The sequence below is a fragment of the Pelomonas margarita genome, assembly GCF_043555875.1.
In the GTDB taxonomy this organism is placed as follows: domain Bacteria; phylum Pseudomonadota; class Gammaproteobacteria; order Burkholderiales; family Burkholderiaceae_C; genus Pelomonas; species Pelomonas margarita.
Genome location: NZ_JBIGHW010000010.1, coordinates 1 through 55,234 on the forward strand (window position 1 = coordinate 1; position 55,234 = coordinate 55,234).

Annotated in this window: 51 protein-coding genes (1 of these 51 cut by a window edge); 24 read left to right on the forward strand and 27 right to left on the reverse strand. The window is 70.3% G+C overall.

Annotation, left to right across the window (positions count from 1 at the left end):
• Positions 1 to 167 precede the first annotated feature (167 nt).
• From ACG0Z3_RS16930 to fba, 3 genes are all read right to left on the reverse strand, one after another.
• A complete protein-coding gene (locus ACG0Z3_RS16930) occupies positions 168 to 3,299 on the reverse strand; it encodes a PAS domain S-box protein (RefSeq protein ID WP_394399556.1) in 3,132 nt (1,043 codons plus the stop codon).
• A gap of 93 nt (positions 3,300 to 3,392) precedes the next feature.
• Positions 3,393 to 3,821 carry a gamma-glutamylcyclotransferase family protein gene (locus ACG0Z3_RS16935; RefSeq protein ID WP_394399558.1) on the reverse strand — a complete coding sequence of 143 codons (429 nt, stop codon included), beginning with the start codon at positions 3,819 to 3,821 and terminating at the stop codon, positions 3,393 to 3,395.
• Positions 3,818 to 4,882 (reverse strand): class II fructose-bisphosphate aldolase, encoded by a 1,065-nt coding sequence (gene fba, locus ACG0Z3_RS16940; protein WP_394399560.1) that lies wholly within the window; start codon positions 4,880 to 4,882, stop codon positions 3,818 to 3,820. Before fba ends, ACG0Z3_RS16935 begins: the two co-directional genes overlap by 4 nt.
• A gap of 144 nt (positions 4,883 to 5,026) precedes the next feature.
• On the opposite strand from fba, the gene ACG0Z3_RS16945 reads away from it, so the two are divergent.
• Positions 5,027 to 6,043: an ATP-binding protein gene (locus ACG0Z3_RS16945; RefSeq protein ID WP_394399562.1), complete on the forward strand. Its 1,017-nt coding sequence runs from the start codon at positions 5,027 to 5,029 to the stop codon at positions 6,041 to 6,043.
• Here ACG0Z3_RS16945 and ACG0Z3_RS16950 read toward each other — a convergent pair.
• From ACG0Z3_RS16950 to ACG0Z3_RS16960, 3 genes are read right to left on the reverse strand one after another with little or no spacing between them, the layout of a single operon-like run.
• A complete protein-coding gene (locus ACG0Z3_RS16950) occupies positions 6,040 to 6,936 on the reverse strand; it encodes a pirin family protein (protein WP_394399564.1) in 897 nt (298 codons plus the stop codon). The genes ACG0Z3_RS16945 and ACG0Z3_RS16950 overlap by 4 nt on opposite strands.
• Positions 6,933 to 7,487 carry an NADPH-dependent FMN reductase gene (locus ACG0Z3_RS16955; protein ID WP_394399566.1) on the reverse strand — a complete coding sequence of 185 codons (555 nt, stop codon included), beginning with the start codon at positions 7,485 to 7,487 and terminating at the stop codon, positions 6,933 to 6,935. Before ACG0Z3_RS16955 ends, ACG0Z3_RS16950 begins: the two co-directional genes overlap by 4 nt.
• Positions 7,484 to 9,607, reverse strand: coding sequence for a heavy metal translocating P-type ATPase (locus tag ACG0Z3_RS16960; protein WP_394399568.1), 2,124 nt, complete (start codon positions 9,605 to 9,607; stop codon positions 7,484 to 7,486). Before ACG0Z3_RS16960 ends, ACG0Z3_RS16955 begins: the two co-directional genes overlap by 4 nt.
• Before the next feature lie 59 nt (positions 9,608 to 9,666).
• On the opposite strand from ACG0Z3_RS16960, the gene ACG0Z3_RS16965 reads away from it, so the two are divergent.
• A complete protein-coding gene (locus tag ACG0Z3_RS16965; RefSeq protein WP_394399570.1) occupies positions 9,667 to 9,870 on the forward strand; it encodes a heavy-metal-associated domain-containing protein in 204 nt (67 codons plus the stop codon).
• Positions 9,871 to 9,926: 56 nt separating this feature from the next.
• On the opposite strand, the gene ACG0Z3_RS16970 is transcribed toward ACG0Z3_RS16965, so the two are convergent.
• From ACG0Z3_RS16970 to ACG0Z3_RS16990, 5 genes are all read right to left on the reverse strand, one after another.
• Entirely contained in the window at positions 9,927 to 12,149 is a 2,223-nt protein-coding gene (locus tag ACG0Z3_RS16970) for a xanthine dehydrogenase family protein molybdopterin-binding subunit (RefSeq protein WP_394399572.1), read from the reverse strand.
• A gap of 10 nt (positions 12,150 to 12,159) precedes the next feature.
• Positions 12,160 to 12,615 carry a (2Fe-2S)-binding protein gene (locus ACG0Z3_RS16975; RefSeq protein WP_394399574.1) on the reverse strand — a complete coding sequence of 152 codons (456 nt, stop codon included), beginning with the start codon at positions 12,613 to 12,615 and terminating at the stop codon, positions 12,160 to 12,162.
• Between the two features lie 77 nt (positions 12,616 to 12,692).
• A complete protein-coding gene (locus ACG0Z3_RS16980; RefSeq protein WP_394399576.1) occupies positions 12,693 to 15,074 on the reverse strand; it encodes a hybrid sensor histidine kinase/response regulator in 2,382 nt (793 codons plus the stop codon).
• Entirely contained in the window at positions 15,071 to 16,708 is a 1,638-nt protein-coding gene (locus ACG0Z3_RS16985) for a FecR domain-containing protein (protein WP_394399578.1), read from the reverse strand. The genes ACG0Z3_RS16980 and ACG0Z3_RS16985 overlap by 4 nt, the downstream gene beginning before the upstream one ends.
• A 74-nt stretch (positions 16,709 to 16,782) precedes the next feature.
• Positions 16,783 to 17,478: a TetR/AcrR family transcriptional regulator gene (locus tag ACG0Z3_RS16990; RefSeq protein WP_394399580.1), complete on the reverse strand. Its 696-nt coding sequence runs from the start codon at positions 17,476 to 17,478 to the stop codon at positions 16,783 to 16,785.
• Between the two features lie 150 nt (positions 17,479 to 17,628).
• On the opposite strand from ACG0Z3_RS16990, the gene ACG0Z3_RS16995 reads away from it, so the two are divergent.
• The 17 genes from ACG0Z3_RS16995 to ACG0Z3_RS17075 all read left to right on the forward strand — a co-directional run bounded on the left by ACG0Z3_RS16995 (position 17,629) and on the right by ACG0Z3_RS17075 (position 33,479).
• Complete coding sequence (locus ACG0Z3_RS16995; protein WP_394399582.1) at positions 17,629 to 19,236, forward strand: carboxyl transferase domain-containing protein; 1,608 nt, start codon at positions 17,629 to 17,631, stop codon at positions 19,234 to 19,236.
• Complete coding sequence (locus tag ACG0Z3_RS17000; RefSeq protein WP_394399584.1) at positions 19,236 to 19,832, forward strand: GNAT family N-acetyltransferase; 597 nt, start codon at positions 19,236 to 19,238, stop codon at positions 19,830 to 19,832. The genes ACG0Z3_RS16995 and ACG0Z3_RS17000 overlap by 1 nt, the downstream gene beginning before the upstream one ends.
• Positions 19,799 to 20,086, forward strand: a complete 288-nt coding sequence (locus tag ACG0Z3_RS17005; protein ID WP_394399586.1) for a type II toxin-antitoxin system VapB family antitoxin — start codon at positions 19,799 to 19,801, stop codon at positions 20,084 to 20,086. The genes ACG0Z3_RS17000 and ACG0Z3_RS17005 overlap by 34 nt, the downstream gene beginning before the upstream one ends.
• Positions 20,073 to 20,480 (forward strand): type II toxin-antitoxin system VapC family toxin, encoded by a 408-nt coding sequence (gene vapC, locus ACG0Z3_RS17010; protein ID WP_394399588.1) that lies wholly within the window; start codon positions 20,073 to 20,075, stop codon positions 20,478 to 20,480. Before ACG0Z3_RS17005 ends, vapC begins: the two co-directional genes overlap by 14 nt.
• 1 nt (position 20,481) lies before the next feature.
• The gene (locus tag ACG0Z3_RS17015; RefSeq protein WP_394399590.1) at positions 20,482 to 21,264 is read left to right on the forward strand and encodes an enoyl-CoA hydratase/isomerase family protein; all 783 of its coding nucleotides are present in this window, start codon (positions 20,482 to 20,484) and stop codon (positions 21,262 to 21,264) included.
• A gap of 2 nt (positions 21,265 to 21,266) precedes the next feature.
• Complete coding sequence (locus ACG0Z3_RS17020) at positions 21,267 to 21,761, forward strand: hypothetical protein (RefSeq protein WP_394399592.1); 495 nt, start codon at positions 21,267 to 21,269, stop codon at positions 21,759 to 21,761.
• Positions 21,762 to 21,771: 10 nt separating this feature from the next.
• On the forward strand, positions 21,772 to 23,058 hold the full coding sequence (bioA, locus tag ACG0Z3_RS17025; protein ID WP_394399594.1) for an adenosylmethionine--8-amino-7-oxononanoate transaminase: 1,287 nt from the start codon (positions 21,772 to 21,774) through the stop codon (positions 23,056 to 23,058).
• Entirely contained in the window at positions 23,045 to 24,259 is a 1,215-nt protein-coding gene (gene bioF / locus ACG0Z3_RS17030; protein WP_394399596.1) for an 8-amino-7-oxononanoate synthase, read from the forward strand. The genes bioA and bioF overlap by 14 nt, the downstream gene beginning before the upstream one ends.
• On the forward strand, positions 24,256 to 24,933 hold the full coding sequence (gene bioD, locus ACG0Z3_RS17035; RefSeq protein ID WP_394399598.1) for a dethiobiotin synthase: 678 nt from the start codon (positions 24,256 to 24,258) through the stop codon (positions 24,931 to 24,933). Before bioF ends, bioD begins: the two co-directional genes overlap by 4 nt.
• A complete protein-coding gene (gene bioB / locus ACG0Z3_RS17040; protein ID WP_394399600.1) occupies positions 24,930 to 25,970 on the forward strand; it encodes a biotin synthase BioB in 1,041 nt (346 codons plus the stop codon). The genes bioD and bioB overlap by 4 nt, the downstream gene beginning before the upstream one ends.
• A gap of 1 nt (position 25,971) precedes the next feature.
• Entirely contained in the window at positions 25,972 to 26,178 is a 207-nt protein-coding gene (locus ACG0Z3_RS17045; protein WP_394399602.1) for a hypothetical protein, read from the forward strand.
• A gap of 90 nt (positions 26,179 to 26,268) precedes the next feature.
• Positions 26,269 to 28,251, forward strand: coding sequence for an ATP-binding protein (locus ACG0Z3_RS17050; RefSeq protein WP_394399604.1), 1,983 nt, complete (start codon positions 26,269 to 26,271; stop codon positions 28,249 to 28,251).
• Positions 28,252 to 28,253: 2 nt separating this feature from the next.
• A complete protein-coding gene (locus tag ACG0Z3_RS17055) occupies positions 28,254 to 29,162 on the forward strand; it encodes a hydroxymethylglutaryl-CoA lyase (protein ID WP_394399884.1) in 909 nt (302 codons plus the stop codon).
• A gap of 41 nt (positions 29,163 to 29,203) precedes the next feature.
• A complete protein-coding gene (locus tag ACG0Z3_RS17060) occupies positions 29,204 to 29,467 on the forward strand; it encodes a helix-turn-helix domain-containing protein (protein ID WP_394399606.1) in 264 nt (87 codons plus the stop codon).
• A gap of 90 nt (positions 29,468 to 29,557) precedes the next feature.
• Positions 29,558 to 30,016 (forward strand): YciI family protein, encoded by a 459-nt coding sequence (locus ACG0Z3_RS17065; RefSeq protein WP_394399608.1) that lies wholly within the window; start codon positions 29,558 to 29,560, stop codon positions 30,014 to 30,016.
• Positions 30,017 to 30,078: 62 nt separating this feature from the next.
• Positions 30,079 to 31,791 carry an Hsp70 family protein gene (locus ACG0Z3_RS17070; protein WP_394399610.1) on the forward strand — a complete coding sequence of 571 codons (1,713 nt, stop codon included), beginning with the start codon at positions 30,079 to 30,081 and terminating at the stop codon, positions 31,789 to 31,791.
• 8 nt (positions 31,792 to 31,799) lie between these two features.
• On the forward strand, positions 31,800 to 33,479 hold the full coding sequence (locus ACG0Z3_RS17075; protein WP_394399612.1) for a hypothetical protein: 1,680 nt from the start codon (positions 31,800 to 31,802) through the stop codon (positions 33,477 to 33,479).
• On the opposite strand, the gene ACG0Z3_RS17080 is transcribed toward ACG0Z3_RS17075, so the two are convergent.
• From ACG0Z3_RS17080 to ACG0Z3_RS17100, 5 genes are all read right to left on the reverse strand, one after another.
• Positions 33,469 to 34,683, reverse strand: a complete 1,215-nt coding sequence (locus tag ACG0Z3_RS17080) for a 6-phosphofructokinase (protein ID WP_394399615.1) — start codon at positions 34,681 to 34,683, stop codon at positions 33,469 to 33,471. The genes ACG0Z3_RS17075 and ACG0Z3_RS17080 overlap by 11 nt on opposite strands.
• Before the next feature lie 141 nt (positions 34,684 to 34,824).
• The gene (locus tag ACG0Z3_RS17085; protein WP_394399617.1) at positions 34,825 to 37,035 is read right to left on the reverse strand and encodes a putative bifunctional diguanylate cyclase/phosphodiesterase; all 2,211 of its coding nucleotides are present in this window, start codon (positions 37,033 to 37,035) and stop codon (positions 34,825 to 34,827) included.
• A gap of 116 nt (positions 37,036 to 37,151) precedes the next feature.
• Positions 37,152 to 39,425 carry a YgiQ family radical SAM protein gene (locus ACG0Z3_RS17090; RefSeq protein WP_394399619.1) on the reverse strand — a complete coding sequence of 758 codons (2,274 nt, stop codon included), beginning with the start codon at positions 39,423 to 39,425 and terminating at the stop codon, positions 37,152 to 37,154.
• Between the two features lie 81 nt (positions 39,426 to 39,506).
• Complete coding sequence (locus ACG0Z3_RS17095) at positions 39,507 to 39,722, reverse strand: cold-shock protein (protein WP_233374702.1); 216 nt, start codon at positions 39,720 to 39,722, stop codon at positions 39,507 to 39,509.
• Between the two features lie 132 nt (positions 39,723 to 39,854).
• The gene (locus ACG0Z3_RS17100; protein WP_394399622.1) at positions 39,855 to 40,076 is read right to left on the reverse strand and encodes a (2Fe-2S)-binding protein; all 222 of its coding nucleotides are present in this window, start codon (positions 40,074 to 40,076) and stop codon (positions 39,855 to 39,857) included.
• Between the two features lie 107 nt (positions 40,077 to 40,183).
• Here ACG0Z3_RS17100 and bfr point away from each other — a divergent pair, with 107 nt between their 5' ends.
• Positions 40,184 to 40,660 carry a bacterioferritin gene (gene bfr, locus ACG0Z3_RS17105; protein ID WP_394399624.1) on the forward strand — a complete coding sequence of 159 codons (477 nt, stop codon included), beginning with the start codon at positions 40,184 to 40,186 and terminating at the stop codon, positions 40,658 to 40,660.
• Positions 40,661 to 40,729: 69 nt separating this feature from the next.
• On the opposite strand, the gene ACG0Z3_RS17110 is transcribed toward bfr, so the two are convergent.
• The 8 genes from ACG0Z3_RS17110 to ACG0Z3_RS17145 form a co-directional block, all read right to left on the reverse strand.
• The gene (locus ACG0Z3_RS17110) at positions 40,730 to 42,415 is read right to left on the reverse strand and encodes a flotillin family protein (RefSeq protein ID WP_394399626.1); all 1,686 of its coding nucleotides are present in this window, start codon (positions 42,413 to 42,415) and stop codon (positions 40,730 to 40,732) included.
• Positions 42,416 to 42,439: 24 nt separating this feature from the next.
• Positions 42,440 to 43,066 carry a YqiJ family protein gene (locus ACG0Z3_RS17115; protein WP_394399628.1) on the reverse strand — a complete coding sequence of 209 codons (627 nt, stop codon included), beginning with the start codon at positions 43,064 to 43,066 and terminating at the stop codon, positions 42,440 to 42,442.
• Between the two features lie 31 nt (positions 43,067 to 43,097).
• Complete coding sequence (locus ACG0Z3_RS17120; RefSeq protein WP_394399630.1) at positions 43,098 to 43,763, reverse strand: PspA/IM30 family protein; 666 nt, start codon at positions 43,761 to 43,763, stop codon at positions 43,098 to 43,100.
• Between the two features lies 1 nt (position 43,764).
• Positions 43,765 to 44,268 (reverse strand): hypothetical protein, encoded by a 504-nt coding sequence (locus ACG0Z3_RS17125; protein WP_394399631.1) that lies wholly within the window; start codon positions 44,266 to 44,268, stop codon positions 43,765 to 43,767.
• Between the two features lie 72 nt (positions 44,269 to 44,340).
• Positions 44,341 to 45,918 (reverse strand): GDYXXLXY domain-containing protein, encoded by a 1,578-nt coding sequence (locus tag ACG0Z3_RS17130; RefSeq protein ID WP_394399633.1) that lies wholly within the window; start codon positions 45,916 to 45,918, stop codon positions 44,341 to 44,343.
• Positions 45,915 to 46,886, reverse strand: coding sequence for a DUF2157 domain-containing protein (locus ACG0Z3_RS17135; protein ID WP_394399635.1), 972 nt, complete (start codon positions 46,884 to 46,886; stop codon positions 45,915 to 45,917). The genes ACG0Z3_RS17130 and ACG0Z3_RS17135 overlap by 4 nt, the downstream gene beginning before the upstream one ends.
• 53 nt (positions 46,887 to 46,939) lie before the next feature.
• Complete coding sequence (locus ACG0Z3_RS17140; protein ID WP_394399637.1) at positions 46,940 to 47,992, reverse strand: homocysteine S-methyltransferase family protein; 1,053 nt, start codon at positions 47,990 to 47,992, stop codon at positions 46,940 to 46,942.
• 40 nt (positions 47,993 to 48,032) lie between these two features.
• On the reverse strand, positions 48,033 to 48,917 hold the full coding sequence (locus tag ACG0Z3_RS17145; protein WP_394399639.1) for an alpha/beta hydrolase: 885 nt from the start codon (positions 48,915 to 48,917) through the stop codon (positions 48,033 to 48,035).
• 122 nt (positions 48,918 to 49,039) lie between these two features.
• Between ACG0Z3_RS17145 and ACG0Z3_RS17150 the strand changes: the two genes are divergently transcribed.
• The 3 genes from ACG0Z3_RS17150 to ACG0Z3_RS17160 all read left to right on the forward strand — a co-directional run bounded on the left by ACG0Z3_RS17150 (position 49,040) and on the right by ACG0Z3_RS17160 (position 52,258).
• Positions 49,040 to 50,614, forward strand: a complete 1,575-nt coding sequence (locus ACG0Z3_RS17150) for an ABC transporter substrate-binding protein (protein WP_394399641.1) — start codon at positions 49,040 to 49,042, stop codon at positions 50,612 to 50,614.
• A 130-nt stretch (positions 50,615 to 50,744) separates the two neighbouring features.
• A complete protein-coding gene (locus tag ACG0Z3_RS17155; protein WP_268166904.1) occupies positions 50,745 to 51,644 on the forward strand; it encodes a LysR family transcriptional regulator in 900 nt (299 codons plus the stop codon).
• A complete protein-coding gene (locus ACG0Z3_RS17160) occupies positions 51,644 to 52,258 on the forward strand; it encodes a M15 family metallopeptidase (RefSeq protein WP_394399644.1) in 615 nt (204 codons plus the stop codon). Before ACG0Z3_RS17155 ends, ACG0Z3_RS17160 begins: the two co-directional genes overlap by 1 nt.
• A 6-nt stretch (positions 52,259 to 52,264) precedes the next feature.
• Here ACG0Z3_RS17160 and ACG0Z3_RS17165 read toward each other — a convergent pair whose 3' ends face one another.
• The gene (locus ACG0Z3_RS17165; RefSeq protein WP_394399646.1) at positions 52,265 to 52,498 is read right to left on the reverse strand and encodes a DUF1653 domain-containing protein; all 234 of its coding nucleotides are present in this window, start codon (positions 52,496 to 52,498) and stop codon (positions 52,265 to 52,267) included.
• A 14-nt stretch (positions 52,499 to 52,512) separates the two neighbouring features.
• Complete coding sequence (locus ACG0Z3_RS17170) at positions 52,513 to 53,325, reverse strand: hypothetical protein (protein WP_394399648.1); 813 nt, start codon at positions 53,323 to 53,325, stop codon at positions 52,513 to 52,515.
• A gap of 48 nt (positions 53,326 to 53,373) precedes the next feature.
• Between ACG0Z3_RS17170 and ACG0Z3_RS17175 the strand changes: the two genes are divergently transcribed.
• Positions 53,374 to 54,414 (forward strand): S66 peptidase family protein, encoded by a 1,041-nt coding sequence (locus ACG0Z3_RS17175; protein ID WP_394399649.1) that lies wholly within the window; start codon positions 53,374 to 53,376, stop codon positions 54,412 to 54,414.
• A gap of 3 nt (positions 54,415 to 54,417) precedes the next feature.
• Here ACG0Z3_RS17175 and ACG0Z3_RS17180 read toward each other — a convergent pair whose 3' ends face one another.
• Positions 54,418 to 55,234: the 3' portion of a hypothetical protein gene (locus ACG0Z3_RS17180; RefSeq protein ID WP_394399652.1), read on the reverse strand. The gene runs 74 nt beyond the window's last position; the window shows 817 of its 891 coding nt (coding positions 75-891); the start codon falls outside the window, past its right edge; it ends in the stop codon at positions 54,418 to 54,420.

The following is a 55,234-nucleotide window of genomic DNA, read 5'->3' on the forward strand; positions in this document are numbered from 1 at the left end:
TCGGGCCAAGAGGTCTCCCTCAACGACCTGGGGTCTGCTACCCGGCGCACCGACGCCTACCGGGACGGGACTCTCACCCGTTGGACATGCGCAGCATGCAGCAGCTTCACCTCGCCCCTGCGGGCTCCGTGTTGCTTTTGCTTCGTGACGCACCATGGTGGCGGATTTTAGGTGCCCGGGTCGACGGTGCGCCGGTGGCCGCCGCGCCGCTGCTGGGACGCGGCGCGCAGCAGCTCGTCGCGCACCTGAGCCAGCGGCGGCGCCTCCTGGGCTGTGGCGATGGCGCTGGCTGAGCGCGCCAGCAGCTCCACATCGTCAACACCCAGCGACAGCGCGGTCCAGACGATGACGGGCAGGTCGGCCCAGCGCGGCTCGCTGCGCAACTCGTGCAGCACCTGCACGCCGTCGATGCCCGGCATCATCAGGTCCAGCATCAGCGCGCCCGGCTGCAGGCGGGGCAGCAGCTGCAGCGCCTCGGCGCCGCCGCTCACCGCGACGGCCTCGATGCCGTGGGCAGCCAGCGCCGCGCACATCAGCTCGCGCGATGCGGCCTCGTCGTCCACCACCAGCATGGGCCGCCCCGGCCCGAGGCGGGCGCGCAGCGGCACCAGCACTCGCCCGAGGGCGACACGGCGCAGCGGTTTGGCGAGCACGTCGAACACGGGAAAGGCCACACCCGCGCCAGATGGCGGCGTCAACGCAAGCGCCTTGACGGCGGCATGCATGGACGGCCCGCCGCCGCGCAGCTGGGCCAGCACGCCCAGGCCCTGCGCGTCGGGCAGCGCCAGGTCCAGCACCAGCTCCGTGTAGCGGCGCATGCCGGCCAGCCGCATGACGTCGGCCGCGCTGGCCGCGACGTCGGCCGTCACGCCGGCCTGGGCCAGCTCGCGGGCCAGGCCGTCCCGCAGCGGGTGGGCGCGCAGCGCCACCAGTTGGTGGTGCTCGGCGCGCGGCAGCACTGCGGGCTCGGGCGTGCGCGGCAGCACGGCATAGAAGCGGCTGCCCCGGCCGGGCTCGCTGTACACACCGACGCGCCCGCCCTGGGCTTCGACAAGCCGGCGCGTCAGCGCCAGCCCCAGCCCCGTACCCTGGTGGCGCTTGGTGAGACTGTCGTCGAGCTGCTGGAACTCGACGAAGAGCTGGTCCTGGCGGTCGGCCGGGATGCCGATGCCGCTGTCCTCCACCTCCAGGCGCCACAGCCGCGGGCCCTCGCCCTGCAGCCGCAGCGTCACCTGGCCGCCGGCCGGCGTGAACTTGACGGCGTTGGACAGGTAGTTCAACAGCACCTGCTTGAGCCGCGATGGATCGAGCACCAGGCCGTGCAGGTCGGGCCCGATGCTGGACGCGAGGTGCAGGCCACGCTGCTCGGCCAGCACGGCGACGGTGGCCAACACATCGTGCGCGATGGCGGGCAGGTCCACGGGCTCGGCGCGGAAGTCCATGCGGCCAGCCTCGATCTTGGAGAGGTCCAGCACGTCGTTGATCATGGCCAGCAGATGCCGCCCGCTGCTGCCGATGTGCTGCAGCCACTCGCGCTGGCGTGTTGCGTCGGCGGCCGGGCCGCCCATGGTCAGCAGGTCGGAGAAGCCGATGATGGCGTTCAGCGGCGTGCGCAGTTCGTGCGACATATTGGCCAGAAACAGGCTCTTGAGCCGGCTGCCCTCCTGCACGCGGTGGTTCTCGGCGGCCAGCCAGACCGATTGCTGACGGGCCTGCTCAGCCGTGCGCATGGCCGTCACGTCGGCCACGATGCCCACCAGGCGCGGCTCGCCGCCCTCATCTCGGGTGACGCGAGCATCCATGCGCAGCCAGTGCAGGCTGTCGTCGGGCCAGACGACACGGAACTCGGCATGCCAGGGCGAGGGCGCGGTGTCGGGCACCTGCGGCGCAGCCAGCCCGGCCTGCACGGCCGCGCGATCTTCGGCGTGAACGACGGCCAGCAGGTGCTCGCGGTCCCAGGGGGCCGCCGGATCGGTCAGGCCGAAGCACTGGTCATAGCGGCGCGAGCGCAGGATCCGCCCTGTATCCAGCGCCATCTCCCAGTCGCCGATGGCGGCAGACTCCAGCGCGAAACGCAGCCGCGCCTCGCTCTGACGCAAGGCCGCCTCGATCTGGCGCTGGTGTGTGAGGTCGCGCGCCGAACTGATGCCGCCGACGATGTGTCCGCCGGCGTCGCGCAGCGGCGACACCTGGGCCGAGACCTCCACGCGGCGCCCGTCCTTGGCCAGACGCACAGTGCGGAAGGGGGGCACCTGCTCGCCCCGCGCCAACGCCGCGAGGATGCGCCGTTCCTCGTCCTCGCGCTCGGCTGGAATGAGCATCTGCACCGGCCGGCCCACCACCTCCGCAGCGACGTACCCGAACATGCGCTCGGCTGCGGCATTCCAGTTGGTGATGACTCCGTCCAGGCCCTTGACAACGATGGCATCCGCTGACGACTCCACCACCGCCGCCAGTCGCCGCACCTCGGCCTCGGCCTGGGTCAGGCGCCCGACGTCCCGGAACACCACGGCCATGCCCCGCACTCGGCCGTCGGCGTGGCGGGTCAGGCTGGCCTGCACCTCCACCGGGCAGCGGCTGCCGTCTCGCGACACACACATCCACTGCCGCCGTGGCACTAACTCGGCGCCCTCACCCGCCATCACGTCCACCGGGTTGCGCGCCAGCCAGTCGGACGGCAGCCCCTCGCGTGCGAAAACCTCCCAGACGGACCGCCCCCGGGCTTCAGCCGGGGGCCAGCCGGTGATGTGTTCGGCCACCGAGTTCAGGCGTGTCACGCACCCGGCGTCGTCGGTGGTGATGAAGCCGGCATCGATGGACGACAGCGTGGTGGCCAGGCTCTGCTCGGTCTCCAGCAGGTGGTCCTCGGCGCTGGCACGGCGGTCGATCTCGCGCCGCAGGGCCTCGTTGGCCTGGCGCATCTCCTCAGCCGAGGGCAGCGCCAGCAACTGCGGGCTCAGCCGCCAGGCCACGATGGCCGTCAGCACGGAGGCCAGCGCCGTGACGATCTTGCCCAAGGTCTGCAGCTCGTAGTCGGGACGCCAGATGGTCCAGACATCCAGCACATGCGTGATGCCGCAAGCAAAAATGAACGCCGCGAACAACGTGGCTAGACGGCCCAGGTTCACCTGCGGGCGCTGCCGCGCGTAGCGCATGATGACGAAGGGCAATGAGAAGTAGGCCAGCGCGATGGTCAGGTCGGCCCCCACCATCGTCCACAACAGCCCTGGCGACCATTGGAAGCAATAGCCATGGGGCAGGAAGCCCGCCCTCGTCACCAACCCGGTCAGCTCGTCCATCGCATGCTCCCGGCCTGACGCACACCGTGCGGTTATGTCGGGCGATTGTGACCGTTTGGCCGCCCTGCGGGGGCCGATTGCGCGGACGGAAGCTCAGCCCGGGTCCAGCACGTCGAAACCGACATAGCGCGCGGTGAAGCGGGCATGGCCCTCGCGCTCGAAGGCCTCGACATCCCAGGCGCCCGGCAGCAGGCGCTCGGCAAACTCGGGGCGAAAGCGGTAGACCCAGGCGGTCTCGCTGCGACCATCGGCCAGCGTCACCAACACCTCGACACGCTCGTACTCCTGGCCCTCGAAGGCGTCCAGCCGCGCCCAGGCGGCGGCGTCCACCTCGCGATACAGGCGCCCGGGCACGCAGTCCTTGGCCGCGGGCCGCAGGCCGGGGTAGTCCTGGCCATGCACCGGGTGGCGGCTGTGGCCCGCCAGCGAGGCCGGCTCGCTGGCGAACTCATGCCCGCAAACGCGGGCCATGATGTCGGCCCACATCAGCGAGCCGTAGGTGAAGCAGTGAGCCGTGCTCACTGCACCTTCTGCGCCAGCTCGCCGCGCGCGTAGGAGGCGGCAATGTCGACCAGCGTGCGGCCCTTGATCTTGCCGGCCTGGCCTTCGCAGCCGAACTCCATGTAGCGCTGCTTGGCAATGAGCTTGGCGGCCTCGCGGGCAGGCTTGAGCCATTCGCGGGCATCGAACTTGTCGGGGTTCTCGGCCATGAACTTGCGCACCGCGCCCGTCATCGCGAGGCGGATGTCGGTGTCGATGTTGATCTTGCGCACGCCGTGCTTGATGGCCTCCTGGATCTCCTCGACAGGCACGCCGAAAGTCTCCTTCATCTTGCCGCCGTACTGGTTGATGATGGCCAGCAGGTCCTGCGGCACCGATGACGAACCGTGCATCACCAGGTGGGTGTTGGGGATGCGCGCGTGGATTTCCTTGACGCGGCTGATGGCCAGGATGTCGCCGGTGGGCTTGCGGCTGAACTTGTAGGCGCCGTGGCTGGTGCCGATGGCGATAGCCAGCGCGTCCAGCTGCGTGGCCTTCACGAAGGTGGCGGCCTCCTCGGGGTCGGTCAGCATCTGGGAATGGTCCAGCTTGACGTCGGCGCCGATGCCATCTTCCTCGCCGGCGTCACCGGTTTCCAGGTTACCCAGGCAGCCAAGCTCGCCCTCGACGGTCACGCCCACGGCATGCGCCATCTCGACGACCTTGCGGGTCACCTCGACGTTGTAGTCGAAGCTCGACGGCGTCTTGCCGTCTTCCATCAGCGAGCCGTCCATCATCACCGAGCCGAAGCCCAGGTCGATGGCGCCCTGGCAGATCTTGGGGCTGGTGCCGTGGTCCTGGTGCATGACAAGCGGGATGTGCGGGTACATCTCGGCCGCGGCCTGGATGAGGTGCTTGATGAAGGGCTCGCCCGCGTACTTGCGGGCGCCGGCGCTGGCTTGCAGGATGACCGGTGCACCGACTTCGTCGGCAGCAGCCATGATGGCCTGCACCTGCTCCAGGTTGTTGACGTTGAAGGCTGGAATGCCGTAGCCGTTGTCGGCGGCGTGGTCCAGCAGCTGACGCATGGAGACGAGAGGCATGGGAAATCCCGGGTGGAGTTGAGAAATCTGGGCCGACTGCGACTGCCAACGTAGGCGGTAACCGCGTCGTAACTAGTAGGGGATTCTATGGAGGCGCGGGCATGCCCCACCCCCACGGATGGGAGTAGTCAGCACAATGCGCAAATGACAAGACTGGTGCTGGACCACCTGACCAACTGGATCACGGCCGCCGCCGGCGAACATTCGCTGGATCTGGCCGCCCACCTTGAGGAGCGTACCGGCGCCAGCCGCCGCGCCGCGCTCGCTGCGCTCAAGCGCCTGGTGGACGCTGGCTGGCTGACGCGCAGCGGCACCAGCCGCCGCCCGGTGTTCGCGCCCGGCGCGCTGCGCCAGGTGGTGCGCAGCTACACGCTGTACGGCCTGCAGGAAGACCTGCCCTGGCAGCGCGACTTCGCACCGCACTTCGCGCTGCCCCGGCATGTGGAGCGCATGGTGCAGCACGGCTTCACCGAGCTGGTCAACAACGCAGCCGACCACTCCGGAGGCACCAGCGTCACGGTGTCGCTGCGCCAGACGCCCTCCCACGTCCAACTGTTGGTCAGCGACGACGGTGTGGGCGTGTTCGACAAGATCTGCACCGCCTTCCAGCTGGAGGACCCCCAGCACGCGATGCTGGAGCTCAGCAAGGGGCGGCTGACCAGCGCGCCGGACGCGCACACCGGACGCGGCCTGTTCTTCAGCAGCCAGTTGGCCGATGTGTTCGACATCCACGCCAACAACACCGCCTACCAACGCCGGGCCTGGGATGCCTCGGGCTGGAAGAAGGGCAAGGGCCTGCCACGCCAGGGCAGCTCCATCTACATGGCGCTGGCGCTGAACACCACGCGCACGCTGGACGGCGTGATGAACGCGTGGAGCCTCAGTGGCGATGGCATCGAGTTCGACCAGACCCGCGTGCAGCTGCGCCTGCTGACCACCGAGGGTCAGGCGCTGGACTCGCGCGCCGCCGCGCGCCGCGTGGGCTCGCGGCTGACGACCTTCAAGCGCGCCGAGATCGACTTCGACGGCGTGATCGACGTGGGCCACGGCTTCACGGACGAACTGTTCCGCGTGTTCGCCAAGGCGAATCCGCAGGTGGAGCTGGTGGCCGTCAACACCAGCCCGCGCATCGAGGCGCTCATCAAGAGCGCCCGCGCCTAAGGCTTTCGCAACGCCGGCACCTGCGGCACCGCGATGCGCGGGCCGACATAGCCGGTCACGGTGCCGAAGCGGCCGCCCTCCTCCCGCGCCCAGTCCTCGGCCCAGACCTGCATCTCCGCCGGCTCACGGCCGACGAAGTTCCACCACAGCAGCGGCGGCGTGGCCCAGGGCTCGCCGCCTAGCAGCAGCAACCGCGTGGCCGACATGCAGCGCAGCTCGACGGACGGGCAGCCCGGCCCGATGTAGAGCAGCGTGCCGGGCGCGACGGACTCGATCGCGTCATGGCCGGCCGGTGCGATCTCGACCTCGCCCTCCAGCAGCATGACGCCATACTCGAAGTCAGCATTCAGCGGCAGGGTCGCATCCGCCGGGCCGTCGGCCGCCAAGTCCACGCCCAGCAGCGGCGTGAAGCTGGGCACCGGCGAGCGCTGGCCGTCCAGTTCGCCCACCAGCAGCGTGCCGTCGAAGCCGCCCACCGCACAGCGCGGCAGGTCGGGGAAGTGCTGAAAGCTGGGCGCGCGCTCGCGCTCGGCGTCAGGCAGCGCGATCCACAGCTGCGCGAGATGGATGCGGTCGGTCAGCGACTCCTCGCTGTGCGAAATGCCGTGGCCTGCCGTCATCAGGTTCACCTGGCCGGCGCGCAGCACCTGCTCGGAGCCCAGGCTGTCGCGGTGCAGGATCTCGCCCTCGATCATCCAGCTGAAGGTGGACAGCCCCGTGTGCGGATGCGGGCCGACGTTCATGCGCTTGACCGTCGTGGCCGGGCCGGCGTGGTCGGCAAAGCACCAGGCGCCGATGACGCGGCGCCCCTTGTTGGGCAGTGCGCGCTGGATGGGCAGGCCGCCCACGTCACCGACATGGCTGGTGATGCGCTCGACGACCACGGCGCTCATGTTGACCTCTTGTGCACGAAGCCGACGAAGCCCGCGACGAACTGCTGCAGCTGCGCGCGCACCTTGTCGTCGACAAGCTGGCCGTCGGCGTCGAACACCGTGCCGGCCTTGGACACCATCAGCCGTCCACCCATCCAGAAGTCGTTGCCGAAGGCGCGCAGCACGGACAGCAGCGCGTCCTGCGCTTGCACGGTGCCGAAGCCGCCGGGCGTCGCACCGACGAGCGCGGTGGGCTTGCCGCCGAACAGCTTGCCGCCCTCGCCGCTGGGGCGGGACAGCCAGTCCAGCCCGTTCTTCAGCACGCCGGGCATGCTGTTGTTGTACTCGGGCGTGGCGATCAGCAGCGCATCGGCAGCACGAATGGCCTCGCGCAGCGTCGTCACGGCCGCGGGGATGCCCTCGGCCTCGACGTCGCCGTCGTAAAGCGGGATGCCGTGCAGCGTGCGCACGTCGACCGTGACGCCCGCAGGCGCCAGCATGGCAGCGGCGCGCAGCAGCGCGGTGTTGACAGAAGCGCGGCGCAGTGCGCCGCTGAGGGCGAGGATCTTCATGAGCGGGTCTCTCCACGGATAGCCGGGCCATGATGCCAGCGCGTCAGCAACAGCGCATTGCTGACCACCGACACGCTGGACAGGGCCATCGCCGCGCCCGCGAACACCGGGCTCAGCAGCCCCAGCGCCGCCAGCGGGATGCCCACCACGTTGTAGGCCATGGCCCAGAACAGGTTCTGGCGGATTTTGGCCACCGTGCGGCGAGACAGCTCGATGGCCGCCGCCACCAGGCGAGGGTCGCCGCGCATCAGCGTGATGCCGGCCGCCGCCATGGCCACCTCGGTGCCCGTGGACATGGCCAGGCCCACATCGGCCGCCGCCAGCGCGGGGGCGTCGTTCAGCCCGTCGCCCACCATGCCCACGCGGCCAGCGCCGCGCAGCTGCGCCACGACGCGGGCCTTGTCCTCGGGCAGCACTTCGGCATGCACCTCGGCGATACCCAGCCGGTGCGCCACCGCCTCGGCTGCGGCGCGATGGTCGCCGCTGATGAGCACCGTGCGCACGCCCAACGCATGCAGCGCGGCCACGGCCTCGGCGGCCACAGGCTTGATCTCGTCGCCAAAGGCCAGCCAGCCCAGCACCCGCGGAGCCTCACCCAGCTGCGCCAGCCACGACAGGCTGTGGCCCTGCCGGCGCTGCGCCTCGGCGGCCGCATCGTCGGGCAGCGCCACGCCCAGGCTGGCCAGCCAGGCGGTGCTGCCCAACGCCAGCAGCTGGCCGTCCACCTCGCCACGCACACCCCGGCCCGGCACGGCCTGCAGCGCCTGCGCGGGCGGCACGCCGGGCGCGGCGTCGCACACGGCCCGGGCCAACGGGTGCTCGCTGCCGGCCTGCAGTGCGGCGGCCAGCGCCAGCGGTGCGCTGTGCGCCACCAGGCGCGGCCGCCCCTCGGTCAGCGTGCCGGTCTTGTCGAAGGCAATGACATCCAGCCCGCGCGCCAGCTCCAGCGCCTGCGCGTCCTTGATGAGGATGCCATGCCGCGCCGCCGCGCCCATGCCAGCCATCAGTGCCGCCGGCGTGGCCAGGCCCAGCGCGCAGGGGCAGGCGATCACCAGCACCGCCACCGCATGCAGCAGTGCCTGCGCCCAGTCGCCGCGCGCGAAGCCCCAGCCCAGCAGCGTCAGCAGCGCCAGGCCCACCACCACGGGCACGAACACGGCCGACACGCGGTCCACCAGTTGCTGGATGGGCGGCTTGGCGCCCTGCGCGTCTTCCACGAAGCGGGCGATGCGCGCCAGCCGTGACTCCGCGCCCAGCGCCGTGCAGCGCACCGTCAGCAGGCCCTCGCCGTTGACTGCGCCGCCGGTCACCGCATCACCCTCGGCCTTGGCCACGGGCAGGCTCTCGCCGGTGATGAGTGCCTCGTCCACGGCGCTGTGGCCCTGAGTGACGACGCCGTCCACCGGCAACCGCTCGCCGGGCCGCACGCGCACCAGGTCGCCCACGCGCAGCGCGGCGATGGGCAGCTCCTGCTCCGCGCCCTCGCGCAGCACGCGCGCCGTCTCGGGCTGCAGCCGGGCCAGCGCACGGATGGCCTCGCCGGTGCCGCGCTTGGCGCGGGCCTCCAGCCACTTACCCACCAGCACCAGCGTGATGACGACGGCGGCGGACTCGAAGTACAGCGCATGCTCCTGCCCGCGCCACAGCTCGAACAGCGACAGCCCGAAGGCCGCGCTGGTGCCCAGCGCCACCAACAGGTCCATGTTGCCGCTGCCGTCGCGCAGCGCCCGCCAGCCGGCGGCGTAGAAGCGCGCCCCCAGCACGAACTGCACCGGCGCGGCCAGGGCCAGCTGCCACCACCCCGGCAGCATGGCATCGTGGCCCAGCAGCATGGGCGCCACCAGCGGCAGACTGAGCAGCACGCCGATCAGCACAGGCCAGCCAGTCTGCCCCCAAGGCGTGCGCAGCGGGCCGTCCAGCGCTGCGGGGTAGCCGGCCTTGGCCAGCGCGGCCAGCAGCGGCTCCGCACGGGCGTCGTCCTGCAGCGACACGCGGGCCGTCTCGGCCGCCAGATTGACTTCCGCGCCAAGCACGCCTGGTTGCCGCTTCAAGGTCTTCTCGACCCGGCCCACGCAACTGGCACAGCTCATGCCGGAGATCTTCAGCTTCAGCGTTCTCATGCACCAAGTATGAAGACTACGATGAAGGCCCGTCTTGATCTGTGCCAGGAGCCCTCGCGATGCACCGCTTCACCCTGCCCGACATGAGCTGCGGCCACTGCGTGGCGGCCATCACCGAGGCGCTGCAGGCGCTGGACGCCCAGGCCCGCATCGCCATCGACCGCGACGCACGCACGGCCGAGGTGGACAGCGCCCTGCCCCGCGAGACGCTGGTCGCCGCACTCGCCGAGGCTGGCTATCCACCCGCAGCCCTGCCCGACTGACGCGGCCACATGAAAAGAGGCGGGCCCACGGCCCGCCTCTTTTCATAGATGCACGATCACGCGAAGCGGAACGGCAGTTCCCGCTGACGCTGGCCGGTCAGCCGGGCCACGGCGTTGGCGAGCGCCGGAGCCAGCGGCGGCAGGCCCGGCTCGCCCATGCCCTTGGGCGGATCCTGGCTGGGCACGATGCTGACGGTCATCACGGCCGGCGCGTCGGTGATGCGCGGCATGGCCATGTCGTAGAAGTTGCCCTGCTCCACGACACCGTCCTTGAAGGTCACGCGGTGCGTCGGCATCGTCGTACCCAGCGCCATGATGGCCGCGCCCTGCACCTGGGCCTCCACCGCCTTGGGGTTTACGCAGAGGTTGCAGTGCACGCCGGCATGCACTTCGTGCAGCACCGGCTGGCGATCCTTGCCCTTGCCCTTCAGGCTGGCGACGACGACGTAGGCGACGACGGATTCGAAGCTCTCGTGCACCGCCACGCCCCAGGCCTGGCCGGGCTTGAGCTTGCGCTTGCCGTAGCCGCTCTTGTCCACCGCCGCCTGCAGCGCAAGGCGGTGGCGCTCGGCCTTGGCGTTGCCGGCCATCAGCTGGAGGCGGTAGGCCACGGGGTCCTGCCTGGTGGTGAACGCAATCTCGTCGAGCAGCGTCTCCATCACATAGGCGGTGTGCGTGGCGCCCACCGAGCGCCACCACAGCACGGGCACGTTGACGTCCGGGTGGTGCACACTCAGGTGCATCGGGATGTCGTAGGGATCTCGCATGCCCTCGGTAGTCGTGCCATCCACGCCCTTCTGGTAGCCGAAGCCCTCCAGCGGCGAGCCCTTCAGGATGCTCTGACTGACGATGCGGTGCTGCCAGCCGGCGATCTTGCCCTGGGCGTCGAAGCCGATCTCGGCGCGGTGCACGGTCATGGGCCGGTAGTAGCCGGCCTTGACGTCGTCCTCGCGACTCCAGATCACCTTGACCGGCATGGCCTTGCCAGCCTGCTGCAGGGCCACGGCGACGGCGGCAGCCTCGCGCGGCCATTCGCTGGCCGGCGTGGCCCGGCGGCCGAAGCCGCCGCCGGCCATCTGCACATGGATCTGCACCTGCTCCGGCTTCAGGCCCACCGCCTTGGCCAGGGCCATCGCATCCAGGCCCGGCATTTGCGCCGCGTAGTAGACGTCGCAGCGATCGGCCTTCAGGTCCACCGTGCAGGCCAGCGGCTCCATCTGCACGTGGTTCAGGTAGGGGAAGACGAAGTCGGCCGTGATCTTCTTCGGCGCCTTGGCCCATCCGCTGACGTCGGCCTGGAACTCAGGCTTGGGCGCGGGCGTGCCGGCAGTTCTGGCCAGCGCTAGGTACTGCTTGGTCAGCGCGGCGGTGTCGGGCTTGCCGACGCCGGCGAGGTCCCAGTCCACCTTCAGCGCGTCACGGCCCTTCTTGGCGGCCCAGTAGCCGCTGGCGACGACGGCCACGCCCTGGCCGCCACGGTCCAGCGGCACCGCCAGCACGGCCTTCACGCCCTTGACCTTGAGCGCCTCGGTGGCATCAAGCTTGGCGACCTTGCCGTTGAACACCGGCGGGCGCTGGATGACGGCCACCGCCATACCGGGCAGCTGCACGTCCATGCCGTAGGCCTGGGCGCCGCTGCTCTTGGCTTGACTGACCACCAACCCCGTAGGCTGGCCGATGCGCTTGAAGGACTTGGGGTCCTTCAGCGTGACGGCCTCCGGCACGGGCAGCTTCATCGCGGCCTCGAACAGCTCACCATAACCGGCCGACTGGCCGGCACCGCTGACGACGCCGTTGACTGCCGTCAGCGACGCAGCCGGCACACCCCAGCGCTGCGCCGCCGCAGCCACCAGCATGGCCTTGGTGCGGGCGCCCAGCTCGCGGTACTGCCCGTAGCTGTTCTTGATGGAGTTGGAGCCGCCGGTCAGGTGCATGCCGAACAGCGGGTCCACGTAGGCGCCGCGCTGGTCACCGAAGCCGGTGCGCACCTTGCTCCAGTCGGCCTCCAGCTCCTCGGCACAGATCATGGCCAGGCCGGTCTCGATGCCCTGACCCATGTCCATGCGGTTGCACAGGATGGTGGTGGTGCCGTCCGGCGCGATGCTGACGAAGGCCAGCGGCTGCTCGGTGGGCTTGCTGCCGGGCTTGGCGGCGGCCTGGGCGGACGCGGCGCCGGGCAGCAGCGCCAGGCCGACGGCGCCGCCGACAGTGGTGGCCACAAAGGCGCGGCGGGACAGGCCGCCGGTCACGATCTCGTCGATGCGACGGGGGTTCAGCATGCCGTTCTCCTCAAGCCAGGGCCGCGGCGGCGGCGTGGATGGCCGCACGGATGCGGGGATAGGTGCCGCAGCGGCAGATGTTGCCGGCCATGGCCTCGTCGATCTGCGCGTCGGTGGGCTTCTTGTTGCCCTTGAGCAAGGCCGTGGCGCTCATCACCTGGCCGCTCTGACAGTAGCCGCACTGGGCCACGTCGTGCGCCACCCAGGCCGCCTGCACGGCCTGGCCGACCTTGTCGTTCGCCAGGCCCTCGATGGTGGTCACCGGGCCCTGCACGGCGGACACCGGCATCAGGCAGGAGCGCACCGGGGCGCCGGCCACGTGCATGGTGCAGGCGCCGCACTGCGCGGCGCCACAGCCGAACTTGGTGCCGGTGAGCCGCAGCTCCTCGCGCACGGCCCACAGCAATGGCATGTCGGGCTCGGCGTCCAGTGCAACGGCGCGGCCGTTCACGGTCAGGTTGATCATCGGGGGGCCTCCGGGTGTGGGAAGCGGGCACTCTAGCCAGAACGCCCGACCCCGTCTGCCAGTCAGGCATTGCCCACTCAGCGTGCGTACCGCGCCAGCGCCTGCAGCAGCGCCGCCAGGCTCAGCGGCTTGGTGAGGTGGGCATCGCAGCCCGCCGCCAATGACTGCTGGGCGTCGGTATCCGCAGCGCTGGCCGTCAGCGCGACGATGGGTGTGCGCGCACGGCCCTCGGCGGCCTCCACGGCGCGCCACTGGCGCGTGGCCGACAGGCCGTCCAGCACCGGCATCAGCATGTCCATCAACACTAGGTCAAACTGCCCGGACTGCAGCGCCCGCAAGGCCTGCGCGCCGTCGCTGACGCGCGTGACGCGGTGGCCCAGCGGCACCAGCATGCCCTCGATGACGAGCACGTTGACCTCGTTGTCCTCGGCCAGCAGCAGCGACAGCGCGCGCGTGGGCGCCACGCCCTCAGCGCGCGGCGCCACACCATCGTCGTGCGGCGGCCGGCCGGGCGGCAGGTCCAGCCGCGCCTCGAAGCGGCTGCCCTCGCCGGGCGTGCTGCGCACGCTGACGTCGCCACCCATCAGCCGCGCGAGGCTGCGCGTGATGGGCAGGCCCAGGCCCGTGCCTCCGAAGCGCTGCGCGATGCTGGCATCGGCCTGCTCGAAGGGCTCGAAGATGCGCGCCAGCTGCGCCGCAGCGATGCCGACGCCGGTGTCCTGCACGGCGATGACGATGCGCCCCTCGTGCACGCCGTCGCCGGGCTCCCGCGACAGCTCCACCACCACGCCGCCCTGCGGCGTGAACTTGATCGCATTGCCCACCAGGTTGGTGACGATCTGCGCGACGCGCTGCTCGTCGCCCAGTACCCAGCCCGTCGCGTCGGTGCGCGCAAACACGCGCAGCCACAGGCCCTGCGCCTGGGCGCGCTCGCGCAGCAGCTCCAGCTGCAGCTCCACCAGGTCCACGAGGTTGAACGGGTGCGAGGCCAGCGTCAGCCTGCCACTCTCGATACGGGCGTTGTCCAGCAGGTCGTTGATGAGGGCGAAGGCCTGACGGCCGGCGTGGCGCAGCACCTCGACGTGATGCGCCTGCTCGGGCCGCAGCGGCGAACGCGCCAGGATGTCGGACAGCCCCAGCACCGCGTTCATCGGCGTGCGCATCTCGTGGCTGACCTGGGCCAGCAGCTCGGTCTTGGCGCGGCTGCGCGCATCGGCCAGTTCGCGCTCACGCAGCAGCTCGCGCTCGCGCGCACGAGCCTGGCGGGCGCGCAGCAGCGCATTGAGCGCGAGCGCCGCGGCCAGCACGTACAGCGCCGGCACCGGCGCCGGCAACAGACCGGCCGCTACGGCACCCCAGGCCGCCGCCGCCAGCCCAGCCAGTGCCAGGCTGGCCGCTAGCAGCTGGCGGCGCAGCAGCAGCGGCAGGGCGCCCAGCGCGAGCAACAGGCCGTTCAGCGCCCACACCGCCGCGCCGCGCTCGCGCAGCAGGGGCAGCGGGTCGGCACCCAGAGCCTCGAACACCGCCGCGTTCAGCACCGCGCCACTGACGCGCCCCTCGGGCAGCATGACCTCGTCCGCAAAAAACGCGCTGCTGCCCACGAACACGCTGCGTCCCGCCAGCAAGCGTGCCAGCTCCGCATCGTCGGCCTCACCCAGCGCGGCACGCATCAGGCGCTGCCAGCTCACGCGCGGCAGCTCGCCCCCATGCGGCGGCAGGCGCAACCGCAGCAGCGCCTGCGCGTCCACCGGCCAACGCCGCGCGCCGGCCGCCAGCTCGCCGCCGTCCAGCCGCCAGCCCGTCGCGCCGTCGGCCCGCAGCCGCGCTGCCAGCGCCAGGCTGGGCAGCGAGCGGCCCTGCACCTGGTGCAGCAAAGGCAGGTGGCGCAGCCGGCCGTCGTCGTCCAGCGCGGCGGAGATGACCCCCAGGCTGCCGGGCACGGCCAGTGCGTCCAGCAGCGCGTCAGCCGGCGGCGTCAGCCCGGCCCATGCGATGCCAGCCGGTGCCCCGCCCAGGCGCTGCAGAGCCGCCCGCTCGACCGGCGTGGCCGGCGCCAGCTCCACGGCGGCGCGCTGCCCGGGCGCCAGCCCCGCTGCGGCCAGCACCACAGGCGGCGCCTGTGCAAGCGCCTGCGCCAGCCGTGCATCGCCCTCGCGCGGGCCGGCGAACACGATGTCCAGCACCACCAGCTTCGCGCCGGCCTGGCGCAGGTAGTCCAGCATCAGCGCATACACCTCGCGAGAGTACGGCCACTCGCCCAGCGGCTCGCGCAGCGCGCGCAGCGAGGCGTCGTCGATGTCCACGACGACGCTACCCGACGCGCGCGGCGCGGGCGGCGCCGTGGCCTGCAGTAGCAAGTCGGCCAGCGCACGGTCCAGCCGCGACTGCACACCCGCCAGGCCCAGCAGCGCCCACAGCAGCAGCGCCGCGGGCAGGGCCAGCCAGCGCAGGTGCTTCAAAGCACTGGCACGAGCAGCAGAGGCAGCAGCCACAACCAGCGTGGGTAAGGCACCTCGATCCGCTGTGTCTGGCCCCAGGGGCCGGCCACGCCGGCTGCGTTCACGCCGCGTGCACGCAGGAAGTAGTGGCCCCAGGACGGCTTGGGCATGGCCAGCTCGGGCTTGTCGGTCGTGAAATTCTGGACGTCGGCGCCGTCGAAGGCGTCCGTCCTACTCCACGTCAGCTCGTAACGAACGACGCCCTTGTCGGCGCGCCAGCGCAGCTGCAGCTGGTCACCGCTGAGGTCGGGCTCGGCCGGTGGCGGCGCGGGCGGCGGCGGCTGGAGCTCGAAGCTCTGCGCATCGCTGAACGGCCCGGCGCGGCCGCCGGCCTCCACGGACGCGACCCGCCAGTGATAGACGCCGTGGCCGCTCAGGTCGGCCAGGCGCGCCTCGAAGCTGGCCGCGTCCAGCGGCGGCGGCTGCAGCACCAGATCCTTGAACTCGGCGTCGCGGGCGATCTGCAAGCGCACGGCAGGGGCCGCCGTGTTGCGGCTCCAAGCCAGCGCCATGCCACTGCTGTAGCCCACTGCGCCCGGCGCGGGCGCCTGGATGAACGGCGGCTCGGGTCGCGCCTGCAGGCGCAGCTCGGCATCGGCGGCGCGCCCTTCGTGGCCGCGGGCGTCGACGGCGCGCACGCGCAGCGTGTAGTCGCCGTCGGGCAGCTCGCGCGCCTCGGGCCAGGTGACGGCGGGCTCGCCGACCTCGGCGTCCAGCAGCAGGCGGTCGAAGTCGCCCCGTGGGTAGAGCTGTGCGCGCCAGGTCTGGGCGCCAGCCGGGCCGCCCGTCCAGGCCAGGTGCAGCGGCAGGCGATCGGCGACGGCCGCCAGGCCGCCCAGGTCCGGCGGGGGCAGCAGCGCGCTCACCGACAGCGCCCGGCCATCGGCCAGCAGGCCCTGTCCGGCATTCACGGTGGCAGCCATGCCTTGGGCCTGCACCGCACCGGCCAGTACCTGCATGCGGCTTTGCGCCGCAGCGGCCTGCACGCGGAACTCGGTGCCGCGCACACCCAGATTGACATGCGGCGTGCGCAGCTCGTACAGCGGCACGCGCTGCGCATTGGGCGCCACGCGGCTGTCGGCACCGCCCTTGTCGAGGTTCAGCCGCACGGCCGGCAGCGCGCCGCGGCCGAGCACCAGCAGCTGCGTCAGCGTCACCTCGCTGCCGGGCGGCAGCAGCAGCCGCGAGCCGTCAGCAAAGCGCAGCGACACACTGGCTTGTGGCCCGGTGCGCAGGCGGTCGCCGCCCTGCAGCATGGCGCCGGCGGCCAGCGGCTCGCTGCTGGCGCCGCGCTGGCGCTGCACATCGCCGCGCACGAACAGCACCTCGGCCACACCGGCCTCGCGCCGCAGCCAGGCCACCGGCATGCGCAGCGTGGCGCCGGGGCGCAGGCGCAGCGGGTCGGGCACGCGGTTGAGCTTCTGCAGGTCGCGCCAGGTCTTGCCTGCGTCCAGCCAGGCATCAGTCAGCGACAGCAGCGTGTCGCCGGGCTGGATGGTGTAGCGCCAATCGGCGTCCGCCGCCTCCGGCACCGCAACAGCCCATGCGGCACTCATCCACAGCAGTCCTGCCAAGCAGACTTTGCGTCCGTTCATCGCAGCTTCTCCCCGAGAAATCCAGCGCGAGATGGTAGCGACTGCGCTGTCAGGCCACGCCCCCTGGCGAGGGGTCAGGTGTGGGCGAGCGCGCTGCGCAGCTGATCGCGCAGCGCGCGCAGTTGCAGCAACTCCTGCTCGGGCGCCTGCAGGGCCGGCCACAGCAGCGCGACAAGGTCGCGGCTGCTCTGCGCCACGTCGATCTGCCGGCCGGTGATGACCACCTCCCACAGCATGTGCTCCATGGGCCCGAACACCAGCGAGCGCAGCAGCCGCAGCGGGATGTCGCTGCGCACCTCGCCGACCTGCTGGCCGCGCGCCAGCAGATCCATCAGCGGCGCGGTGTAGCGGCGCTGCAGCTCGACGAAGCCTTCGCCGAGATCCTGGCCCTTGGTCCGGCCTTCGGACAGCACCAGCGCGCACAGCCCCGTGCCCTGGATGAGGAACAACCGCAGGTGGGTCAGCACGATGAACTCCAGCTGCTCGCGCACCGGCGCCTCGCGCGGCAGGCCGGCCTCGATGGCCGCGATGATCTCGTCGTACCAGTCCTGGATCACGCGCATACACAGCTCGCGCTTGCCGCGGAAATACGTGAACACCGTGGCCTCGGAGATGCCCAGCCGCTGCGCGATCTCGGTGGTCGTCGCGCGCTCGTAGCCACGCTCGGCGAACACCTCGCGGCCTGCGCGCAGGATGTCGCGCACGCGCTGCTCGGCCTTGGGGCCAACGGGCGAGCGGCGCTGGGGAGGCGTGACGGCGAGCGTGGTCATGGCGGCTGCATTCTGCGCAACTATTGAGGATTACTCAAGTCAGCATTGCATCCACGTTCCCGCTGGATTATTCTGGCGCGCCTCAAACGGCTCACGAGGCCGTCATTCAATAAATTGAGCTTTGCTTATCAAAGCTCGCCGGGAGACACCATGCCGGTCCTGACCACCCAGCTCAACCCCCGCTCGGCCGACTTCAAGGCCAACGCTGATGCGATGCGCGGCCTCGTCGACGACCTGAACGGCCAACTCGCCCGCATCGCCCAGGGCGGCGGCGAGGCCGCGCGCGCCAAGCACACCGCCCGCGGCAAGCTGCTGCCGCGCGACCGCGTGGAGATGCTGCTGGACCCGGGCACGCCGTTCCTCGAACTGGCGCCGCTCGCCGGGCTGAACCTCTACGACAACGCGGCCCCGGGCGGCGGCGTCGTGGCCGGCATCGGCCGCGTGTCGGGCGTGGAATGCGTCATCGTCTGCAACGACGCGACCGTGAAGGGCGGCACCTACTACCCCATCACCGTCAAAAAGCACCTGCGCGCGCAGGAGATCGCGCAGCAGAACCGGCTGCCCTGCCTGTACCTCGTGGACAGCGGCGGCGCCAACCTGCCCAACCAGGACGAGGTCTTCCCCGACCGCGACCACTTCGGCCGCATCTTCTTCAACCAGGCGAACCTGTCCGCTGAAGGCATCCCGCAAATCGCCGTCGTCATGGGCTCGTGCACGGCCGGCGGTGCCTACGTGCCGGCGATGAGCGACGAGACCATCATCGTGAAGAACCAGGGCACCATCTTCCTGGGCGGCCCGCCGCTGGTGAAGGCCGCCACGGGCGAGGTCGTCACGGCCGAGGACCTGGGCGGCGGTGACGTGCATACGCGCCTGTCCGGCGTGGCCGACCACCTCGCCAACAGCGACACGCATGCGCTGGCCATCGCCCGCCAGTCCGTCGCGCGGCTGAACTGGACGAAGGCCAACCCGCTGGCGATGCAGGCTCCGAAGGCCCCGGCCTTCGACCCGGCCGAGCTGCACGGCGTGATCCCCACCGACACGCGCAAGCCCTTCGACGTGCGCGAGGTCATCGCCCGCATCGTCGACGGCTCGGAGTTCGACGAGTTCAAGGCCCGCTATGGGCAAACGCTGGTCTGCGGCTTCGCGCACATCGAGGGCATGCCGGTGGGCATCGTCGCCAACAACGGCATCCTGTTCGCCGAGAGCGCCAACAAGGGCGCGCACTTCATCGAGCTGTGCTGCCAGCGCAAGATCCCGCTGGTGTTCCTGCAGAACATCACCGGCTTCATGGTGGGCCGCAAGTACGAGAACGAGGGTATCGCCCGCGCCGGCGCCAAGATGGTGACGGCGGTGGCCTGCGCCGCTGTCCCGAAGTTCACCATCATCATCGGCGGGTCGTTCGGCGCCGGGAACTACGGCATGTGCGGCCGCGCGTACAGCCCGCGCTTCCTGTGGATGTGGCCCAACGCGCGCATCTCGGTGATGGGCGGCGAGCAGGCAGCCAGCGTGCTGAGCACCCTGCGCCGCGACGCCATCGAGGCCAAGGGCGGCAGCTGGTCCGCCGAAGAGGAAGAAGCCTTCAAGGCGCCGCTGCGACAGCAGTACGAGGACCAGGGCCACCCCTACTACGCGTCGGCGCGCCTCTGGGACGACGGCGTCATCGACCCCGCCGATACGCGCCGCGTGCTGGCGCTGGGCTTGAGCGCGTCGCTGAACGCGCCCATTCCCGACACGAAGTTCGGCGTGTTCCGGATGTGATGGCCGTCCGCCCACTCCAGCCGAGCGACTCGCTCGAAGAACTGACCCGGCTGCTGCACGCCGCCTATGCCTCCCTCGCTGCCCAGGGCTGGAACTTCACTGCCGCAGACCAGCGCGTCGAAGTCACGCGTGAGCGTCTGGCGGGCGCACAGGGTTTCGTCGCCGAGCTGGCCGGCCGCATCGTCGGCACGGTGGCCGTGCGCGGCCCCAAGCGGGTCAGCGAAGCCTACATCGCTGACCCACCGCCCGCGCTCTACACCACGCCCGGCACGGCCATCCTGTCCCAACTGGCCGTGCACCCGGACTGCCGCGGGCTCGGGCTCGGCGAGCGACTGATGGACGCGGCCGAGGCCTGGGCGCGCGAGCGTGGCTTCACACAGCTGGCGCTCGACACGGCCGAGCCCGCCGCCACGCTGCGCCGGCGCTACGAACGCCGTGGCTACGTCATGGTGGGTGGCGTGCAGTGGCAGGGCAAGACGTATGCGTCGGTGTTGATGATCAAGCTGTTGGGCGAGGGAGGGCCTGCCTACAATGCACATGAAAATCAAGTTTCATACACATCATGCGCACCAACATTGAAATCGACGATGAGTTGATGGCCGATGCCATGGCGGCAGGGCGCTTCAAGACCAAGCGGGAAGCGGTGGAAGCAGGGCTGGCACTCGTGAAGCGGCAGGCTGCCTACCAGGAAATCCTGCAACTCGCGGGCAAGCTGCCCTGGGGCTGGCCGGGCGATGAACGCTTGAGCGGGCGGCCCAACTGGTACCGGGTCGATGCCGAGGGCAACGAACTCCCCGACCCCCTCCCCGCGACTCCCGCAGCATCGAAGAAGCGCCATGGTGGTCGTTGATAGCGGCGTATGGATTGACTTTTTCAACGGCGCACCGAGCCCGGCGTGTATGCAGCTCAAGACGCTGCTTGAAGAGGCGAGGACGCCTGTCGTGGCGCCCGACCTGATCGTGTTCGAGGTGCTGAGGGGCTTCAGGCACGAGCGCCAGCACCGGATGGCCATGCGGGTGTTCGAACAAGTCCGCATGCCCTTGAATATGGACCTGGCGAGCACCGAACGCGCCGCCAACCGCTACCGTCGCCTGCGTGAAATGGGCATCACCATACGCAACTCGATCGATGTGCTGGTGGCGTCGCATTGCATCGACAAGGACTTGCTGCTGCTGCAGCGCGACCGCGACTTCCTGCCCTTCGAGCAGCACTTCGGCCTCCGTCTGCTTCAACCCCTGCATTGACATGACCGCCCTCAACGTTGTCGTGACGGACGCTGTCGCCCACGTCACCCTGAACCGCCCCGAAGTGCGCAACGCCTTCAACGAGGGCCTGATCGCCGAACTCACCGCCGCCTTCACCACGCTCGGCCAGCGCCCCGACCTGCGCGCCATCGTGCTGGCCGCCGAGGGCAAGGCCTTCTGCGCCGGTGCCGACCTGAACTGGATGCAGGCCATGGCCGGCTACTCGTGGGACGAGAACCACGCCGACGCCACCCGCCTGGCCGACATGCTGTGGGCGATCTACAGCTGCCCGGCACCCGTCATCGCCCGCGTGCAGGGCGACGTGTATGCCGGCGGCGTGGGCCTGGTGGCGTGTGCCGACATCGTCGTGGCGGTGGACACCGCCGGCTTCTGCCTCAGCGAAGCCAAGCTGGGCCTGCTGCCCGCCACCATCGGCCCCTACGTCGCGCGCGCGCTCGGCGAGCAGGCGTCGCGCCGCTATTTCGTGACGGCCGAGCGCTTCGGCGCCGCCGAGGCGCAGCGCCTGGGCCTGGTGCACGAGGTCGTCGCGACCGACGCACTGGATGCCAAGGTCGACGAGCTCACCGCCGCCATCACCGCCAACGGTCCCGCCGCCGTGCGCGCCTGCAAGCGGCTGGTAAAGGATGTGGCCGGCCGCGAGATCACGCCCGCGCTGCGTGACGACACGGCACGCCGCATCGCCGACATCCGCGCCAGCGCCGAGGGGCGCGACGGCGTGCAGAGCTTTCTGTCCAAGCGCAAGCCGGGCTGGTTGGCGGACTGAAGATGGTCTACCGCTACACCGTCTCGATCACACCGCCGGCCGAGCCGCCGCAGACGCGCGACTCGGTCTACTCAGAGTTCGTGCTGGACCTGCCGCCCGCCTGGCAACCGCAGGCGCCGGAAGAAGACAACACCGTCGCCTTCCACCAGCCAACCGCAGACGCGGCGCTGGTCGTATCGGTGGACTTCATCGCCAGCGGTGCCGACGACCTGCAGGCGCTGGGCGAGCAGGTCATCGCGCAGCGCCTCGCCGCGCTGGCCCACGCCACGCCGGGCGACTGGCAGACGCTGCAGCAGCAGCGGCGCCCGCACCGCAGCGGCGCCGGCCTGGAGCTGTCCTTTGCGGCCGAGCTGCCGGGCCGTCAGGTGGCGCTGTACCTGGGCTACGCCACGCCGCGCAAACTGCTGCACTTCCTGATGATCTGTAGCCCCGACCGGGCGGCCGCGCTCGCCCTGTTCAACGCCACGGTGCCGCACTTCAAGCCGCGCCTGCCCTGACCCGCTCCCGATGACCGCTCTCGACCTCGCCCAACGCAGCCGCGCTGCCGTCTGGCACCCCTGCACGCAGATGGCCCGCCTCGCCGACGTGCCGCCGCTACCCATCGCCCGCGGCGAGGGCCCCTGGCTGATCGACACCGACGGCCGCCGCTACTTCGACGCCAATTCGTCCTGGTGGGTCAACCTGTTCGGCCACAGCGACAAGCCGTTGCACGACGCCATCAAGCAGCAGCTCGACACGCTGCCCCACGTGATGCTGGCCGGCTGCACGCACGAGCCCGCCGTGCGGCTGGCCGAGCGGCTGTCTGCCCGGACGGGCGGCGCGCTGGGCCATGTGTTCTTCGGCAGCGATGGCGCCAGCGCCGTGGAGATTGCGCTGAAGCAAAGCTTCCATTCGTGGAAGAACCGCGGCCAGGCGGACAAGCGCGAGTTCGTGTGCCTGAAGAACAGCTATCACGGCGAAACGCTGGGTGCGCTCAGCGTGACCGACGTGCAGGTGTTCCGCGACGCCTACGACCCTCTGCTGATGCGCGCCCACATCGTGGCCTCGCCCGATGCGCGCCTCGGCAATGAAGCCGAGGCACTGGCTGCGATGCGCTCGCTGCTGACTGAGCGGCACGCGCAGATCGCCTGCGTCATCGTCGAGCCGCTGATCCAGGGCGCAGCTGGCATGGTCATGCACTCACCCGAGTACCTGCGCGGCCTGCGCGAGCTGACGCGCGAGTTCGGCGTTCACCTCATCGCCGACGAAATTGCCGTCGGCTGCGGCCGCACCGGCACCTTCTTCGCCTGGGAACAGGTGGGCGCCGACTGGCCCGACTTCGTCTTGCTGAGCAAGGGCATCACCGGCGGCACGATGGCGCTGTCGCTAGTGCTCACCACGGATGACGTGTTCAAAGCGTTCTGGAGCGAAGACGTCGCCCGCGGCTTCCTGCATTCGCACAGCTACACCGGCAACCCGCTGGCCTGCGCGGCGGCCAACGCAGTGCTGGACCGCTTCGATGCCGGCCAGCTCGACGACAACCGCGCCCAGGCCGAACGCCTGACGCGCGCCTTCGCCCCCTTGAGATCGCGCGTGGCCCATCTGCGCCAACGCGGCATGATCCTGGCCTTCGATGTTCCGGGCGCCCCGCCGCGCTTCGCCGAGACCTTCCACCTGAAGGCCCGCGCACACGAACTGCTGGTCCGACCGATCGGCAACACCGTCTATTTGATGCCCCCTTACCTGATCGACGACGCGACCGCGGCCTTCCTGGCCCAGGCCGTGACGGCGACGCTGAACGATGTCCTTGCTTGATCACCTGAGCGCCAAGCTCGGCGCCATCTCGGCGCAGAGCCTCAAGCGCAGCCTGCGCCGCGCCGACACCGGCACCGCCCCGCGCCAGACCATCAACGGCCGCGAACTGTTGATGTTCTGCTCGAACGACTACCTCGGCCTGGCCGCCGAACCGGCGATTGCCGATGCGCTGGCCGACGGCGCGCGCCGCTGGGGCGGCGGCTCGGGCGCGTCGCCGCTGGTCAGCGGCCACAGCGCCGCGCACGAGGCTGTCACTGACACGCTGGCCCGCTGGTACGCGCCGCACATCCCGCAGGCCCGCGCCATCGGCTTTTGCACCGGCTACATGGCCAACCTGGCCGTCGTCACGGCCCTGGGCGACGAGCACACCGAGATCTTTTCGGAGAAGCTCAACCACGCGTCCCTCATCGACGCCGCGCGGCTGGCCCGAGCCGAGGTCTCGCGCTACCGCCACGCCGACGTCGATGGCCTGCGCCGACTGCTTGCAGCCAGCACGGCCAAGGTCAAGCTCATCGTGACGGACGCCGTGTTCAGCATGGACGGCGACCTCGCGCCGCTGCCCGCGCTGCTGGCGCTGGCGGAGGAATTCGACGCCTGGCTGGTCGTGGACGACGCCCACGGCTTCGGCGTGCTGGGCGAACACGGCCGCGGCACGCTGGAGCATTTCGGCCTGAACAGCGAGCGGCTCATCCTCGTCGGCACGCTGGGCAAGGCCGCAGGCCTGGCAGGCGCCTTCGTCGCAGCGCACGCCACCATCGTCGAGTACCTGCTGCAGGCCGCGCGCAACTTCATCTTCTCCACCGCGTCGCCGCCGGCCGTCGAGCACGCGCTGCTGACCAGCTTCGCGCTCATCGAAGGCCCGCTGGGTGCGCAGCGCCGCGCCAACCTCGTCGCGCGGCAGGCGCAGCTGCGCGACGGCCTGCTGGCGCTGATCGCCCGCCATCCACGCCTGGGCTGGCAGCTCACCGACGCCGCCACGCCCATCCAGCCGCTGATCGTCGGCGGCAATGCCGAGGTCATGGCGCTGGCCGCCGCGCTGGAGGCCGCCGGCCTGCGCGTGCCGGGCATCCGCCCGCCCACGGTCGCCGCCGGCACAGCGCGGCTGCGCATCACGCTGTGCGGCACGCACACGGCGGCCGACGTCGACACGCTGCTGACCGCGCTGGACCGCGCCGCCGCCGCGCAGGAGCAGGCCGCATGAACGGCTTCTTCATCACCGGCACCGACACTGAGATCGGCAAGACCTTCGTCACTGCCGCGCTGACGCGCGCGCTCGTGGCGGCCGGTCGGCGCGTCGCGCCGATCAAGTCGCTCGCCGCCGGGCAGGAGCTCGTCGACGGCCGCTGGGTTAACGAGGACGTCGCCACGCTGCTGGCTGCGCAGAACCTGGGCCTGCTGGATGCCGACGTCGGTCCGCTGCAGTTCCGCCAGCCCTGCGCGCCGCACATCGCGGCCCAGCTGGAAGGTCGACGGATCTCCCGTGACGCACTACTGGCCGCCATCCACGCCACGGCCGCCAAGGCCGACATCGCCCTCGTCGAAGGCGTGGGCGGCTTCCGCGTGCCGCTGACCGACACGTGGGACACGGCCGACCTCGCCGTGGACCTGGGCCTGCCCGTCATTCTCGTCGTGGGCCTGCGGCTGGGCTGCATCAACCACGCGTTGCTGAGCGCCGAGGCCATCCGCGCGCGCGGCCTGCGGCTCGCCGCGTGGGTGGCCAACACAGTGGACGCGCATCAACCGCACGTCACGGACAATCTGCACGCGCTGCAGGCCGGCCTGAAGGCTCCGTGCCTCGGGCACCTCCCCCGACTCTCCGACCCGCTGGCCGCGCCGGCGTGTCTCGACATTTCCCCCTTGGTGGCTTTCGCATGAACCAGATCCAGACCCTCACCCCCACCACCGACGCCGACCGCCGCCAGGCCAAGCCCTGGACCGTGGCCGACGTCGCGGCACTGTTCGAGCTGCCCTTCAACGACCTGCTGTTCCGCGCACAGCAGGTGCACCGCGAGCACTTCGACGCCAACGCGGTGCAGCTGTCCACGCTGCTGTCCATCAAGACCGGCGGTTGCGAGGAGGACTGCGCCTATTGCCCGCAATCAGCGCACTTCGACACGGGCCTCAAGGCCGAGAAGCTGATCCCGCTGCAGGAGGTGATGGAAGCCGCCCGCGCCGCCAAGGCCAACGGCGCCACGCGTTTCTGCATGGGCGCCGCCTGGCGCTCGCCCAAGCCACGCCACCTGGAAGCCATCGGCGAGATGATTTCAGAGGTCAAGGCGCTGGGCCTGGAGACCTGCCTGACGGCCGGCATGCTGGAAGAGGGCCAGGCCGAGCAGCTCAAAGTTGCGGGCCTCGACTACTACAACCACAACCTCGACACCGCGCCCGAGTTCTACGGCCAGATCATCACGACGCGCACGTACCAGGACCGCCTCGACACGCTGGACCGCGTGCGCCAGCAGGGTCTGAAGGTCTGCTCCGGCGGCATCGTCGGCATGGGCGAGACGCGCCGCCAGCGCGCTGGCCTCATCGTGCAGCTCGCCAACCTCGACCCCTACCCCGAGAGCGTGCCCATCAACAACCTCGTGCAGGTGGAAGGCACGCCACTGGCCGGCGTGGCACCGCTGGACCCGCTGGAGTTCATCCGCACGATTGCCGTCGCCCGCATCACGATGCCGCGCGCGATGGTGCGCCTGTCAGCCGGCCGCGAGGAGATGCCCGAGACCATGCAGGCGCTGTGCTTCCTGGCTGGCGCCAATTCCATGTTCTACGGCGACAAGCTGCTGACGACGAGCAACCCGCAGGCCGAGAAGGACCGCGCGCTGCTGGAACGCCTGGGCATGCGCTGCTCGACCGAGGCGGAGCTGACGCCGTCCGACGCTGCGGCCAAGGTCCAGGTCTGCACGCACTGACATGAAGCTCGCACTTGCCCTGCTCGCGGCCCTGTCCCTGTCCGGCTGCGCCATCGTCTACGACTACGCGCAGGAAGTGGCGCAAGCCCAATGCGCCAGCAGCAACAGCAACCCGCAGGACCGACGCGCCTGCGAGAAGCGCAACGCGCCGGCCTACGACGACTACGAGGCGCGCCGCAAGCGCCTGAAGGAAGGCCAACCGGGCTGACCGCCCGCCGCCTGCCTGCCTCACCCGCCGGTGACCCCGGCCCCAGAAGAACAAGCCTGTAGAAGGTTCACAAGACCGGAGACAAGAGAGATGTTCAAGAAGATCCTGATCGCCAACCGTGGCGAGATTGCCTGCCGAGTCGCGGCTACCGCGAAGCGACTCGGTATTCAGACGGTAGCCGTCTACTCCGAGGCGGATGACAACGCCCAGCACGTGAAGGCCTGCGACGAGGCCGTGCTGATCGGCGGCCCGGCACCTCGCGACTCCTACCTGCAATGGGAGCGCATCCTGGCCGCCGCCAAGGCGACCGGCGCGCAGGCCGTGCACCCCGGCTATGGCTTCCTCAGCGAGAACGAGGCCTTCGCACAGGCCTGCGCTGACGCCGGCGTCGTCTTCATCGGCCCGCCGCCCAGCGCCATCCAGGCGATGGGGCTGAAGGCCGAGTCCAAGCGGCTGATGGAAAGCGCCGGTGTGCCGCTGGTGCCGGGCTACCACGGCGCCGACCAGGACCCCGCGCTGCTCAAGCGCGAAGCGGACCGCATCGGCTTCCCGGTGCTGATCAAGGCCAGCGCCGGCGGCGGTGGCAAGGGCATGCGCGCGGTCTACGGCGCCGACGAATTCGACGCGGCCCTCGCCTCGTGCAAGCGCGAGGCCATCAACAGCTTCGGCGACGACGCGGTGCTGATCGAGCGCTACGTGCAACGCCCGCGCCACATCGAGATCCAGGTGTTCGGCGACACGCTGGGCGACTGCGTCTACCTGTTCGAGCGCGACTGCTCCGTGCAGCGCCGCCACCAGAAGGTGCTCGAAGAAGCGCCCGCGCCGGGCATGACACCGGAGCGCCGCGCGCAGATGGGCGAGGCCGCCGTGGCCGCCGCCAAGGCCGTGGGCTACGTGGGCGCCGGCACCGTCGAGTTCATTGCTGAACAAGACGGCCGCTTCTACTTCATGGAGATGAACACGCGGCTGCAGGTGGAGCATCCGGTGACGGAAGCCATCACCGGGCAAGACCTGGTGGAGTGGCAACTGCGCGTCGCCGCGGGCCAGCCGCTGCCGCTTAAGCAATCGGAACTTCGCATGCACGGCCACGCCATCGAGGCCCGCATCTGCGCCGAGAACCCGGATGGCGGCTTCCTGCCCGCCACCGGTGCGCTGGACGTGGCCCGCTGGCCGGCTCACGTCGCCTTTGAACGAGGCAACACCCGCATCGACGCCGGCGTGCGCGAGGGCGACGCGATCAGCCCCTACTACGACTCGATGATCGCCAAGCTCATCGTCTGGGGCGAGGACCGCGCGCAGGCGCTGGCGAGGCTGGACGCCGCGCTGCGCGACACGCACATCGTCGGCCTGCACACCAACGTCGCCTTCCTGCGCCGCTGCGCGGCCACGGCGTCGTTCGCCAATGCCGACCTCGACACCGGCCTCATCGAACGCGAGCGCGCGGTGCTGTTCGACCAGCCCGGCCTGCCACTGCGCGTGTCGGCCGCCGCCGTCGTCGCGCACACGCTGGCCGTCGAGGCTGCCACGCAGGGCGCCGACCCGTGGAGCGCGCGCGACGGCTTCCGCCTGTTCGGCGCGGCCACGCGCCGCTTCGACCTGGCTGCCGGCGACGCGCACCACGAGGTGCTGCTGGCCCGCCAGCACCGCGGCGGCATGACGCTGACCGTGGCCGGCGAGGCCATAGCCTTCGCCGTGCAGTCGAGCAACGCCGAGACGCACGAGCTGTTTCTCGGCACTGACCGCGTGCGCGTAAAGACCTACGCCCAGGGTGAGCGCATCGCCGTGTTCGCCGCGACCGGCTCGGCCGTGCTGACCGAGGTGGACCTCATCGCCCACGCCGGTGACGGCCCCGCCGAGGGCGGCCGCCTGACGGCACCGATGCCCGGCAAGCTCATCGCCTTCCTCGCGAAAGCCGGCGACACCGTCACCAAAGGTCAGCAGCTGGCCGTCATGGAAGCGATGAAAATGGAGCACACCATCTCGTCGCCACGCGACGGCACCGTGGCTGAGCTGCTGTTCGCCGTGGGCGACCAGGTGAGCGACGGCGCGGAACTGCTGAAGCTGGAAGCATGACCATGGCCCTGCCCTCGCAAGTCCAGATCCTCGACGTCGGCCCGCGCGACGGCCTGCAGAACGAGAAGGAGAACGTCGCCACCGAGCACAAGGCTCGGCTCGTCGCGATGCTGCAGGACGCCGGGCTCAAGGAGATCGAGGTCACCAGCTTCGTCAGCCCGAAGTGGGTGCCGCAGATGGCCGACAACACGGCCGTTATGGCGGCCATCACGCGCAAGCCGGGTGTGCGCTACTCGGTGCTGGTACCCAACCTCAAGGGGCTGGAGCCGGCGCTGGCGTCCAGGCCCGACGAGATCCTCGTCTTCACCGCGGCCAGTGAGGCGTTCACGCAGAAGAACATCAACTGCTCCATCGCCGAGAGCCTGGCGCGCTTCGCGCCCGTCATCGAAGGCGCGCATGCGGCGGGTGTGAAGGTGCGCGCGGCGCTGTCGTGCGCTTTAGGCTGCCCGTACGAGGGCGACATCAGCGCGGACCAGGTCGAGGCCGTCGTGCAGCCGCTGCGCGCGCTGGGCGTGGACGCCATCGACATCGCCGACACCATCGGCGTGGGCACGCCGCGCAAGGTGCAGCTCGCGATGGAGCGTGCGCTGAAGCACTTCCCCATCGCCGAGGTGTCGGGCCACTTCCACGACACCTACGGCCAGGCGCTGACCAACATCTACGCCAGCCTGGAGCTCGGTGTGCACAGCTTCCACGCCAGCGTGGCCGGCCTGGGCGGCTGCCCCTACGCCAAGGGCGCGACGGGCAACGTGGCGACCGAGGACGTCGTCTTCATGCTCGACGGCCTCGGCATAGCGACGGGCATAGCCCTGGACCAACTCGTCGACGCCGGCGCCTTCATCTCCGGCGTGCTGGGCCGGCCGCCGGTGTCGCGCGTGGCGCGGGCGGTGCTGGCCAAGCGCACCGGCTGACCTGCACTTTCAAGGGCCGTCCACGCCGCCACAATCAGCGCATGGCTCAAGGCAAACGAATCTCCAATGACATCGGCGAGGACGCACTGGCCACCATTCAGGCGCTGGGAGCGGCGGTCAAGCGGGCACGCCTGGCTGCAGGCGAGGGGCAGGCGGCCGCAGCGGCCCGCTTGGGCGTGCACGTGCAGACCATCGCGCGCATCGAGTCGGGCGAACCCGGCGTGGCGGTGGGGCATGTGGTGGGTTTGCTCACCCACTACGGCCTGACGCTGCAAGTGCCCGCTGCTGAACTCGGCGCCGCGTAGGCCGGGCAGCACGAAGCGCAGGGACGGGTACATCCCAGGCCGCCCGGTGTGGCACTGCGGTTCAATCGCGCATCCACCGGGAGACTTGCCATGCCACGCCACCTCGCCGCCTGCGCCATCGTCCTGCTTGCCAGCGTCGGCGCCCAAGCCCAGGACGCCCCGACGGCCCACGACGCCGCCAAGGCCCAGGCCTGGGGTGCCAACGAACAGGGCCTGCGCGCCTACACCTTCGTGCTGCTGAAGACCGGCCCGCAGCGCATGCCTGCCGGCCCTGAGCGGGACGCGATGTTCAAGGGCCACTTCGCCAACATGGAGCGCCTGGCCAAGGCAGGCCTGCTGGTCTATGCCGGGCCGCTGGACGGCGTCAACGGACTGCGCGGGCTGTTCATCCTCGCCACGGCCGACCAGGAGGTGGCGCGCAAAGCGGTGGACAGCGACCCCGTCATCGTCACCGGCGAGATGGTGGCGGAGCTGCACCGCCACTTCGGCTCGGCGGCGCTGCTTGCCGTCAATGAATGGCATCCAAGGCTGATCAAGCCCAAGCCCTGAGCCGGCGAGCGCAGCGCAACTGCGGCTACGCTTCGCCCCGTTCCAACGGGAGGCTTTGAACCATGATCCTGGGCATCGACCTGGGCACCACGCACAGCGCGGCGGCGGTGTTTCGCGACGGCGCGCCCGTCCTCATTCCCAATGCGCACGGCGACTTCCTGACGCCCTCGGCCGTGGCGCTGGACGACCAGGGCCACACGCTGGTGGGCTTGGCCGCACGCGAGCGCGCCGGCCTGCACGCCGAGTCCACCGCGCTGGCCTTCAAGCGCTGGATGGGCAGCGACAAGCGCATCACGCTGCGCACCGGCCCGCACGTGAAGGAGCTGCGCGCCGAGGAACTGTCGGCGCTGGTGCTGCAGACGCTCAAAAGTGATGCTGAGGCCTTCCTGGGTGAGCCCGTCACCGAGGCCGTCATCACCGTGCCGGCCTATTTCAACGAGGCCCAACGCCGCGCCACGCGAACAGCCGGCGAGATCGCCGGCCTGAAGGTGGAGCGCCTGCTCAACGAGCCCACCGCCGCCGGCCTGGCCTACGGCCTGCAGCAGCGGCCCGAGCACAGCAGCTTCCTGATCTTCGACCTCGGCGGCGGCACCTTCGACGTGTCGGTGCTGGAGTACTTTGACGGTGTCGTCGAGGTGCGCGCCAGCGCCGGCGACACGCGCCTGGGTGGCGAGGACTTCAGCCGTGCCATCGCGCAGCTGTTCGCAAAGACCGCCGAGGGCCTGAGCGCCCAGGAGCGCGAGGCCTGGCTGTCCAGCGAGACCTGGTGGCGCCTGGCCGAGCAGGCCAAGCGCGACCTCGGCGAGCGCGACGGCACCGAGCTGCGCACCACCTGGCGCGACCGTGCGCTGAGCGCCTTCCTGACCCGCGCCGACTTCGAGGCCGCATCGGCTGAGCTGCTGCAGCGCCTGCGCCGCCCCATCGAGCGCGCACTGGCCGATGCGCAGTTGGACACCGGCGGCCTGGCCGAGGTGGTGCTCGTCGGCGGCGCCACGCGCATGCCCATGGTGCGCCAGCTCGTCACGCGGTTGTTCCAGCGCCTGCCGCTGCGCACGCTGGACCCCGACCTCGCCATCGCGATGGGCGCCGGCGTTCAGGCTGGCCTGAAGGCGCGCGACGCGGCGCTGGACGACGTGGTGCTGACCGACGTCATGCCCTACTCGCTGGGCATCATCGCGGCCACCTCCATCGGCGACCGCATGGTCAACGACCGCTTCTCGCCCATCATCGAGCGCAACACGCCCGTGCCGGTGTCGCGCGTGGAGCAGTACCGCACGCTGGGTGACCAGCAGAAGGTCATCCTCGTGGACGTGCGCCAGGGCGAGTCGCCGGTAGGCTCGGAGAACCTGTCGCTGGGCCGGCTGGAGATTCCCATCGCGCCGGCGCCAGCCGGCGAAGCCGGCGTGGACGTGCGCTTCACCTACGACGCCAACGGGCTGTTGGAGGTGGAGGCCATCGACTTCCCCGGCGGCCAGCGGCATGAGCTGGTCATCGAGAGCCAAGGCGCGCGGCTGAGTGCCGCCGAGATCGCCGCCACGCGCGATCGGCTGCAGGCGCTCAAGCGCCACCCGCGCGACGAGCAGGACAACCGCTACCTCATCGAGCGCGCCAAGCGCCTCTTCGAGGACCGCCTGGGCAACGACCGCGTCATGCTGCAGGACTGGCTGGCGCAGTTCGAGGCCGTGCTGCAAACGCAGGACGCCCGCGCCATCCGCCAGGCCCGCCAGCAGTTCAAGGACGCGCTGGACAGCATCGACACCTCGTTCAGGTTCTGAGGCACGACATGTGGGATGACGACTGGGCCCGGCTGGGCCTCGAACCAACGACGGACCTGGGCGCGATCAAGAAGGCCTACGCCGCACGCCTCAAGACCACCCGCCCCGATGACGACGCCGAGGCCTACCAGGCCTTGCGCGGCGCCTACGAGCGCGCGCAGCAATGGGCGAAGTGGCAGCGCGATCAGGCACCACCCGCTGAGGCGCTCACCGCCGGGCCCGTGCCTGCACCCGCACTTGAGCCGGCACCTGCCCCCACACCCGCCGAGCCGCAGACACCGCCTGCCGAGGCGCGGCCGGCCGCCACGCAGGCCGCGAACGTCATGGCGGATGAGGTTGCGCGAGGCGAGCCTGCGCCCGTGCAGCCGCGCCAGCTCATCGACACGCTGGAACTGCGCTGGCGCCGCGAGGGCGCGGCTGCGCTACTCCAGGCCTGGCCGGCCGTGCGCTGCGAGCTGGATCTGCAGCCGCTGAACCGCCAGGCCGAGTTCTCGGCCGCGTTCGCGCACTGGGCGTTGCAGCTGCCCACGCTTCCCGACGAGTTCCTGAAGACGCTGGACGCGCACTTCGGCTGGCTGAACGACTTCCGCACCGAGCGCCAGTTGGGCAGCGCCCTGACGCAGGCGCTGCAGGCGCACTTCGGCGAGCGCCTCTACCCGGCCCCGGTGCCCGAGGCCGTGCGCGAACTGGGTGCGCCGCTGCAGCGTTTCCATGCGTTGCAGCAGGCCGGCGGCTGGTGGCGGCTGCACCTGCTGCTGCTGTTGCTGCAGCCCACGCTGGCGCGCGCCCAGCACCTGCTGGGCGCGGACTGGCTGCGCCGGCTGGGTCTGGACCTGCATGCCCAGCAAGGCCTGACCCGGCTGGTCAAGCGCGGCCACTGGCTGCGCGTGAGCGCCGCCAGCACGCTGTGCCTGGCGGCGGCGCTGGCGCTGCACCGCGACCCCATCATCGCCACCGCCCACCTGCTGGGCTGGCTGCTGGGCACCGGCGGCGTCGTGCTTGCAGCGCTGTTCGTCGCGATGCTGGTCAGCGCGGGCCCGGCGCTGACCCATGGCCAGCGCCGGCTGGCCATGCCGCTGGAACGCTGGCGCCAGCATCCCATGCAGCCCGTGCTGGGCTTGGCGTGGCTGCTGTTCGCGGCCTGGCTGGCGTGGATGGCAGATGCGCCCGCCACTCAGCCGTCGACGTTGACGCCAACGCTGTCGCAGCTGCCGGACTGGCTGTACGAGCCGGCGGCCTGGGGCTTCGGCATCGCCGGCATGGCGATGGCCTGGCCGCTGGCGCCGCTGCATGGCTGGGTGGTGGTGGGGCTGGCGCCCCTGGTGGGCGCGCTGTTCACGCTGGCACTGGCGCCTTGGGTGGCGCCGGGCACGGCCGTGCCGCTGGCACTGGCGTGGATGCTGCTGGGCGCCGCGGTACACGAGGAGCGCGTGCGCGCAACCGGCCTGGCGCAATGGCCGCTGCGACCCATACTCAACAGCCTGGCGCTGTCGCAGCGTTGGACGTTCATGGTGGCGCTGACGCCGCTGGCCGTCTGCAGCGCCTACGTGGCGCTGGCCGACGCCCCGGTGCGCCCGGGCACGCTGTTCCTGACCTGGGTGTTCGCTATCTTGGGCACGGCCTGGCTGCAGGGCAAGGCCGACGACTGGGCGCTGAGGCAGCTGCCCGCCGTGCCGCTCAGCGCTTGAGCACCTTGGGCACCGGGTTGGGCCGCAGCCGGAAGGCGTCCGGCATGCCCGAGCCCAGCAGCGGGCGCAGGTAAAGGCGGAAGGCATCGGTCACGTCGGTACCGGCGGCGTTGATGAAGTGGTCTTCCATCGTGCGCGTCTTGCCGGCCACGGCGGCCAGCGGCAGCAGCGCGTAGTCCACCGAGTAGTAGCCCACGCGCTGGATGGCCACCGACCCGTCGCGGTCGCCGTGGAAGCCGTACTGCACGGCCTTCTCGCCCACCTCGCGGGCCTCGCGGGCATCGACGTCGGACACGCAACCCAGGAAGCTGCGCTGCAGGTAGCCGAAGGTGTCGCCGCGCACGCGCTTGATGCCCAGGCGGCCCTTGATCTCCTCGCACAACAGGTCGGCCAGCGCGCCGGTACCGCTGAGCTGCACGTTGCCATGCGCGTCGCGCTCCAGTTCGCCAGCCAGTTTGGACAGCATGGGCGTGCCCGACGCGTCATGGATGCCCTCGCTGACCGCGATGACGCAGCGGCCGTAGCGCTCATGCGTGGCCTTCACGTCGCGCAGGAACTGCTCGGTGTCGAAGGCGCGCTCGGGCAGGTAGATGAGGTGCGGGCCGTCATCGTCGAACTTCTTGCCCAGGGCCGCGGCGGCGGTCAGGAAGCCGGCGTGGCGGCCCATGACGACGCCCACGTAGACGCCCGGCAGCGCCGCGTTGTCGAGGTTGGCGCCGGCAAAGGCCTGCGCGACGAAGCGCGCAGCGGACGCGTAGCCGGGCGTATGGTCGTTACCGACCAGGTCGTTGTCGATGGTCTTGGGGATGTGGATGCAGCGCAGCGGGTAGCCCGCCGCCTGCGCCTCCTCGGACACGATGCGCACGGTGTCGGACGAGTCGTTGCCGCCGATGTAGAAGAAGTGCGTGATCTCGTGCGCCTTGAGCACCGTGAAGATCTCGTGGCAGTAGGCTGCGTCGGGCTTGTCGCGCGTGGAGCCCAGCGCGGATGCGGGCGTGCCCGCCACCAGCTCCAGGTTGTGGCTGGTCTCCTGCGTGAGGTCGACGAAGTCCTCGTTGACGATGCCGCGCACGCCGTGGCGCGCGCCGTAGACCTTGCCCACGCCGGCCTGCCGGCGGGCCTCGAGCACGACGCCGACGAGGCTCTGGTTGATGACGGCGGTGGGGCCGCCGCCCTGGGCGACGAGGATCTTCGCGAGAGGCATGAACGCTCCTGGTGTCGTCAACGGACGGCGGAGTTTAGGAGCCGCACGCCTCGACGCAATCGCAATTCATCGGGCGTTTTGGGCCGGGCGTCCGGCCGGCTGGGCGCGCCCGCGTTCAGCGCGGCGCGACCTAACGAGGGGTCAACGCTTCATCCAGCCTTCCAAGTCCGCCGCCGGCATGGGTCTGGCGAACAGCCAGCCCTGGCCCTCGTGGCAGCCCAGGCCGACGAGGTAGTCCCGCTGCGCCTCGGTCTCGATGCCCTCGGCGATGACGGTCAGGCCCAGGCCGCGGCCCAGGTTGACCACCATCTGCGCGATGGTGGAGCCGGCCGTGGATGTCTGCGCCTCCTGCACGAAGGCGCGGTCGATCTTGAGCCGGTCCACCTGCAACTGGCGCAGCTGGCTCAGGGATGAGAAACCGGTGCCGAAGTCGTCGATGGCGACGCTGAAGCCCAGCTGCTTGATCTCGGCCAGCACGCGGCGCACCAACTCGGCGTCCTCCATGGCCATGGACTCGGTGATCTCTAGCTCGATGCTTTGCCCCGCCACGCCACCGTCGCGCAGCGAACGGGCCAGCATGTCGATGAAACCGGGGTGCCGGAACTGCGCCATGGACACGTTCACAGCCATGCGGAAGTCGGCATGGCCCAGCCCCTGCATGCGCCGGAGCTGGGCGCAGGCCGTGCGCATGACGAACTCGCCGATGGGGATGATGAGGCCACTCTGCTCGGCCAGCGGGATGAACTGGTCGGGCGGGATGAAGCGGCCGTCGACCGTGCGCCAGCGCAGCAGCGCCTCGGCACCAATGGCGTGGCCCGTGCCGAGGTCCACCTGCGGCTGGTAGACGACGAAGAGCTGGCTTTCCTCGAAGCCGGTGCGCAGCCCCTTGAGCAGCTTGAAGCGCTCGCGCGCATCGCTGCCCATGGCGGCGGAGAAGTACTGCGACGAGCCGCGCTGGTGCTGCTTGGCACGCTTGAGCGCGATCTGGGCGTCCAGCAGCAGCTCCGAGCCCACGGCCGTGGACTCGCCCAACCGCACCAGGCCCGTCGTGGCCGACAGCTGCAAGCGCTCCCCGGACACGACGAAAGGCTCGGCAAACACGGCGGAGACCGTCTCCGGGCAAACCTTGGCATGCTCGCCCAGCACGCCGAAGGTGTCGGCGCCGACACGGGCCATGGCCGTGCTCAGGCCCAGCATCTCGCTCATGCGCTGCACGACGGCCTGCAGCACCTGGTCACCGAAGTGCTGGCCGAAGGCGTCGTTGATGTCGGAGAAGTCGTCGATGTCGATCAGCGCCAACGTGACGCCGGTGGGGTCCTTGAGGTTCTGATCCAGCAGCTCGACGAAGCGGTTGCGGTTGGGCAGGCGCAGCAGCGGGTCGTTGTAGGCCTGATCCAGCAGCTGGCTGTACAGCAGTACGTTCTCGAAGCCGACGGCGATGTTGGAGCAGAAGGCACGCAGCAGTTGCTGCTCCAGCTCGTCGAGCTGGCGGCCCACGTCCACCAGCGCGGCCATCGCGCGCCCCTGGCCCAGGCCGAAATACAGCACCGTGCCGTCGTCGTAGAAGCTCTGCTGCTCGCGCAGGCAGCGCTCCAGGCGGTCTCGCACGGCCGGGATCTTGACCAGCGCCAGCGGCCGGTCGATGAGGCCGCTGTACTGGCCGGCGGCGGCCACGATGCGCACCTCGTCGCCCGTGTCGCCATTGAACTGCGCGCACACCAGCCCCTCGGGCAGGATGCCCAGCAGCGCGCACAGCTGCGTGACGACACCTTCGGCAAAACGGGAGAGCCCGCGCATGCGCGACAGCGAGGTGCTGCTCTCGACGATCATCTCCAGCCCGCGGCGGTTGGCCTCCAGCGCGCAGATCTGGCGGTAGGAGCGCACGGCGGCGGTCAGTACCGTGTAGAGCCGCGTGCGGGTCAGCTCGGATTTGGTCTTGTAGTCGTTGATGTCATAGGCCTGCACCGTCTCGATCTCGGGCGCGTAGCCGGGCTGGCCGGTGCGCAGCACGATGCGCACGGCGTTCAGGCGCAGCTCGTCGCGGATGTGGCGCACCAGTTGCAGACCGGCGTCCTCGCTCTCCATGACGACGTCCAGCAGCACGACGGCCAGATCGTCCTCGCTGGCCAGCAGCTGACGGGCCTGGGCAGCCGAGGAGGCATGCAGAAATACGAGGGGCTGGCCTTCGACGGTCAGGCCCTGCATGGCCAGCTCGGTGGCCTTGTGGACGTCGCCATCGTCATCGACGATGAGGATGCGCCAGGGACGGTCATGCTGCCGATGCTCCGAATCGGCGTGCTCGGGTTCATCAAGCAGTTCGAGCAGGTCGTCGTCAGGCGCTGTTTCTTGCATGGGGGCGAAGGCTCCGGGCACGGGCCGCAACGGCCTCGTCGGTCAGGACACGCAAGCGTAGTGCATCCACAGGGCCGTCGCCACGAGAACTGCGGACAAAAGCCCGCGTGTCGGGGTCAGCGCTTACCGGGTTTGCCCGGACGCCCAGGCGCCACACGCGGGCCAGGCCGGGCGCCGGTGGCGCGCGGCGGCAGGCCGGTGTGCTGCGTCAACAGCTGACCCTTGCGCGGCGTGGCCGGCTGGGCAGCGGCCTTGGTCGGCGTGGAGTTCTTGCGCCGCGCGCTGTCGTAGCTGCCATCGGTGACAGGCTGGTAGCTCGGGATCAGGTGGTGCTTGCCGTTGCCGATCAGGTCGGCGCGGCCCATACTCTTGAGCGCCTCGCGCAGCAGCGGCCAGTTGTTGGCGTCGTGGTAGCGCAGGAAGGCCTTGTGCAGACGGCGACGGCGCTCGCCGCGCACGATGTCGACCTTCTCGCCGCGCGTCTCGTCGCGACTGATGCCCTTGAGCGGGTTCAGCCCCGAGTGGTACATCGCCGTGGCCGTGGCCATGGGGCTGGGGTAGAAGGTCTGCACCTGGTCGGCGCGGAAGCCGTTGCGCTTGAGCCAGATGGCGAGGTTCATCATGTCCTCGTCGCTGGTGCCGGGGTGGGCCGCGATGAAGTACGGGATCAGGTACTGCTTCTTGCCGGCCGCGGCGCTGGCGGCCTCGAACATCTGCTTGAAGCGGTCGTAGGTGCCGATGCCCGGCTTCATCATCTTGGACAGCGGGCCGCCCTCGGTGTGCTCGGGCGCGATCTTGAGATACCCGCCGACGTGATGCGTCACCAGCTCCTTCACGTACTCCGGCGACTGCACGGCAAGGTCGTAGCGCAGGCCCGAGCCGATGAGGATCTTCTTGACGCCCGGCAGCGCACGGGCGCGCCGGTACATCTTGATCAGCGGGTCGTGGCTCGTGTTCAGGTTCGGGCAGATGCCGGGATAGACGCAGCTTGGCTTGCGGCAGGCAGCCTCGATCTCGGGGCTCTTGCAGCCGATGCGGTACATGTTGGCGGTGGGGCCGCCGAGGTCGGACACGATGCCGGTGAAGCCCTTCACCTTGTCGCGCATCTCCTCGATCTCGCGGATGACGGAGTCCTCCGAGCGGCTCTGGATGATGCGGCCCTCGTGCTCGGTGATGGAGCAGAAGGTGCAGCCGCCGAAACAGCCGCGCATGATGTTCACGCTGAAGCGGATCATTTCCCAGGCCGGGATCTTGGTCGCGCCGTCATGACCGCCCTGCTCGTCCGCATAGGCAGGATGCGGGCTCCTCGCATACGGCAGGTCGAAGACATGGTCCATCTCCGGCGTCGAGAGCGGGAGGGGCGGCGGGTTGATCCACAGGTCCCGCTCGCCGTGGCGCTGCACCAGCGCGCGGGCGTTGCCGGGGTTGGTCTCCAGGTGCAGCACGCGGTTGGCGTGGGCGTAGAGCACCGGGTCGCTCTTCACCACCTCGTAGGCCGGCAGGCGAACGACGGTGCGCTCGCGCGGCGGCATGCTGATGCGGCCGGTCTTGTGGATCGTGATGGGCTTGGGCGCATCAGGCTCAGCCGTCGAGCAGGTGGTCTCCTGCTTGATCTCCTGGTAGGGGCTGATGAGCTCGTCGATGCGGCCGGGGCGGTCCACCTCGGTGGAGTCCAGCTCGAACCAGCCATCGGCCGACGGGTCGGCGTCGCGGCGCATGAAGGCCGTGCCGCGCACATCGGTCAGCTGCTCGACAGGCTCGCGCCGCGCCAGGCGGTGGGCGATCTCGATGATGGCGCGCTCAGCGTTGCCGTAGCACAGCAGGTCGGCCTTGCTGTCCACGAGGATGGAGCGGCGCACCTTGTCCTGCCAGTAGTCGTAGTGCGCGATGCGGCGCAGCGAGGCCTCGATGCCGCCGATGACGATGGGAACGTCCTTGAACGCCTCCTGGCAGCGCTGCGTGTAGACCAGCGTGGCGCGGTCCGGCCGCTTGCCGCCCTGGCCGCCGGGCGTGTAGACGTCGTCGCTGCGGATTTTTCGATCAGCCGTGTAACGGTTGATCATCGAATCCATGTTGCCGGCGGCCACGCCGAAGAACAGGTTGGGCCTGCCCAGCGCCTTGAAGGCGTCGGCGCTGTTCCAGTCCGGCTGCGCAATGATGCCGACGCGAAAGCCCTGGGCCTCCAGCGTGCGGCCAATGACGGCCATGCCGAAGCTGGGATGGTCGACGTAGGCGTCGCCGGTAACGATGATGATGTCGCAGCTGTCCCAGCCGAGCTGCTCCATCTCCTGCCGGCTCATGGGCAGGAAGGGGGCGGGGCCGAAGCGCTTGGCCCAGAACGGGCGATAGGCGGTCAGGGCCTTCGGAGCAGTGACAGGCAGGGCGGACATAGCCATCAATTGTCGTTGGACAGGCCCTGAAAAGCACAAAGCCCGCTCAGCGAGCGGGCTTGGGCGCGGGGCCGATGTGAATTACAGCGCGCGGATGTTCGCGGCTTGCAGGCCCTTGGGGCCCTGCTTCACTTCGAACTCGACCTGGGCGCCTTCGGCCAGCGTGCGGAAGCCGCCGTTGTTCTTGATTTCGCTGTGGTGAGCGAAGAGGTCCTTGCCGCCGTCGGCGGGGGTGATGAAGCCGAAGCCCTTGCCGTCGTCAAACCACTTGACGATGCCGGTCTGCTGGGTGCTCATGAAATTTCCTTGCGGTTGTCGTGCTGCGTGGCCCACCTTGAGCGGCTGCGACAACACAACGACTTTCGGGCAAGGACCAACAAAAAACGGCGCCATTGACAGGCGCCGGGAACGGGATTCTATCTTGTGCGCTCAGGCGGGCATCAGCATCGCCACGGGCACCGGCCCGCCGTGCGCGCGGGCGCCGCCCTTGATGCGGCTTTCCTCGAAGACTTCACAGGCGCAATCACGGCAGGCGCCGCAGGCCGTGGCCACGCGCAGGTCGTCTTGCAGGGCCTCGAAGCTCGGGCAGCCCGACGAGGCCGCAATGGCGATGTCGCGGTCGGAGACGCGATGGCAGACACAGACAATCATGTTGCGCATTTTAATGCGAATCGATCCTATTTGCACAAAGAGCGGTTTTGCTGTGGGGCTTTGGCTCGCGATACTGCGCCCCGAATTCACGAACCTGGAGCCCCACCATGCAAGGCGACCCGCAAGTCATCGCTCACCTGAACGCCCAGCTCAAGCTGGAGCTGACCGCCATCAATCAGTACTTCCTGCACGCCCGCATGCTGAAGAACTGGGGCCTGATGAAGATGGCCAAGCACGAGTACGAGGAGTCCATCGAGGAGATGAAGCACGCCGACAAGCTCATCGAGCGCGTGCTGACGCTGGAAGGCCTGCCCAACCTGCAGGACCTGGGCAAGCTCTACATCGGCGAGAACGCCGTCGAGACGATGGCGTGCGACCTGAAGATCGAGAAGACCGGCCACGCCCACCTGAAGGAGGCGGTCGCCTACTGCGAGAGCGTGCGCGACTATGTGTCTCGCGAGCTGTTCGTGCAGATCCTGGACGACACCGAGGAGCACATCGACTACCTGGAAACCCAGCTCGCGCTGGTGCAGACGGTGGGCGCGCAGAACTACCTGCAGTCGCAGATGGGCGACGCCAGCTGAGCCTGAGGGCGACGCAAAAGAGGCCTGCTGATCCCCCAGCAGGCCTTTTTCTTTAGGAACGCGGCAGCGTCAGGCTGACGGCGCCCCCGCCGGCTTGAGCATGTCGGCCAGGTTCTGCGCCATGCCGGTGATACCCTGGTTGGACAGGCCGGCGTCCTGCATGACGGCATCGACAATGGGCTTGGCGATCTGGTACTGCAGCGCCGAGTTCATGACCTGCTCGGGAAAGGTGGCGCCGTTCGCCGCGCCGCCCTCGCCCGCCCCGCTGCTGCCCTGGCCGGGCATGCCGTTCACCGACACGATGCGGATGGAGTCGATCTGCTCCATGGGCTTGACGGCCTGGGCCAGGATGGCGGGCAGCTGCTGCAGCAGCTGGGTACGCACCTGCAGGTCGATCTGCGCGACGGACAGCGTGTTCAGCGCCTCGTTGATCGCACGGCGGCCTTCAGCCTCGGCCATCGCGGCAGCCTGCTTGGCCTTGGCCTCGATGGTCAGCGCCTCGGCGCGGTCGATGGCAGCCTCCTTCTCGGCAGATGCCGACACCTTCACCGCAATCGCGTTTTGCTCGGCGTCCTTGCTGGCCTCGATCAGTTGGATGGCCTTGTCACGCTCGGCCACAGCAACCTGACGCGCGGTGTTGACGGTCTCTTCGGCTTTCACAGCTTCGGCACGGGCCAGGTTGGCGGCAGCGTCGGCCTCGGACTGCTCGCGCGACTTGGTCGCGATCGCAATCTGCGTGTCCTGGCGCGCAATCTCCACCTGCTTGCGCTGCTCGGCGCGCTTGAGCTCGGCCTGGCGCTCCTGCTCGATCTCGCGCGTCTGGATGACGAGGTTCTTCTCAATCTCGGCCGCCTTGATTTCTCGCTCGGCCTCGATGCGGCGCTGGCCCACCTGGCGCTCGGCCTCGATCTTCACCGTCTCGGCCTCGCGGCCGCGCTCGGCCTGCTGGGCCGCGATCAGCGCGATCTGCTCGGCCCGCGCCGTCTCGATTTCGCGCTGCTGCGACAGCGACGCGAACTCCTGATCCTTCTCGATGGTCAGCTTCAGGCGGCTGGCTTCAAGGTTCTTGGTGCGCACCTGGACCTCGGTGTCCTGCTCGACGTCGTTGCGCTGCTTGCGGCGCGCCTCGGTTTGCTCGGTCAGCCTGGTGAGGCCCTCGGCGTCGAAGGCGTTGTTCGGGTTGAAGAACTGCTTGTCGGTCTGGTCCAGGCTGGTCAGCGAGACGGACTCCAGCTCCAGGCCGTTCTTCTCCAGGTCTTCGGCCACGGCGTTTTGCACCGCCTGCACGAAGTCGCGGCGCTTGTCCTGCAGCTCCTGGATGGTCATGGTCGCGGCGGTGGCGCGCAGGCTGTCGACGAATTTGTCTTCCACCAGCGCCTTCAGCTCGTTGGGGCTCATGGTGCGGGCGCCCAGCGTCTGCGCGGCGGTGCTCACGGCCTCCTCGGTCTGCTTCACGCGCACGAAGAACGCGGCCGTCACGTCCACACGCATGCGGTCGCGCGTGATGAGGCTCTCGCGCTCGCGGCGCAGCACCTCCAGCTTCAGCGTGTTCATGTTGACGAGCACGCGCTCGTGGAAGACCGGCAGCACGATGGCGCCGCCGTCCATGATGACCTTCTGCCCACCCAGGCCGGTGCGCACGAAGGCCGTCTCCTTGGTGCTGCGCTTGTACAGGCGCGCGAAGACGAAGCCGATGGTCAGCAGGCCCAGCAGGCCGATGCCGGCGATGGCGGAGATCTCGATGAGGTTGTCCATGTCTTGCTTCTACTCCCAGGTTGGTCAGATCAGGTGGGGATGCGGGTTGGCAATGCAGCGGTAGAACGGCCCCAGCTTGCGCACGATGAGGATCTGCGCGCCTTCCTCGAACACGTCGTCGTCCAGGTCGGGCTCCACCATCAAGTAGTGCATGCGGCCGAAGGCGTCGCGCACCCGCGCCTGCGCGGCCAGGCCGCGGCGCGCGGCGCCCGCGCTGACGACGCCGGCCCGCCCCACCAGCGACTGCTCGCTGACGGCGCTGGTCTCGTCGCGCGGCACGATGTGGGCCACCAGGCTGCCCAGGCCGCGCACCGTGGCCAGGCCTGGCGGCACCGCCAGCAAGCCGGCCACCCAGGCCGGCAGGAAGCCGCCGGCCAGGTTCAGCGCCACCTTCTGCAGCGCATAGCCGAACAGCGCATAGCCCAGCAGAAAAAGCAGCAGCAGCACCAGTGCCGGCACGCGGCCCAGGTGCAGCCAGCCCAGCACGCGGTCCAGCCCCGACTCGGGCATCGCCTGCGGCAGCAGGTCGTCGATGACATTGCTGGGGCTCAGCGCCACCAGCATGCCCAGGCCTTCCAGCAGGGCAACGGCAACGATCAGCGCCACGGCCACGCCGAAGGGCAAGGTCTCGGGAGTGGTGAACAGGTTCATGACGAGGTTCCGATGAGATCGCTGCGCATGCTCAGAGCTCCCCCGCCTTCAGCCGCGCCAGGCGCTCGGCAATGCGGTGTTCGCGCACCAGCGCGTCCAGCTCGCGCAGCTGCGCCTCCTGCGTAGCGCTGCCGGGCTGCGCCGCGTGCAGGCCGGTCTGGCGCTGGTAGATGCGCTCGAAAGCCTCTGTCACCTGCGCCAGCCGCTGCTCCACGGCCGAGGCGCCCGCCGGCTGAGCCGCAGAGGCTGCTGCCGCGCGGCTGTGGCGCAGGGCGGCCAGCGCCTCCTGCATCTCGCGCTGCCGTGCCAGCAGCGCAGCGGTGAAGCCCTGCAGCTCCTGTTCCTGGCGCGCCAGCTCGGCCAGCGTCGCCTCCAGCACCGGCAGCTGGGCCTCGATGTCGATCTGCCGCGCCACGGCCGCGCGGGCCAGGTCGTCGCGGCCGGCGGCCAGCGCTTGGGCTACCTGTTCGCGCAGCGCCTCGTGGCTGGCGTTCAGCCGGGCGTGCTGCTGCTGCGCGAGGTGGCGGTTGGCGCTGACGCTGCCAAGCTCGTGGCGCACCTCATCGATGACGCCACCGGCCTCTCGCAGCGCCTGCTCCATCGCCGCCTGCGGCTGCAGGTCCTCGATCTTGTCCAGCAGCGCATGCAGGCCGCCGGCCATCACGCGGCCCACGCGGGTCTTGAGGGACTCGGCCATCTCAGGCTCCTTCCAGGGTCTTCAGGGTGGCGGCCAGTTCGACCGTGGTCGCCAGGTGGCGGCGCACCACGCCCGGGTCGAAGGCATGGGCGGCGCCCGTCGTCGCCTGCCGCAGCAGCGACTCGCCCAGCAGCGCCGCACGGCGAACCAGTGCGTCTTCCAGCCGGGCGGCATCCTCGGCCGTGGCGGGCGCATGGCTGATGACCAGCGCCATCAGCGCCGCCACCTGCTCCACCAGCCCGCCCAGCACCTCGGAATGCCGGCCCTCCTGGCCCTCTATGCGCACCAGCGCCTCGCGCAGCCGGTGCGTCAGGTCGCGCGCCCAGGCGTGGGCGGCCACATAGTCGAACGCGCCGTCGTGCTGGCGCTTGAGCTGGCCCAGCAGCACGCGCAGCTTGTCGCTGTTGGTCGTGGCGCCCTCCACCTGAAGCTGGGCCAGCCACAGGTAGAGGTCGCTCGGGATGCGCGCCGACAAAGGCTCCATCGTGACGGTCTGAGTCGCCATGCGACCACCTGCCTTCATGAATTCCAATGAACGCGAATGTATTCATGTGAATTCATTTGTCAACGTACGCATTCACAGCCGGGACAGGCCGGCGCCGCGCAGCCCGACCAGCAGCGCCCGGCCGTCCGGCGCGACACGGAACTCGCCGAAGCGCGCAGCCGCCCAGCGCTGGCCCTCGCCCTCTCGGAAGAACCAGGCATCGCTCACCACGGTCCAGCGCCCGCTGCGGGGCGACAGCTCGATCAGCAGCTCGCCCGCCGCCAGCGGCTCACCGGCATGCACGCGCAGCAGGCGGGCTACGCCCTGCCCATCCCGCTGAGCCACCACCTGGGGCCGGGCGCTGCCAAGCGACGCGCTGTCCACGGAGCGCACGCCCCCAGGTAGGCTGAAGTTCAGCGCCATGTAGTCGCCCTGCATCAGCGAGCGCGGGTCCACCGGGGCCAGCGGCAGGAACACCGGCTGGCCCTCGGCGATCAGCGCCTCCTTCTGCACGATGGCCACGTTGACGACGGCCAGCACTGCCACGAGGCTGACGGCCGCGCCCCAGCGGGCCGGCCGCAGCGCTGCGCGCGGCTGAGGCTGGCCCGGCGCTGCACGCCGCAAGGCCGGCCAGGCCAGCAGGCCCAGCAGCAGGCCGGCGCCCGCCAGCACCGCCGCCTTGGTGGCCAGCGGCCAGCTGAGCTGATAGTAGAAGCTGCCGATGATCCACAGCGCCGCCAGCGCGGCCGCCACCGCCAGCCGCCAGCGCGCCCAGGCCAGGCAGACGGCGCCCATCAGCAGCGCCGCGCCCAGGGCCGGCATGAAGCCCGCGAGTGCCGCCATCACCAGGGCCACGCCCGCCGCGCCAGGCTGACGCAGCAGCGGCCAGGCGCGGGTCAGCCAGGCCGCGGCGGCCAGGGCCAGCACAGCCGACACGCCGCCCGCCCCACCCGCCCAGGCCATGCCGTGCGTGCTGCCCCAGTTGCCCAGGGTGCCGCTGGTCAGCAGCGCCATGCCCGAGGACAAGGCCAGGCCCAGCAGCGTCATCGCGCCCCAACCTGTGGCCAGCGCCAGCCAGCCCGGCCGCAGGCCCACGGGGCGGCAGGCGCGCTGCGCGATCAGCCAGATCAAAACGCCGGCATGCCAGCCCAGCCACTCCGGGCGCGGCAGCGGCCAGGCGCCGCGTGGCGACACCAGGCGGCCGATCGCCACCGCGCAGAACAGCGCCGCCGCGGCAGCCAGGCAGGCCTTGAGCCAGAGGGGCCGCACCCACGCGCCGAGCAGCAGCGACACCGCCCCGAGCAGCCCAGCGGCGGCGGGGTCGGGCAGGTCCTGGAACATCGCGAAGCCCAGACTGGCGCCGCCCGTCAGCAGCAGCGGCACTGCCAGCTGCTCGACGAACAGCGGCAGGCCGTCGGCACGCAGGATCACGCCCGTCACGGCCAGCAGCAGCCCGCCGGCCAGCCAGGCGCCACCATGCTGGAACAAGGGGCCGAAGGCCAGCGCCAGCACCGCCACCAGCGGCACGGCGGCCAGCCAGGCGCCCAGCGCCGTCAGCAGCGCCACCGGCCAGGGCCGCGCCGTCTCGGGCGGCGGCACCACGGCGTCCGCCGGCAGCAGCTGCCGCGCCTGGGCCTGCTGCCACAGCGCCGCGACGCGATCGCGGCTCATGCCGCACTACCGGCGCGGCGTGCCAGGCGAAGCACACCGCTGACCGTCGCCGCAAGCAGGCCGGCGGCCACCAGCCCCAGCAGCAGGAACTCGCCCATCCCGTTGCCACTCGTGGCACCGTGGAACAACCAGCGCCCCAGCCCGCCGACCAGCACCACGTTCAGGCCCAGCGCAGCCGCGCTCAGCGTGAACAGGTCGAACGTCGCCGGCCGCGACGCCGCCCAGGCCGCCACCGCCAGCACGGCCAGCGCCAGCACCACCTGCAGCGACGGGCGCTGGCTGAACAGCGCCCAGACGGCGCTGCTGGTCACCAGGAATACCGCCAGCGTGGCGCCCAGCCGGCGCGCCCACAGCCCCGCGCCCAGTCGCCGCCCGGGCGCGCTGCCCAGCGCCAGCACCAGGACCAGCGTCGCGCTCCAGCCGATCAGGTGCACTACCAAGTCGTCGGGATCGGCGCGCCAGCGGTGGCCGGTGTGGGCGCCCATCCACAAGGCGATGGCCGTCGCGGCCACCAGCGTCCAGGCACTCCACAGCGCGTCGGCCCGCACGCCCAGTGTCAGCGGCAGGCCTAACGCGGCCCACAGCGCAAACAGCTGCCAGGGGTCGGCGCCGGTCTGGTAGGTCTGGCCGAAGAACGCCAGCAGGCCACCCATAGCCAGCAGGCTCAGCAGCCCCAGCGGCATGCGCAGCCGCGGCCAGGCCATGACGCCCAGCGCACCTGCCGCCACGCCAGCCTGCAGCAGCGCGAACTGCTGACCGCGCGACAGCCCGCCCCATTGCGCCGCGACGGTGAAGATCAGCCCCAGCCCGATCAGCAGGCCGGCCAGACCCAGCAAGGCTAGCGGCCCGTAGGCTTGCAGCGCCGACGGCGGTCGGCCCAGGTCGTCCAGCGCCAGCAGTTCACGCTGCCGTGCCTCGTCCCAGCCCTGGGTGCGCGCGTGCTGCGCGACGACCGTCTGCCAATCCATGCCAGCTCCCGGGTGCCAGGAAACGCCCCTGGCTCGGCCGGCATGCTAACGACCTAAGCAGCGTCCAGCATCTTGCTGAAGAAGCGGTCGCCGCTGACGCGGGGCTTGTAGGCCGACACGGCTCTGGCGATGGCCGCGATGTGGTCGGGTGTCGTGCCACAGCAGCCCCCGGCGATGTTCAGGAAGCCCGCCTGCGCGAACTCGCCCACCAGGCGCGCGGTGACGTCAGGCGTCTCGTCGAAGCCGGTATCGCTCATCGGGTTGGGCAGGCCGGCATTGGGGTAGCAGCTGACGGCCACATCGCCAGCCACCTTCGCCAGTTCCTCAATATAGGGCCGCATCAGCGTGGCGCCCAAGGCGCAGTTCAGGCCGATGGCGATGGGCCGAGCGTGGCGCACCGAGTGCCAGAAGGCGGTGACCGTCTGGCCGGACAGGATGCGGCCGGAGGCGTCCGTCACCGTGCCCGAGATGATGACGGGCAGGCGCTCGCCGCTGTCTTCCATCAGTTGGTCCACCGCGAAGATGGCGGCCTTGGCGTTCAGCGTGTCGAAGATGGTTTCGATGAGGAAGACGTCGGCACCGCCATCCAGCAGGCCCTTGGCCTGTTCGTAGTAGGCGTCGCGCAGCGTGTCGAAATCGACGTTGCGGGCACCCGGGTCGTTCACATCCGGGCTGATGGACGCCGTGCGCGGCGTGGGGCCGAGGGCGCCGGCCACGTAGCGCGGCTTGTCGGGCGTCGAGTACTTGTCACAGGCCTGGCGGGCGATCTGTGCGGCGACTACGTTCATCTCGTAGGCCAGCTCGGGCAGGTCGTAGTCCTCCTGCGCTACGGACGTGGCGCCGAAGGTGTTGGTTTCGATGAGGTCGGCGCCGGCCGCGAGGTACTGCTCGTGGATCTCGCGGATGACGTCGGGCCGCGTGAACAGCAGCAGCTCGTTGTTGCCCTTCAGGTCCTTGCCGTGGTCCTTGAAGCGCTCGCCGCGGTAGTCCGCCTCGCCGAGCTTGTAGCGCTGGATCATGGTGCCCATCGCGCCATCAAGGATGGCAATGCGTTGCTGCAGCGTGGCGGGCAGGTCCTTGGCGCGGGTGTAGGCGATGGGCTTCATGGTCGCGGCATTTTCGCAGCCTGCGGCCCTCGCCTGCTTCTCAAGGGCCGAAGAAGGCCTGCGCCTCGGAGATGACGACGTCAGACACCTCCTCGGCGAGGTAGTGGCCGCTGTCCACTGCGCGGCCGCTGACGTCCGCCGCCGCGGCCTGCCACAGCGCCAGCGGCTCGAAGCAGCGGCCAACGACGCCGTGCGCGCCCCACAGCACACGTAGCGGCTGCGTGACGAGCCGGCCGGCGGCGCGGTCGGCCCGGTCATGCGCGAGGTCGATACCGGCCCCGGCGCGGTAGTCGGCGCAGATGCCGGCGGCCGTGCCGGGGCGCTGGATGCAGCGCTCGTACTGCGCCCAGGCCTCGGGCGCGAAGAAGCTGCCGCCGCGACGGCCCATGCCGTCGCGCAGGTAGGCCAGCGGGTCGCTCTCGATGAAGCGCTCGGGCAGCGGCGCCGGCTGGATCAGGAAGAACCAGTGCCAGTAGGCGCGGGCAAAGGCTTCGGTCGTGCCCTCGTACATGGCCAGCGTGGGCGCGATGTCCAGCAGCAGCAACCGGGTGACCACCTCCGGATGGTCGAGCGCCAGCCGGTGCGCCACGCGGGCGCCGCGGTCGTGGGCCAGCACGGCGAAGCGTTCGTGGCCCAGCTGTCGCATGACGGCCACCGCGTCCAGCGCCATCTCGCGCTTGGCATAGGCGGCGCTGCCCTCGCCGGCCGGTGGACGGTCGCTGTCGCCGTAACCGCGCAAGTCCATTAGCACGACGCGGCGCGTGCGCGCCAGCACCGGGGCCACGCGGTGCCACATGGCCATGGTCTGCGGGTGGCCGTGCAGCAGCAGCAAAGGCGGGCGGGTGTCTTGCGCGGGGCCGCCGTGGCGGGCGAACAGCGCGACACCGTCGCGCTGGGCGTTGAAGGGTTGGAAGCCGGTCCACATGCCAGCGATTGTGGGCCGCGCACGGTATAAGCTTTTGTTATGGCCCCTGCCTGCCGCAGCGCTTGCGCGCGCCGGGCCGCACCGAACAATCCGCCGGGCACACCGCCCGCCTTCCGCCGCCGATGAAAACCGCCCTGCTCTGCACCGCCCTCGCCCTGCTACCCGCCGCCGCCCTGGCCCAGGGCAAGCCGCTGGTCTACTGCGCCGACGCCAGTCCCGAGGGCTTCGACCCCGGCTTGTGGGACAGCGCCAGCACCAACACCGTCAGCGCGCAGATGTTCGACGGGCTGCTGGGCTTCAAGCGCCCCTCGACCGAGCTGGTGCCCAAGCTGGCGACGAGCTGGGAGATCTCGCCCGACGCCAAGAGCTTCACCTTCAAGCTGCGGCCGGGCGTGAAGTTCCACAGCACGCCGTGGTTCAAGCCCACGCGCACGCTGAACGCCGATGACGTGGTGTTCACGTTCAGCCGCTTCATCGACGCCAGCCATCCATTCAACAAGGCGTTCCCGGCCAACTTCATCTACCCGCAAAACCTGGGCCTGGCCAAGCTGATCGCGGGCATCGACAAGGTGGACGAGCTGACGGTGCGCTTCCGCCTGCACCAGCCCAACGTCACCTTCATCGCCAACGTGGCGTTCGCGTTTGCCGGCATCCACTCGGCCGAATACGCAGCCCAGTTGCTGAAGGCCGGCAAGGCCAGCCAGATCAACGTGCAGCCGGTGGGCACGGGGCCGTTCATGTTCAAGAGCTACGCCAAGGACGACGTGCTGCGCATGACGGCCAACCCTGACTACTGGGGCGGCAAGCAACCCACGCCGACGCTGGTGTTCAGCATCAGCCGCGAGCCCAATGTGCGGGTGCAGAAGATCGCCGCCGGCGAATGCCATGTGACGGCAGCGCTGCGCGACGTGGACGTTGGCACTCTGAGCAGCAACCCCAATGTCAGCGTCGAGAAGATCCAGGCGCTGAACATCTCCTACCTGGGATTCAACCTGAAGAAAGCGCCCACCGACAAGCGCGAGGTGCGCGAGGCGCTGGACATCGCCATCGACCGCAACGCCATCTTCAAGGCGCTGTTCCCGCGCGGCGACGCAATGCAGGCGGTGAGCGCCTTCCCGCCCGCCATTCCTGGCTACAACAAGGCGCTGAAGAACGAGTTCGATCCTGCCAAGGCCAAAGCCTTGCTGGCCAAGTCCGGCTACCCCAACGGCTTCGAGCTCGACCTGTGGGCCCTTCCCGTGCAACGCCCAACCAACCCCAACGGTCAGCTGATGGCCCAGCTCATCCAGCAGGACTGGGCCAAGATCGGCGTCAAGGCCCACATCAAGACCTACGAGTGGGGCGAGTACCTCAAGCGCGCAAACAACGGCGAGCACAACGTCTACATGAGCGGCTGGAGCGGCGAGACGGGTGATGCCGACGACTTCCTGACCCCCAACCTCAGCTGTGCGACCAGCCGGGGCGGCATCAAGTTCTGCAACGCCGATTTCGAGAAGCTCATCGACGAGGCCCGCGCCACGCCCGAGACCAAGAAGCGCAACGCGCTGTACGAGAAGGCGCAGGAGATCTTCAAGCGCGAACGCCCCTGGATCACGATGGCGCACTCCACCGTCTACATCCCGGTGCGCAAGGACGTGGTGGGCTTCAAGATGGCGCCGAACGGCTCCGTCGACTTCGAAGGCGTTTACAGAAAGTGAAGTCCCCGGTCCGGCGAGTACGCCAGCCCGCCCCCCGAGGGAGCCGATGCGCTTCCGGGGAGTGCCCCGCAAGCGCATCGAGGGGGCCGGCTTGGGAGCGGCCCGGCGCTCGGCCCTAAACACCACAACCATGCGTCTCCGACATATCGAGGTCTTCCACGCCATCATGCAGGCCGGCACCATCAGCGGTGCCGCACAGCTGCTGCACATCTCGCAGCCAGCCGTCACAAAGGTGCTGCAGCACTGCGAGCTGCAGCTGGGCATGCCACTGTTCGACCGCGTACGCGGCAAGCTCTACCCCACGCCCGAGGCGCAGCGGCTGTTCGTTGAGATTGACAAGCTCAACCGCGACCTCGTCGGCATCCGCCGCCTGGCCGCCAACCTGAAGAGCGGCGAGGCCGAGCAGGTGCGCCTGGTGGCCACGCCCGCGCTGGCCACGGCCATCGTGCCGGCCGCCATGACGCCCTGGTGCAAGGCCCACCCGCAGGCCAACTGCTCGCTGGCGACGCACCACACGCGCGAGATCGTGTCGGCGCTGCTGCTGGGCGAGGCCGACCTGGCGCTGTCGCTGCAGGACCCGCGCCACCCCGGCATCAAGGCCGAGGTCATCGCCAGCGGCGCCATGGTGGCGCTGTGCCCGCTGGCCAGTCCCGAGGCGCGCGGCGACGGGCCGCTGGACCTGGCCGACATCCGCACCGAGATCGTCGGCCTGCACAGCGACGACCCGCTCGCCGGCCTGCTGCATCACGCCGGCGAGGCGCTGGGCCAGACGCTGGCCAGCCGCATCACCGTGCAGACCTACCAGCTCGCCCGCGCGCTGGTGGAGGCCGGCGTGGGCATGACGCTGGTGGACCCATTCACCGCCGCCAGCGCCGACACCACCAGGGTGCGCGTGCGCGCGCTGGCGCCGCAGGTCGGCGTCCACCTCTACCTGCTCAGCGCCGCCAGCGCGCCGCTGGGCCAGGCCTCGCGCCGGCTGGTGAAGTTCATCACCGCCGCCGCCCACGAACACCTTGCTCGACTGCCCTGATGGCCGACCCTGTCCGCATCGAAGACATCGCCGCTCACCCGCACTTCCGTCGGCTGGTCGGCCTGCGCCACGGCATCGCCGTGGACCTGCGCTACGCCAGCGCCAACAACTTCGTGGGCCATGCCGTGTACGACGGCTTCGACTGCCACTGGCTGCGCCGTGAGGCGGCCGAGGCGCTGGAGCACGCCGCCGCCTGGCTGCACGCGCGCCGCCCCGGCTGGCGGCTGCTGGTGCTCGATGGGCTGCGCCCGCAGCGTGTGCAGCAGCGCCTGTGGGACGAGCTGCAGGGCACGCCGCTGACGATGTACCTCGCCCCACCCGAGCGCGGCTCCATCCACAGCTTCGGCATGGCCGTGGACCTCACGCTGCTGGACCCGCAGGGCCGCGAGGTGGACATGGGCAGCGGCTTCGACGAGATGACGCTGACCTCCCACCCTGACCACGAGGCCGAGCACCTCGCGCTGGGCCTGCTGACCGCGCAGCAGCTCACCGAGCGCGGCTGGCTGCGCGCCGCCATGCGCGAGGCCGGCTTCCAGGGCATCGCCACCGAGTGGTGGCACTTCGACTTCGGCGACCGCGTGGCCGTGCGGCGCGACCTGCCCCGGGTGCTGTGAGTGGCCTCAGCCGATGTGCTCGAAACGCGGACACTGCACGCCGTCCACCAGCAGCGTGCCGGTGAACATCTCGAACGGTCTCACCCACCAGCCACTGTCGTTGTAGAGCGGCCGGTACACCACCAACGGTGCCAACGTCTCGCTGTGGCGGGCCACGCCCATCACCTCGTACTCGCCCCCCTTGTAGTGGCGGTAGCGGCCGAGGGCCAGGGCGGGCAGCGGGGGCAGGTCTTGGCTCATCCCCGCATTGGACCTCACGCCGGCAGGCGGCACGCACCGCCTGCATCCGCCGACTGCCGGCACAGCTCGCGCCAGAACCGGCCCATGAACGCCGGATGCTGCTCTGCAAACGCGGGCCGTGCGCCCACATGCAGCCGCAGCCGCTCCACCGGCGGCCCGACGCGCACCACCTGGCGTGCCAGCGCCGCATCGCGGCGCAGCCGCTCGTCGAGGTAGTAGCTGTGCATCAGCAGCAGCGGCGTGCGGCCGGCCAGCAGCTTCTGCAGCACGCTCTCGTGGTTGGGCGCCGGCTCCACCGGCCAGCCGCGCTCCTGGGCCAGCCGCTCCGCGCTGCTGCCGGCCGTGACGCCCACGCGGGCCTGCGGAGGCAGCACCGGCGCTCCGCCCTGCGCTGCCAGCCCGGCCCGGTGCGCATACAGCGCGTACTCCACCTGACCCAGGCTAAGGTCGAACTGCCCCCGCGCGCCCTGCGGCCGGGGCAAGGTCAGCAACGCGGCCATCGGCCCGCCCTGGGCCACGGCAGCCACGAGATCCAGCTCACCGCTGCCAAGCATGGCCCGCACGCGCCGCGACGGCAGCCGCAACAGCTCGGCCTGCGTGTCGCAGCCCAGCCGCTTCAGCGCGCCACGCACCCAGTCCACCAGCAGGCCCGGTGGCGCGGCGAAGGCGTCGCCGCGCCCCTGCAAGAAAGGCTCGGCCGGCGCGTCCGGAAAGCTGATGCGCAGCCGCGCCGGGCAGCCACCCTGGGCCCAGGCCGCGCTGCCAGCAAGCGCCCACAGCGCCACCACGGCGATCACCACGCAACGACTCCAAGGGCTAGGCTTCACGGGCCCAGTATGCAGTCGGCCCTCCCTCCCTGACTCAGCAAGAACACCATGCCCACCTCCCGCCGCGACCTCCTGCAATTCGGCACCACCGCTGCCGCCAGCCTGCTGGCCGGCGCCTCGGCGTCAGCCCAGGCCGCCGGCCCGCTGCGACCGCCCCGCCTGCGCGCGGGTGACACGCTGGGTCTCGTCAGCCCCGCCAACGCCACCTTCGAGCGCGAGCCGCTAAGGATCGCCATCGAGTCGTTGCAGGCGCTGGGCTTCCAGGTCAAGCAGGGCGCGCATGTCAGCGCCCGGCGCGGGCCCTTCGCCGGCACCGACGCCCAGCGCGCCGCCGACGTGAACGCCATGTTTGCCGATGACTCGGTGGCCGGCATCCTCGCGCTGACCGGCGGCTCCGGCTGCAACCGCATCGTCGATCGGCTGGACTACGACCTCATCCGCCGTCGCCCGAAATTCTTCGGCGGATTCAGCGACCTGACCAGCCTCGTCAACGCCATCCACACGCGCACCGGCCTCGTCACCTTCCACAGCCCGGTGGCGTCATCGGAGTGGAACGACTTCTCGGTGCAGAGCTTCCGCGCCGTGGCGATGAACGCCGAGGCGACCGTGTTGCGCAACCCGGTCGTCAGGCCGGCCGACGACCTCGTGGCCCGCGAGGAGCGCATCAGCACCGTGCGCGCCGGCCGCGCCCAGGGCCGGCTGGTGGGTGGCAACCTGACGGTACTGGCCTCGCTGGCAGGCACGCCCTACTTCCCGGACTGCCGCGGCGCCCTCCTATTCCTGGAAGACATCAACGAGTACATCTACCGCATCGACCGCTGCCTCTCGACGCTGCGCCTGAACGGCGCGCTGTCGCAGCTGGCCGGTGTCGTGCTGGGTCGTTTCACGAAGTGCGAGCCGGGCGACGGATACGGCAGTCTGACGCTGGACGAGGTGTTCGACGACTACTTCCTGCCCCTGAACGTGCCCGTTTTCCGCGGTGCCGCCATCGGCCACATCCGCCGCAAGCTGACGGTGCCGGTGGGGGCGCTGGCGGAGATGGACGCCGAAGCCGGGACGCTGCGGCTGCTGGGCGCAGCGGTGGCCTGACCGTCAGCGCGGTGCGCTCGCACCCGAGCTGAGCGGCTTGGGCGCGGTGACGAAGACCTGCGACGCGCCCCGCACCGAGACGTAGGCCGAACGCTCGGCCAGGGTCAGCAACTTGCCCGCCATCACCTTCAATGGCACCTGATCGCCCACATCCAGCGCGGTCGCCTCGGGGTCTGCGTACTTCACGTTGTCGAGCTGACGCTTGCGGGCTATCACGTCCAGGCTGCGCGCGTCGAGCGTGACGCGCTCGAAGTACATGTAGGCCGCGATGTAGGTGTTGGAGCTCCCGACCTCGCCGGTGCGGGGATTGACCGTGCGATAGCCCGAGCCCGTTTCAGCCACCATGTCCGCGGTCGCGCCGTCAGGGGCATCCGCCTCCCACGGCACCGCCGCGGCCCCCTTGTCCAACGGCTGCACGTAAAAGCCCACGCCGGACAGCTTGCTGCCCATGCCGCCGAAGCCCGCGTAGAAGTAGCTAGGCAGGATGGCCTCGATGCGGTCCCAATCGGCGCGGGACGGCATGGCCCTCAAGTGCGCCTGCAAGGCAGACAGGATGATGGCCTCGCGCTCCTTGCCATGCGCCTGGGCAAGTTGGGCCTGGGTGTCAGCCGGCGCCGTCCAGTTCAGCAGCACGCGCTGCGCCAGCGGCTCCTCCTCCTCGATGGCCTGGTTAAGCCCCTTCAGCACCGCCATATTCAACAAGCGGCCGTTGATCGCCAGGCTCTTGCGGCTGAACGGCTCGGCATGGCTTCCCGTGCGCTCGCGTTGGCGCACCACGTCGACCTGATCGCCGATGGCCGCGATCAAGGCCACCGTGGGC

What these genes read in the sequence shown, in the direction of transcription:
- ACG0Z3_RS17080 (WP_394399615.1), bottom strand. Translation starts at nt 34,683, where the DNA reads ATGCCTCTCGCGAAGATCCTCGTCGCCCAGGGCGGCGGCCCCACCGCC.
- ACG0Z3_RS16950 (WP_394399564.1), bottom strand. Translation starts at nt 6,936, where the DNA reads ATGAGCGCCGTGGTCGTCGAGCGCATCACCAGCCATGTCGGTGACGTG.
- ACG0Z3_RS17020 (WP_394399592.1), top strand. Translation starts at nt 21,267, where the DNA reads ATGGTCTACCGCTACACCGTCTCGATCACACCGCCGGCCGAGCCGCCG.
- ACG0Z3_RS16930 (WP_394399556.1), bottom strand. Translation starts at nt 3,299, where the DNA reads ATGGACGAGCTGACCGGGTTGGTGACGAGGGCGGGCTTCCTGCCCCAT.
- ACG0Z3_RS17000 (WP_394399584.1), top strand. Translation starts at nt 19,236, where the DNA reads ATGGCCGTCCGCCCACTCCAGCCGAGCGACTCGCTCGAAGAACTGACC.
- ACG0Z3_RS17065 (WP_394399608.1), top strand. Translation starts at nt 29,558, where the DNA reads ATGCCACGCCACCTCGCCGCCTGCGCCATCGTCCTGCTTGCCAGCGTC.
- ACG0Z3_RS17060 (WP_394399606.1), top strand. Translation starts at nt 29,204, where the DNA reads ATGGCTCAAGGCAAACGAATCTCCAATGACATCGGCGAGGACGCACTG.
- ACG0Z3_RS16985 (WP_394399578.1), bottom strand. Translation starts at nt 16,708, where the DNA reads ATGAACGGACGCAAAGTCTGCTTGGCAGGACTGCTGTGGATGAGTGCC.
- ACG0Z3_RS17090 (WP_394399619.1), bottom strand. Translation starts at nt 39,425, where the DNA reads ATGTCCGCCCTGCCTGTCACTGCTCCGAAGGCCCTGACCGCCTATCGC.
- ACG0Z3_RS17045 (WP_394399602.1), top strand. Translation starts at nt 25,972, where the DNA reads ATGAAGCTCGCACTTGCCCTGCTCGCGGCCCTGTCCCTGTCCGGCTGC.
- ACG0Z3_RS17160 (WP_394399644.1), top strand. Translation starts at nt 51,644, where the DNA reads ATGGCCGACCCTGTCCGCATCGAAGACATCGCCGCTCACCCGCACTTC.
- bioA (WP_394399594.1), top strand. Translation starts at nt 21,772, where the DNA reads ATGACCGCTCTCGACCTCGCCCAACGCAGCCGCGCTGCCGTCTGGCAC.
- ACG0Z3_RS17015 (WP_394399590.1), top strand. Translation starts at nt 20,482, where the DNA reads ATGACCGCCCTCAACGTTGTCGTGACGGACGCTGTCGCCCACGTCACC.
- ACG0Z3_RS16990 (WP_394399580.1), bottom strand. Translation starts at nt 17,478, where the DNA reads ATGACCACGCTCGCCGTCACGCCTCCCCAGCGCCGCTCGCCCGTTGGC.
- ACG0Z3_RS17070 (WP_394399610.1), top strand. Translation starts at nt 30,079, where the DNA reads ATGATCCTGGGCATCGACCTGGGCACCACGCACAGCGCGGCGGCGGTG.
- bfr (WP_394399624.1), top strand. Translation starts at nt 40,184, where the DNA reads ATGCAAGGCGACCCGCAAGTCATCGCTCACCTGAACGCCCAGCTCAAG.
- ACG0Z3_RS17110 (WP_394399626.1), bottom strand. Translation starts at nt 42,415, where the DNA reads ATGGACAACCTCATCGAGATCTCCGCCATCGCCGGCATCGGCCTGCTG.
- ACG0Z3_RS16960 (WP_394399568.1), bottom strand. Translation starts at nt 9,607, where the DNA reads ATGAGAACGCTGAAGCTGAAGATCTCCGGCATGAGCTGTGCCAGTTGC.
- ACG0Z3_RS17095 (WP_233374702.1), bottom strand. Translation starts at nt 39,722, where the DNA reads ATGAGCACCCAGCAGACCGGCATCGTCAAGTGGTTTGACGACGGCAAG.
- ACG0Z3_RS17075 (WP_394399612.1), top strand. Translation starts at nt 31,800, where the DNA reads ATGTGGGATGACGACTGGGCCCGGCTGGGCCTCGAACCAACGACGGAC.
- ACG0Z3_RS17175 (WP_394399649.1), top strand. Translation starts at nt 53,374, where the DNA reads ATGCCCACCTCCCGCCGCGACCTCCTGCAATTCGGCACCACCGCTGCC.
- bioF (WP_394399596.1), top strand. Translation starts at nt 23,045, where the DNA reads ATGTCCTTGCTTGATCACCTGAGCGCCAAGCTCGGCGCCATCTCGGCG.
- bioB (WP_394399600.1), top strand. Translation starts at nt 24,930, where the DNA reads ATGAACCAGATCCAGACCCTCACCCCCACCACCGACGCCGACCGCCGC.
- ACG0Z3_RS17005 (WP_394399586.1), top strand. Translation starts at nt 19,799, where the DNA reads ATGCGCACCAACATTGAAATCGACGATGAGTTGATGGCCGATGCCATG.
- ACG0Z3_RS16995 (WP_394399582.1), top strand. Translation starts at nt 17,629, where the DNA reads ATGCCGGTCCTGACCACCCAGCTCAACCCCCGCTCGGCCGACTTCAAG.
- ACG0Z3_RS17165 (WP_394399646.1), bottom strand. Translation starts at nt 52,498, where the DNA reads ATGAGCCAAGACCTGCCCCCGCTGCCCGCCCTGGCCCTCGGCCGCTAC.
- ACG0Z3_RS17100 (WP_394399622.1), bottom strand. Translation starts at nt 40,076, where the DNA reads ATGATTGTCTGTGTCTGCCATCGCGTCTCCGACCGCGACATCGCCATT.
- fba (WP_394399560.1), bottom strand. Translation starts at nt 4,882, where the DNA reads ATGCCTCTCGTCTCCATGCGTCAGCTGCTGGACCACGCCGCCGACAAC.
- ACG0Z3_RS16970 (WP_394399572.1), bottom strand. Translation starts at nt 12,149, where the DNA reads ATGCTGAACCCCCGTCGCATCGACGAGATCGTGACCGGCGGCCTGTCC.
- ACG0Z3_RS17140 (WP_394399637.1), bottom strand. Translation starts at nt 47,992, where the DNA reads ATGAAGCCCATCGCCTACACCCGCGCCAAGGACCTGCCCGCCACGCTG.
- ACG0Z3_RS16965 (WP_394399570.1), top strand. Translation starts at nt 9,667, where the DNA reads ATGCACCGCTTCACCCTGCCCGACATGAGCTGCGGCCACTGCGTGGCG.
- bioD (WP_394399598.1), top strand. Translation starts at nt 24,256, where the DNA reads ATGAACGGCTTCTTCATCACCGGCACCGACACTGAGATCGGCAAGACC.
- ACG0Z3_RS17115 (WP_394399628.1), bottom strand. Translation starts at nt 43,066, where the DNA reads ATGAACCTGTTCACCACTCCCGAGACCTTGCCCTTCGGCGTGGCCGTG.
- ACG0Z3_RS17145 (WP_394399639.1), bottom strand. Translation starts at nt 48,917, where the DNA reads ATGTGGACCGGCTTCCAACCCTTCAACGCCCAGCGCGACGGTGTCGCG.
- ACG0Z3_RS17120 (WP_394399630.1), bottom strand. Translation starts at nt 43,763, where the DNA reads ATGGCCGAGTCCCTCAAGACCCGCGTGGGCCGCGTGATGGCCGGCGGC.
- ACG0Z3_RS17085 (WP_394399617.1), bottom strand. Translation starts at nt 37,035, where the DNA reads ATGCAAGAAACAGCGCCTGACGACGACCTGCTCGAACTGCTTGATGAA.
- ACG0Z3_RS16955 (WP_394399566.1), bottom strand. Translation starts at nt 7,487, where the DNA reads ATGAAGATCCTCGCCCTCAGCGGCGCACTGCGCCGCGCTTCTGTCAAC.
- ACG0Z3_RS16945 (WP_394399562.1), top strand. Translation starts at nt 5,027, where the DNA reads ATGACAAGACTGGTGCTGGACCACCTGACCAACTGGATCACGGCCGCC.
- ACG0Z3_RS17155 (WP_268166904.1), top strand. Translation starts at nt 50,745, where the DNA reads ATGCGTCTCCGACATATCGAGGTCTTCCACGCCATCATGCAGGCCGGC.
- ACG0Z3_RS17055 (WP_394399884.1), top strand. Translation starts at nt 28,254, where the DNA reads ATGGCCCTGCCCTCGCAAGTCCAGATCCTCGACGTCGGCCCGCGCGAC.
- ACG0Z3_RS17050 (WP_394399604.1), top strand. Translation starts at nt 26,269, where the DNA reads ATGTTCAAGAAGATCCTGATCGCCAACCGTGGCGAGATTGCCTGCCGA.
- ACG0Z3_RS17125 (WP_394399631.1), bottom strand. Translation starts at nt 44,268, where the DNA reads ATGGCGACTCAGACCGTCACGATGGAGCCTTTGTCGGCGCGCATCCCG.
- ACG0Z3_RS17135 (WP_394399635.1), bottom strand. Translation starts at nt 46,886, where the DNA reads ATGGATTGGCAGACGGTCGTCGCGCAGCACGCGCGCACCCAGGGCTGG.
- vapC (WP_394399588.1), top strand. Translation starts at nt 20,073, where the DNA reads ATGGTGGTCGTTGATAGCGGCGTATGGATTGACTTTTTCAACGGCGCA.
- ACG0Z3_RS16975 (WP_394399574.1), bottom strand. Translation starts at nt 12,615, where the DNA reads ATGATCAACCTGACCGTGAACGGCCGCGCCGTTGCACTGGACGCCGAG.
- ACG0Z3_RS17130 (WP_394399633.1), bottom strand. Translation starts at nt 45,918, where the DNA reads ATGAGCCGCGATCGCGTCGCGGCGCTGTGGCAGCAGGCCCAGGCGCGG.
- ACG0Z3_RS17150 (WP_394399641.1), top strand. Translation starts at nt 49,040, where the DNA reads ATGAAAACCGCCCTGCTCTGCACCGCCCTCGCCCTGCTACCCGCCGCC.